A 46,051-nucleotide genomic window follows, 5' to 3' on the forward strand; every position below is an offset into this window, starting at 1 on the left:
CTATGGGCCCCCTTTGGGGGCGGGGCTAATCACCTTGGCGGCAATGCTTCGAGCCGCTGCGATGAAACGATAGCCGGTGAATGCGCGTTCATTTGAAACGATTTACGTTTCCAAGCGATTCTTCAAGAAAAAATGGCCTCTGTCTGGAGGCCATTTTTTTGTGCTGCTCGGCCGGATCGCGCGAGTTCCATCCGACATGGACGAAGGCGAGCTCGAGCTGCGGCATGAGGCCTTGCGCAAAGAATAAAGACTTTGTAGGCTGGCGCTGATGCCTGTCGGGCATGAGCGGAGCGGGGGCATATGAGCTTCGACGGCCGTGGCATCGAACCGCTTGCAACACGCTCATGACGTTTTCGCCAACCGCGGCTATCGTGCCGCGCACACAACAAAACCGGCGGGGAGACCTTGACGACCGATCAGGCAGCCAACCGCACCGCAACCGCGGCCGCAACAATGCCCGCGGCTTTCGACTACACCCACTTCGACACCTACGCCGCGGCGCCGCGCGCGCAATTGCCTATGTGGCGCGAGCGCGTCGGCCATTTTCTGGACGTGCCGATCTCGCGCCGGCAACTGGCCGACGGCTTTCGCGGCAGCATCGACACCTATCGCGCCGGCGGCATGGCCTTCACGGATTGCCGCACCGATCCGGTCGAGCAAACGCGCTCGGTCGCGCGCATTTCGACCGACAACGTGCGCCAGATCGTGTTTCACGTGGCCGTCGAAGGGACCTTCGAGACGACAACCGGCCTGTATCCGAAGCGCGTCGCGCTGCAAACGCGGCCGAGCATCCTCGCGCTCGACATGAATCAGCCGATGCAGATGACGCGGGGGCCGTGCCGCCTGGTCGCGCTATTCTTGCCGCGCCATCTGATCGATCCGGTGCTGCCGGAAGCGGAGTCGATACATGGCCGCATGATCGAATATCAAACGCCGCTTGCGCGGCTGATTCCCGCGCATCTGGCCGATCTGTGCCGCAGGTTGCCCACGATGGACGCGCCCGCGGCTCAGGAAGCGTTCCATACCTGCGCGCTGTTGATGGCCGCGGCGTTCGGCAAGGAGACGGGCTTGACCGGCGGAGCGCGGGCGGTGGCACGCACCGCGATGTTCGCGGCGGCGCGCCGCTATATCGACGCGAATCTCAGCCAACCTGATCTGACGGTCGACAGCGTGCTGGCCATGTCGCAGCTGTCGCGGCCCACGCTGTATCGATTGTTCGAGCCGGAGGGCGGGCTCCACGCGTATATTCGAAACCGGCGCCTGCGCGAGGCGGCCGACGAACTGCATCGCCACCCGCGCAGGCCGGTGATCGACGTCGCGTACGGCTGGGGCTTCAATAGCGCGTCGGATTTCAATCGCGCATTCAGACGTGCGTACGACATGTCGCCGGGCGATTTTCGCGCGGCCGCATCCGCAATCAATTCAGGGAGATGACAACGTGGTGAAGATCGATCCGGACCGGTTGATGGCCGACCTCAAACGGCTGCGCGGGTTTGGCGCAACCGGCCCAGGCGTGGTCCGGCTCGCGCTGTCGCCGGTCGATCTGGCGGCACGCGAATGGCTGGTCGGCAGGATGACGGAGGCGGGGCTCGACGCGCGCATCGACGGCGTGGGCACCGTGTTCGGACGCTCGCGCAAAAGCGGTCCCGCGCTCGTGATCGGTTCGCACACGGACACGCAGCCGACCGGCGGCTGGCTCGACGGCGCAATGGGCGTCATCTACGGGCTCGAAATCGCCCGTGCGCTCGCGGAGAACGACGCGACGCGGCACCTCGCCGTCGACGTCGCGTCGTGGATCGACGAGGAGGGCACGTTCTCGGGCCTGCTTGGCAGCCGCAGCTTCGTCGGCGAGGCGGTCGACGAATCGATTCGCGGCGCGACGAACCGGCAGGGCGAACGTCTAACCGACGTGCTGGCGGCCGCGGGCCTCGCGGGCCGGCCGCGTGCGCGTTTCGAGGCAGGGCGCCAGGTCGCGTATCTGGAGCCGCATATCGAGCAGGGCGGACGGCTCGAAGCGATCGGCAAATCGATCGGCGTGGTCACGACGATCGTCGGGCTGCGCGAATCGCGGCTGCGCTTTACCGGTCAGCGCAACCATGCGGGCACGACGCCAATGGCGATCCGCCGCGACGCGGGCGCGGCGCTCGTCGCATTCATCGCGCGGATGAACGACGCGTTCGCGCAACTCGCCGACGCGGATACCGTCTGGACCGTGGGCCGCATCGATCTCGATCCGGGCTCGATGAGCGTCGTACCCGGCGCTGCCGACATGTACCTGCAATTCCGCGACGCTAACCCGGCGCGGCTTCAGGCAATGGAACACGCGCTCGCGGAACTGGTGCGCGACTTCAACGCGCACAACGCCGTGAGCGTCGAAATGCAGACGATCGACGAGCCGATCGAGCCCGTCAGCATGGACGCCACGCTCGCGGAGCACATCGCGCGAGCCGCCGAAGCGATCGCGCCGGGGCAGTGGCTGCGCATGCCGAGCGGTGCCGCGCACGACGCGCAGGTGATCGCGCGTTGCATGCCGGCCTGCATGATGTTCGTGCCGAGCATCGGCGGCGTGAGTCACGACTTCATCGAGGACACGGCCGAGGAGCATATCGTGCTCGGCTGCCAGGTCGCCGCGACGGCGGCGGCTTCGATGCTGTTGCAGCTATCGGCGGGGCATTCCTGAGGGCCGCGCTACTTCCACTTGTCGCCTAGCGCGTCGAGGCCGGCTTTCATCAGATCCTCGGGCAGCATCGCGATGCGCAGCTCGCACTCGGCGTCGAGCTTAAGGAACCACGGTTCGGCGAGCGCGGGAATCGCCGATGCATCGGCGACATCGACAACCGCCACCGCGCCGCGTTTGCCCTGCTGCTCCGTGAAGTAGATCGCTTCCGGCTTCATGTCCTCGAGGATCTTTTGCATCAGCTCGCCGATTCGGCCTTCGCGCACGAGTGTGCCGAACGGTTCGTTCGGTATTTGTATGTTGAGAAGCATGCGCATGTCACCCTCCTGTTCGATACCCAACGGGCATCTTAAGGATAGATGTTGCATGCGCGGCCGATGGCGTTGATCGCGGACGAAGCATCGGCGATTACGGCCGAGGGGTGGCGCGTTGTGCTGGGTCTGCGCTGCTTCAGCTGCCGAACAGCGACCCCTGCGTTCCTCGGCTCGGCGGGTGATGCGCCGGTTTCGCGGGTGCATCGTCCTTGACCGGTCGCGCCGCTTTTCCCTCCGGCGCGGGTCGTGGCGCGTCATCGGCTGCTGCCTCGAGCGAGGTCTGCCCCGCCTCCAGCGAAAGCAGCAGCATCTTGTTGGCGAGGCCGCCGGCGAACCCCGTCAGCTCGCCCGACGCGCCAATCACGCGGTGACACGGCGCAACGATCGAAATCGGATTCCGGCCATTTGCCGCGCCCACCGCGCGCACTGCATTGAGCTTGCCGATCTGCAGGGCGATCTCCGAGTAGCTGCGCGTCTGGCCGAACGGGATGGTCAGCAGCGCGCGCCAGACCTGCTTCTGGAACTCGGTGCCCTGAAAATCGAGCGGCAGATCGAAGGCCTGGCGCGTACCCGCGAAGTACTCGCGCAGTTGCCGCTCGGTTTCGACGAGCAACGCCAGCTCGTTCGCTTCGCTCATATCGCCGAGTCGCACGCGGTTCGGCTTGTCGTGTTCCCATAGAATCGCGGCAAGGCATTCGCCTTTCGCCACGAGCTTCAACTGACCGACCGGCGAATCGATCAACTTGTATGCGTACGTCACTTTCTCAGGCTCCTGACAGGATGGAGGCGCAAGGCTCGCGAGACGGACGTGCTTGAACGACCGGACGCGGAAAGCTGTATGAAGGCTGCGCCGATACTCGGGAGTGTCCCGCTGGCGTCGCCTGAACGCCCTCCAGATATTGCTGTCTCATTCGCATTCGACGCGGCCGCGACGATCATGAGCATCGCGGCGATCACGTCACTGTACCGTAGAGAACCCCAGATGGCCTTTGACTCAGTAAAATCGACAGCTTCGGTACGACGCACTGCGCGCGCTACCCGATCTTCTTTCCCACGACTGTGACCACGACTTTAGAACAACTGCGGGCCGGGCAACTGGCGGGTACGCGCGAACTCAAACTCGCGTGCGGTCTCAGCGAATTTCCGCGCGAGATTTTCGATCTTGCCGATACGCTCGAAGTGCTCGACCTGTCGAACAATGCACTGACGACGCTGCCCGACGATCTGCCGCGCCTGCGCAAACTGCGCATCCTCTTCGCGTCCAACAACCCGTTCACCGAGCTGCCAGGTGTGCTCGGCGAATGCGCGCAACTGAGCATGATCGGCTTCAAGTCGAATCGCATCCGCGAGGTGCCGGCGAGCGCGCTGCCGCCGCTGTTGCGTTGGCTGATTCTGACCGGTAACGACATCGAAAGCTTGCCCGCGGAACTCGGCCGCTGCACGCAACTGCAAAAGCTGATGCTCGCCGGCAACCGGCTGCGCGCGCTGCCTGAGGAACTGGCCGCATGCACGCGGCTCGAACTGCTGCGGCTCGCCGCGAATCGTTTCGACGCATTGCCGCGCTGGTTGCTGCGTCTGCCGCGGCTTGCGTGGCTCGCGTATGCGGGCAATCCGTTCAACGCGGCGCTCGAACGGGCGGCGTTCATCGACACACCGATCAGCGGCATTCGCTGGGATGCATTGCGGCTCGAACGGCCGTTGGGCGAGGGCGCATCGGGCGTCATCTATCGTGCGGCGCTGCATGCGGACCACGAACCGGCGCCGCGTGCGGTCGCCGTCAAGCTGTTCAAGGGCGCGGTGACGAGCGACGGTTTGCCCGAGTGCGAAATGGCTGCTTGCATTCGCGGCGGCGAACATGCGAACCTGATTCCCGTGCTCAGCAAGGTGATCGGGCATCCGTCGGACACGCATGGCCTCGTGATGGGATTGATCGATCCACGCTTCGCCAATCTGGCCGGTCCGCCGAGCCTCGCGTCGTGCACGCGCGATATCTATCGCGACGACGCGTGCTTCGACCTCGAGACGGTGCTCGGTATCGCGAGCGGCATCGCGAAGGTCGCGAGTCATCTGCATCGGCGTGGCGTAATGCATGGCGATCTGTACGCGCACAATATCCTGCACGACGGCGCGGGGCGCGCGCTGCTCGGCGATTTCGGCGCGGCGTCGTTTTTCGATGCCGGCGATCGCGAGCTCGCTATTGCGTTGCAGCGGCTCGAAGTGAGGGCGTACGGCTGTCTGCTCGAAGAACTGCTGGAGCGTTGCGACGCGCAAGCGGACATCGCCGGACAACTGGCGGCGTTGAAGACGCGTTGTCTGAGCGAAGACATCGACAGCCGCCCGCTGTTCGACGAAATCGTCGCCAGCGTCGCGTCGTTCGATCGGCACATCCGCAACCAGTCCATCTGCAGCCAGCACCTCCGCGAAGGAGTCAAGCCATGACGCAGAACATGCGCCGCCGCGTGCTGCTCGCGGGCGCGCTGGCCGCAACCGGTCTCACCGGCATCGCGCGATTCGCGAACGATGCCCATGCCCAGGTACCGTCCGGCACGAAGCCGAAGATCGCGCTCGTGCTCAAATCCATGTCGGACCCGTTCACGGTCGCGATGGTCGACGCCGCGCGCAATTACCAGCAGCACTTCTCGTCGCAATTCAGCCTGACGATTCGCGGCACGGCCAAACAGACCGACACCGCCGCACAGATCCGCATGGTCGACGAGATGATCAGGGCGAAGATGAACGCGATCGTGATCGCGCCGACCGACTCTAAGGCGCTGATCCCGGTGATCGCACGCGCGATCAAGGCCGGCATCATCACGATCACGATCGACAACCCGCTCGACGACGCAGCGCAAGCGGCCGCCGGCATCTCGGTGCCGTTCGTCGGGCCGAACAATCGCAGCGGCGCGAAGCAGGTCGGCCAGTATCTGGCCACGCGGCTGAAGCCCGGCGATCAGGTCGGCATCATCGAAGGCATTTCGGTGAGCAGCAATGCGCAGCAGCGCACGGCCGGGAGCCGCGACGCGATGGATGCGGCGAAAGTGCAGGTCGTCGCGGTCGAGTCGGGTAACTGGGAGTACGGCAAGGGCCGCGACGTGGCCGCGAAGATGCTGGCCGAGCATCCGCAGCTTCGCGCGCTGTTATGCGGCAACGACAACATGGCGATGGGCGCGGTCGACGCGATTCGCGACGCGGGCCGCGGCGGCGGCGTCTACGTCACCGGCTACGACGCGATCGATGCGATCAAGCCGCTGCTCGCCGACGGCCGCGTGCTCGCGACGATGAACCAGTTCGCCGACCGCCAGACCGTATTCGGCATCGACTTCGCGTTGAAGGCGGTGACCGAGCGGCGCAAGCAGCGCGAGCTGTCGAGGGTGATCGAGACGCCGCTGCAGCTGGTGACGGCCTCGAAACGTTGAGGCGGGGCGCGCGATTGCGCCGCCTGCCGCCGCCGCGCGTCGAATACGGGTAGCAGGCCACGTGCCCGGTCCGCGCCGCGACTTGATGCGCTTTCGGAATCAGGTGGTGCCGAATTGTCAATAGCTCGGGTTTCTGTGGCGACTTAAGATCGCGCCAACGTGGACCAGTCGCGATGAAGTCCGCAAGCGCCCGGTACGCGAACAAGAACGCAAGAGCGACGCAAAACAAACAACGGAGACACGCACCATGGCTAAGTCCATCCTGAACCGCCTGCTCGGTTTCACCCTCGGCGCCGGCATCGCGTTGACCGCCTTCAGCGCTCATGCGGGCGCCACGCTCGATCGCGTGATGAAGAACGGCACGATGATGGTCGCGACGAGCGGCAAGTGGCCGCCGCAAGCGTTCCTGAACGACAAGCACGAATTCGACGGTTTCGATATCGACGTCGCCAAGGAAATCGCGCGCCGGCTCGGCGTCAAAGTCACATTCGATACGCCGCAGTTCAGCCTGATGACCGGCGGTCACTGGCACGGCCGCTGGGATCTGTCCGTGCTCTCCGTCACGCCGACCAAGCCGCGCGCCGAATTGCTCGACTTCCCCGCGATCTATTACTACAGCCCGTATGTGTTCGTCGTGAACAAGGATTCGAAGGCGAGGACCCGTGCCGATCTGAACGGCAAGGTGATCGGCGTCGAGGCGGGCACCACGTCGGAAGACTACGTGCGCAACCGCCTGAATATCGCCGGCCCGGACGTGCCGCCGTTCCAGTACATGACGCAGCCGCCGAAGGAAATCAAGACCTACGCGGACTCGATGCTGCCTTATGACGATCTGCGCCTCGGCGACGGCAAGCGCGTCGACGCAATCGTGACGCCGGTGCAGACCGCGCTCAACGCAATCAAGAACGGCTATCCGGTGAAGATCATCCCTGGCGACTTTGCGTTCCGTGAGCCGCTCGCGATCGTCGCCGACAAGGGCGACGCCGAGTGGGACAAGAAGGTCGGCGACATCGTCGCGCAAATGAAGCAGGACGGCACGCTGACCAAGCTCAGCATGAAGTGGTTCGGCAACGACTATACGAAGCAATAAGCACGAACCCGAGACGCGGTGGTCGATGCCGCCGCCGCGCCTGCTGCCGCGCCCGCCGCGCAGCCATCAATCGCCACCAACAACAAAGCGGCACTCCATCACGAGATGGCTCCCTACCTCGATACCTATTACACCCGCACGCTGCGCACAGTCGAGCCGCGCGCGGCTCTGAGCGGTTCGCTGCAAGCCGATGTATGCGTGGTCGGCGCCGGCATGGCCGGCATCACGACCGCGCTCGAATTGCTGCGCCGCGGCCGCTCGGTAATTCTTCTCGAAGCGCAGCGGGTGTCGTGGGGCGCGTCGGGCCGCAATGGCGGCGTGGTGAGTCCCGGCTATTCGACGAGCTTCGGGCGGATCGCGCAACGCGTCGGCGTCGACGACGCGAAGTCGATCTACCGGATGTCGATCGAGGGCGTCGATATCGTCGCCGACAATATCCGCCGACTCGGCATCGACGAAGCGCAGCCGGTGCATGGCGTGCTGCGCGTGTCGCGTCACGAGAACACCGCCGAGATGCAGGCGCAGCAGGCGTGGCTCGCCAACGAGTTTCAGTACGACGTCACGTTCAAGACGCACGACGAGATTCGCGAGTGGCTCGTATCGGACAAGTACCGCCATGCGCTTTATAACGAACGCGGCTTCCATTTTCATCCGTTGAACTATGCGCGAGCGCTGGTCGCGGAAGTCGAGCGGCTGGGCGGCCAGGTGTTCGAAGACTCCGAAGTGTTGTCGCTCGATTGCTCGTCGGCGATCAAGCGGTTGAAGACCGCGCGCGGCACGGTAACGGCGCGCGACGTGGTGTTCACCTGCGGCGGCTATACGGGCAACGTGGTGCCGCAACTCGCGCGCAGCTATCTGCCGATCTCGACCTACATGCTCGTCACCGAGCCGGCCCCGGATCTGATCGCAACCGCCATTCGCACGCGCGCGTCGGTCGGCGACAGCCGCCGTGCGAGCGACTATTACCGCCTCGTCGACGGCGGCGAGCGCATTCTGTGGGGCGGCATGATCACGACGCGCAAGTCCGAGCCGGACCGGCTCGCCGAGCTGTTGCGCCGGCGCATGGTCGATACCTATCCGCAGCTATCCGAGCTGAAGGTCGCGCTCGCGTGGTCCGGACGCATGTCGTATGCAAGGCATCTGATGCCGCTGATCGGCCGGCTGAATTCGGGCGTCTGGTACTGCATGGGGTTCGGCGGCCACGGCATGAATACGACGGCGCTCGGCGGCAGGCTGATCGCGCAGGGCATCGCGAACGAAACCGACCGCTATCGTCTGTTCGCGCCGTTCGGTCTCGAATGGAACGGCGGGCCGGCCGGCACGGCGGCCGTTCAATTGACGTACTGGTACTACCAGCTGATGGATTTCATGCGCGAACGCGCGGCCTAAGCGGGCTCGAACACGACGGGCTCGAACACGACCGCCCGTCGTTCGTCGCGCGCTCGGCGGATCTACGGAGGAACACATGTTTGCAGAAGATGCTGACGGCGTCGAGAAACGCAAGCCGGGCACGATTCTCTTCCTGCTCGCGGTGTTGCTGATCGGCGGATACTTCGCGGTGCAGCACGCGCCGGACTGGATGGCCGGCATCGACCACGGCGTGCCCGCGCTCGGCATCGACGCGGCCTTACTGCAGAAGCTGCTGGGCGGCGCGGTCGCGATTGCCGTGCTGGTCGCCAATTGCTATCTGTTGCTGAGGCTTTCGCTGCGCTGGCAGATTACCGTCGTGTGGTGTGAACTCGCGTTGCTGGTCGTGCTGTTCTTCTCGACGTTCAATCTGAGCATAGACTTCATCGAGCGCAAGATCGGCTATCTGGTGCTGCAAGGCGCGACCACCACGCTCTATATCTCGGCGATCTCGATCGCGCTCGCGTTCGTGCTCGCGCTAATTGGCGCACTGGCGAAGCTTTCATCGAACGGGATCGCGATTGGCATCGCGACGTTCTACACGTCGCTGTTTCGTGGCCTGCCGCTGCTGATGCAGATCTTTATTCTGTATCTCGGCCTGCCGCAGCTCGGCTATGTCGTCGATCCGATTCCCGCTGGCGTGGCCGCGTTGTCGTTGTGCTATGGGGCCTATATGACGGAGATCTTTCGCGCCGGCATTCAAAGCATTCCGAAAGGGCAGTGGGATGCGGCACGCGCGCTCGGTCTCAGCCACGGCATGATGATGCGGCTCGTGATTCTGCCGCAGGCGCTGCGCGTGATCATTCCGCCGACCGGCAACCAGTTCATCGCGATGCTGAAGGATAGTTCGCTGGTGTCCGTCGTCGGCGTGTGGGAACTGACCTATGTCGCGACCACCGAGGGGCAGCGCGAATTCCGTCACATGGAGATGCTGATCAGCGCGTCGGTGATCTACTGGCTCGTGTCGATGGTGCTCGAAGTGATCCAGTCGCGGATCGAACGCCGCTTCAGGAGGTCCGCGCGATGACGCCGGTCGCGGCGTTTTTTTCCGTGTCATCATGTCTGGTCTGTTGGAATCCAATCACAACGAACTCCCGGACCTGCCATGTCATTCCATACCTGGTTGCTTTTCGCCGCTGCCTATCTGCTCACCACCATTTCGCCGGGACCGAACGTTCTGCTGGTGATCCGCAACTCGGTTCGCTATGGAAGCCGCGGCGCGACGGCGAGCGTTGCCGGTAATCTGCTCGCACAAGGAGTCGTCGTCGCGCTGGTCGCGCTCGGTGTCGGCGCGGTATTGACCACGCTGCCGCCGCTCTTCGTCGCGATGAAACTGCTCGGCGCGGGTTATCTGATGTATCTCGGCATCAGGCAACTGCGCGGCGGCGACAGGCAGGCAACGCAGGCCACGCAGCCCACGGGCGTCGCATCGCCCGCTTATACGTTCGAGCGCAACAAAGTATTCCGCGAAGCCTTGCTCGTGTCGGGCAGCAATCCGAAGACGATGATCTTTCTTTCGGCGTTCATGCCGCAATTCATCGACCACGAGCGCGGCCTGCCGGAGCAGTTCATCGTGATGTATCTGACAATCGCGGTCACGGTCGCGCTCGTGCACACCATTTATTCGCTCGGCGTGCGCGGTATCCATAAGCGCGTTGGGGCCAGCCGTTGGATCGCGGCGATCAAGCGCGGCAGCGGGCTCGTTTTCGTCGCGCTCGGCATCAAGCTATTGACCGCGCAACGCGCGTAGTCCATCACGATGAACTGCAAGAAAATGAGCCGAATGCAAAGCGTCGTCGATGTGAACGTGCTGTTTCTGAATGGGCAGGGCGAGTGCCTTTTCATGCAGCGCGCGAATACCGGTTTCAGGGACGGCCAGTACGCGCTGATTGCCGGCCATCTCGAACCAGGCGAATCGATCGAAGAGTGTGCGATTCGCGAATCGAAAGAAGAAGCGGGCGTGACGATTGCGCCCGGCGATCTCGAATTCAAGCTCGTGATGCGGCGCGACTCGGACACGAACCGCATCAGCTTCTTTTTCGCGTGCCGTTCATGGCAAGGCGAACCGGCGAACATGGAGCCGCACAAGTGCTCGGGCTTCGTGTGGGCGAAGCCGGACCAGCCGCCGGCGCCGATCGTCGACTATGTGGCGGCCGCTCTCGCGCATATCCGCGAGGGGGTAATGCTGGCCGATTTCAAGCCTTGATTGCGCCATTCCGTTTCCGAAGAATAAGCACGAGATCCAGTTTTATTGGCTGAGTTACTGCTTATTTCGTCACTTTTAATGACGATTCCCTCCGCGAATCAAACGCGCAATCTCCCGCTTCAATAGAGCGACGGAACGACCGCTCATTGACGCCGCGCCAATCCCCATTGCGCCGGAATTTGTCGCTTGCGCCAGTTTTGCGTTATCGTGCTGCACCAAAAAAATGGCGGAGCTGGCTAATTGCCGGCTTGGCCGTATCTCAACTCATCCTGAATGGATGAATGGCAATGTTTGATCAGTATCAGGAATCCCCAGCCATCCGGTTGGCAAGGTAAGTAAAGAGGAGATGTATCGTATGTCGTTCAAGCTTCACAAACTGCTTCCGCTCAGCGCAGCAGTCGTCGCATTCGCGGGCATTGCCGGTACGGCAAATGCGGATCAGGTCGTCAAGATCGGTCACGTCGGTCCGTTGACGGGCGGCTCCGCCCACCTCGGCAAAGACAATGAAAACGGCGCGCGCCTCGCGATCGAGGAAATCAACGCGAAGGGCCTGACGATCGACGGTCAGAAGGTCACGCTCGTGCTCGACGCGCAGGACGACGCAGGCGACCCGCGCCAGGCGACCCAGGTCGCGCAGAAACTCGTCGACGACAAGGTCGTCGCGGTGGTCGGCCACCTGAACTCGGGCGCGTCGATTCCGGCATCGAAGATCTATAGCGACGCGGGCATCGTGCAAATTTCGCCGTCGTCGACGAACCCAGCGTACACGCAGCAGGGCTTCAAGACGACCTACCGCGTCGTCGCGACCGACGCTCAGCAAGGTCCGGCACTCGCCGCCTACGCCGCGAAGACCCTGAACGTGAAGACCGTGGCCGTGGTCGACGATTCGACCGCCTATGGCCAGGGCCTCGCGAACGAATTCGAAAAGACCGCGAAGTCGCTCGGCCTGAAGGTCGTCTCGCACGACGCGACCAACGACAAGGCCGTCGACTTCCGCGCGATCCTGACCAAGATCAAGGGCGAGAATCCCGACGCGATCATGTACGGCGGCATGGATGCGACCGGCGGTCCGTTCGCGAAGCAGGCGCGTCAGCTGGGCCTGCGCGCGAAGATGCTGTCGGGCGACGGCGTGTGCACCGAAAGCCTCGCGGACCTCGCCGGTCCGGCGGCCGGCAACGTGGTGTGCTCGCAGGCCGGCATGGCCGTCGAGCGCATGAACGGCGGCGCGCAATTCGCGGCGAAGTACACGAAGCGCTTCGGTCATCCGATCGAATTCGACGCACCGTTCACGTACGACGCGGTGTATATCGTCGTCGACGCAATGAAGCGCGCGAACTCGACCGACCCGGCGAAGGTGCTGGCCAAGGTCTCGGGCACCGACTACAAGGGCGTGACCGGTCAAACGACGTTCGACGCGAAGGGCGACCTTCAGCACGGCGTGATCTCGCTGTACGACTACAAGGACGGCAAGAAGACGCTGCTCGACGTCGTGAAGATGTAAGAGCGCGGACGCATTAAAAGCGTTGAAAGCACGAAGGGCCGATGAAGCATCGCTTCATCGGCCCTTTGCTTTGACTGAAGCCGAGAGGCGCAAATCGGTTACACGACCGTTGCACCGATTAATATGTTTTACGACCTAATTGAGCAGAAAAAATATATTGGACGTCTTACTGGCGTTCTTGCACTATTCGTCTCCAGCGCCGACTCCGCGCTGCGATCCCCACGCCCGCGCGGGCGCTCATCAAAACCGATAACAGCAATACCTGAGGATACAGATGCCCAACTATCGCTCACGCACTTCGACTCATGGCCGCAACATGGCCGGCGCCCGCGCGCTGTGGCGCGCGACCGGCATGAAGGACGACGATTTCGGCAAGCCGATCATCGCGGTCGTGAACTCGTTCACGCAGTTCGTGCCGGGCCACGTGCACCTGCGCGACCTGGGCGCGCTGGTCGCGAAGCAGATCGAAGCGGCCGGCGGCGTGGCGAAGGAATTCAACACGATCGCCGTCGACGACGGTATCGCGATGGGTCACGGCGGCATGCTGTATTCGCTGCCGTCGCGCGAACTGATCGCGGACTCGGTCGAGTACATGGTCAACGCGCACTGCGCGGATGCGATGGTCTGCATTTCGAACTGCGACAAGATCACCCCGGGCATGCTGATGGCCGCGATGCGCCTGAACATTCCGGTCGTGTTCGTGTCGGGCGGCCCGATGGAAGCGGGCAAGGTCAAGTCGCCGACCGACGGCCAGGTGATTGCGAAGATCGACCTGATCGACGCGATGATCAAGGCCGCGGATCCGAAGATCAGCGACGCCGAAGTCGCCGAAGTCGAGCGCAGCGCGTGCCCGACCTGCGGTTCGTGCTCGGGCATGTTCACCGCGAATTCGATGAACTGCCTGACCGAGGCGATCGGCCTCGCGCTGCCGGGCAACGGTACGGTCGTCGCGACGCACGCATGGCGCAAGGGCCTGTTCGAGCAGGCGGGCAGCCTGGTCGTCGATCTGTGCCGCCGCTACTATCAGGAAGAAGATGCCTCGGTCCTGCCGCGCAGCATCGCCACCAAGCAGGCTTTCGAGAACGCGATGACGCTCGACGTCGCGATGGGCGGCTCGACCAACACCGTGCTGCACCTGCTGGCCGCCGCACAGGAAGCGGGCGTCGATTTCACGATGTCGGACATCGATCGCATCTCGCGCAAGGTGCCGTGCCTGTGCAAGGCCGCGCCCATGACCGACAAGTACCACATCGAGGACGTGCATCGCGCGGGCGGCATCATCGGTATTCTCGGCGAGCTCGCGCGCGCGGACCTGCTCGATCTGTCGTGCGGCAATGTGCATAGCGGCACGCTCGGCAACGCGATCGCGAAGTGGGACATCGCCGGCGGCGCGGGCGAGGAAGCGCAGAAGTTCTTCCGCGCGGCGCCCGGCGGCATTCCGACCACCGTCGCGTTCAGCCAGGAAGCGACCTACGCGACGCTCGACACGGACCGCAAGAGCGGCTGCATCCGCAGCAAGGAACACGCGTATTCGAAGGACGGCGGCCTCGCGGTGCTGTACGGCAACCTCGCGGAGAAGGGCTGTATCGTGAAGACCGCGGGTGTCGACGAATCGCAGTGGCTGTTCTCGGGCCGCGCGCGCGTGTTCGAAAGCCAGGACGATGCGGTCGATGCGATTCTCGGCGACAAGGTCGTGCCGGGCGACGTAGTGGTGATTCGCTACGAAGGTCCGAAGGGCGGTCCGGGCATGCAGGAAATGCTGTACCCCACTTCGTATCTGAAGTCGAAGGGTCTCGGCAAGAGCTGTGCGCTGTTTACCGATGGCCGTTTTTCGGGCGGCTCGTCGGGTCTCGTGATCGGCCATGCGTCGCCGGAAGCGGCGGAAGGCGGCACGATCGGTCTGGTCGAAGACGGCGACGTGATCGAGATCGACATTCCGCAGCGCAAGATGCATCTGGCGGTGTCGAATGAAGAGCTCGCACGCCGTCGTGCGGCGATGGAAGCGCGCGGCGCCGATGCATGGCAGCCGGCCAATCGCGAGCGTGTGGTGTCGCAGGCCTTGCAGGCGTATGCGGCGCTCGCGACCTCGGCCGATCGCGGCGCGGTGCGCGATATTTCGCAATTGAAGCGCAAGTAAAGCGCGGATCAGCGCGGCGGCCCGGTTCGCGGTGACGCGACGGGCCGAACAAAGACCGGTATGCGGGCGACTGCATGCCGGTTTTTTTTGCAGTGGCAGTGCCCCGCGCGGAGCCTTCCTTAAGCCGGAAAACTGGCAACGAGGTCATCGGCAGGCTGCGAAGACCCCGCCACCATCACGCAGTTTCTGCCGTTGGCTTTCGCGGCATAGAGCGCCGTGTCGGCTCTCGCCATTACCGACACAACGGTATCGCCATCGCCGAATTCGTCGACGCCAGCGCTGAGTGTGCAGGCGGCGTCGCCGGTCGGAGCACGCGCAACAGACGCCGCGACGAGTGCGCGCAACCGGTTCGTGAGACGGGCCGCTTGCTCTTTGCCGGTCAGTGGCATCAGCAGCGCAAACTCTTCACCGCCGATGCGGCCAAGGACGTCGGTTTGCCGTAGTTCGCGCGATATCGTCAACGCAACATGCGCAAGGGCCTGGTCGCCGGCCGCATGCCCGTATCTGTCATTGATGCCTTTGAAGTTATCGATGTCCAGGATCGCGATGGACAGCTTCGATTTCGCCACCTTTGCCAACTCGAACAGCGCCTCCGCGCGCGCGATGAAAGCGCGCCGTCCTAGCGCGCCCGTCAGATCGTCGATGGTGGCGAGGCGTTCCATCCGCTCCGCCAGCCGGTCATGAGCCAGCATCACCATGCCGACCGACAGGCATGGCAAAGTCAGGATGGCCATGCCGAGAAACGCGACGTTTAGCGGCGTTTCCTCCAGAAACACCGATTCATGCGCTAGCCCCGACCCATAGACGACACAGCGGACTGCGTGGACGACCGCCCCCAACACCGCGGCAACAGCCACGAAGTGGTAGCCGTATTTCGGTCTGCCCGCAGGCCGGTACCGCTGCACGACCCAGGCGATCACAAATCGGATGTACGCGAGAAAACCCGAGATCATCGCGCTCCGGGCACTGACATCAGGCCGCACGTAGGTCCAGTAAACGAGTCCCGCCAGGATCGCGCACAGCGCGCCGTACTCCCAGATCACCGATGGCGGCCGATGAAAGAATTGCCGGAAGCCGTGAATCGCGAGGAGCGACGCGGCGAGCAGCAATACGCTCGCGCCCAGTACGACGAGATCCGACCTACGGAACAGGAGGAGCGTGGCCGTGACGGCCAGCAGACCACTCGCCACGCACCAACGACGTATTCCTGGAACCTGAGTGTGAAACAGCGAGCCTAGAACGGCGACGCTCATCAGGCAGGACAAAATCGCAATGCCGATCAGCGCGTTCGGGATGGACATGGCAGCGTAACAATGGGTGTGATCCATGAAGGCGCCTGGCGCAATATGAGGTCGCACCGGTTACATCCGCTGCCTTCGCGCAAAGCGCATATCGTACCGGAAGAATTTTTCGCTTCGGATCGATTTTCAACGATTTTCGCCCGACGTTTTCCTTTCGAAACGCTGTCCACACTTCTCGGACCTCGACGCAACGGGGCGGTCGTCATGCCCGGGCCGGAGTTCGGCCTTATGCGAACTTCGCGTAACGGCCGGCTTGCGTCTATGCTTGACTCACTTGTTCGGCTGTCTACGACGTCGACGAGCTCTTCTGCAGTCTTCAATAATCGCCCGTTCACCAAGGGCAAACCCAACAGGAGAAAACCAGATGTCACGATCCATCACGCGGCGCGCTTTCATGGTGTTCGGTGGTTTGGCCTTAGCGGGTACGCTGACTTTGGCGCAAGCGGCGCCCGTCTCGTTCGAGGTGCCTTTGACGGGCGCTCAACAGGTGCCCCCGGTGCAGACGCCGGGCAGCGGCAACGCCAAGCTCACGTACGACTCCAGCACTCGGGTCGTCACCTGGAACATCACCTTCAGCGGATTGACGAGTCCGACCACGATGGCGCATTTCCACGGACCCGCTCCGGCCGGTAAAAACGCCGGCGTAAAGGTCTGGATCTCGCAGAAAGGCTCCACTGAGGTGACGAGCCCGATGACCGGTCAGGCCACGCTATCTCCGGACGAAGCGAAGATGTTCGAAGCGGGTGAGATGTACATCAACGTCCACACGAAGAACAATCCGAACGGCGAGATTCGTGGCCAGGTGACGCCGCCGAAGGGCGGCTGAAGCAGGCACGGCAACCGCGCCCCGAGATCGGGTGTGCGGCTTGCTCACAGATAAGCCGCAAGCAGCATCACCACGGCAACGCCGACGCCGAGCGGCAGCAGCGCCAGCAGCGCTGGCGCTTGGCGCGGCGCGTTCACGGACGAGGGCAGCAGTTTGTAGCCGGTCAGCATCGGACGCAGCAGGTTGTGTCCCTTCGCGACTGCGTAGACGGCGATCACGAGAACGTGCAGCGCCACGGCCGCGAGCAGCACGTACCAGAGCAGCCCATGCAGCGCCGAGATTGCGTTGGCGAGCCACGCGGGTACCAGTTCGCTCAACGGGCCTTCGTCGGCGATGTCGTTGTTGACGTAGAGCCCGCTCAGCGTCTCGGTCAGCAGCAAGGCGAGCAGAAATAGAACCATCCAGCCGCCGGCTGCATTGTGGCCGACCTGCACATCCGGTTCGCGATGAAACAGCCGGCGCAAATGACGAAGCGCGGCCGCGGGCGATGCCACGAAACTGCGAAAGCGCGCGGTTTCGCTGCCAAAGCAGCCCCATAGCAGCCGGAAAATAACCAGGGCGAGCAGCGTCTCGCCGACGCGCACGTGCCAGTCGATCCAGTTCAGCTTCAGGGTGATATAAGCCGCAGCGACCAGCGCGACCACCAGCCAGTGAAACAGTCGCACCGGCGCGTCCCAGACCAGCACCGGGCGGGACACTGGCTGTGTCGGCCGCGTGACGGGTTTATGTGCATCCATGTGTTGGGCCTACGTGCGCGATCGGCGGTTTGGCGGTGCGTGGACTGGCGGTAGCGGGCGATTAAGCATACCTCTCACTGATGCCTGACGTACTGCGCCGAATGCGCTCGAACTGAACTTCGATAAACTGCACTAGCGGCGTAATAGCATTTCGGGCTTCTGCGCCTTGGCGAAAATCGCCCAGGCGCTGGGCGTCAGGGTGCTTGCCGAAGCGCAGGAAGAACGGCTGATTGACGCGCTGATCCACGATGACATGGTCAGCGTGCTGCGAAGCTATCGCGCGAATCCGAAGCTGCTGCCGCCGTTCGAGCCGCGCCTGAACGGCTACGTGTCGGCGGCGGACCAATCACAGCTGACGCTGCCGTCGAGCGTCGCCGGGATGCCTGCCGGAACGCACGAGATCATCGTCGGCGACCAGGAAATTCACGTCGCCATTGCCGGGTTGGAAGGGGCACGGCTCTACCGTGTCTATGACTTCAGCCGTTACGAGAAACACTTCAAGCAGATGATCAACGTGCTGATGGCCGGTACGGGGCTTTTTGCGCTGCTGACCATCTGGCTTTCATTCGGCGTCTCGGGACTGCTGGTACGCCAGGTTGCCGGCCTTGCCCGCCAGGTCAATGCGCTTCGGCACGAAAACGCGGCGCTGATCGATCCGGGCAGGTATGACGAAGCCGAAATTGCAGGACTGGCCGAGGCTTTCAACGACTATCACCGACGCATGGCCAACATGATCGCGCGAGAAAAAGACTTACACGCAATAAGCAATGGCAGTGGTCGTTAACAAAAAAACCGCTACGAGTCTCGTGAACTCGTGGCGGTCTTCCGACAATCGTCGGTCTATACGACGATGGTTGATAGTCGAGGCGTCAATCAGTAGTCCCACTGCACCGGTACGAAACGGAAGCTTTCGCCGTGCTTCGCAACGTGACCGATGGACGGGAATGCGACATGCGCTGCTGCCAGCAGAGAGCCGGTTTCAGCGGCTTCGTTGAATAGCGCGATTCGCACGTCCACAGCCTTTTCAGGATCGTGCTCGAAGCCATTTTGCCAAGCAGGATTATCGAAGCCGACCTCGAAGATTGCGTCGCCTACGAACGTCAGCTTCTCGCCCTTTGATGCGACGTCGACGACGCAGTGCCCCGGCGTGTGCCCGCCCGTCACGCGTGCCGACACGCCCGCTGCGATTTCGACGGTTCGATCGAATCGCACGATGTTTTCGCCGTAGAGTTCCACGAACTTTGCAGCAGCCTTGCGAAGCGCCGGAGGAACCGATTTCGGCATCACCGTCTTGCTGAAGTCCGGCTTTTTCCAGAACTCCACTTCCGCGGCCGACACGTGAACGCGCACGTCGGGGCGCAGCTTGGCCTTGACGCCAGCAACGTTGAGCCCGCCGACGTGATCCATGTGCATATGCGTAATCACGATATCGGTAATCGCAGCCAGGTCGATGCCAGCCGTTTCCAGGCGCATCACCGAGCGACCGGCGCGCGAAAAGTATTCGAAGCCGTCGCCCACGCCCGAGTCGATCAGGATCAGGCGTTCGCCGCTGCGCACGAGCGCGATATTCAGTGCCCAGTCGAACATGTCACGTTGCAGGAAACGGCCATCGAACCATTCGTTGCGGTCCGCTTCGCTCACGTTAGTGGACATGGTGGAGGTGGGCAGCGGCAGAATGCCATCGCTGATCAGCACGACGTCGATGTCACCCACGCGCACGGCGTAGCGCGAAGATACGAGTTCGCCTGAATCTTCTTTGCCAAGGTTGGCGATAACCGGCTGCACATTGCGGGTAGTTGCGCTCATCTTCAATAGTCCTGTTGATTAAGTGGGGTAAGCCGCACTGGGCGACGCGGTTCACGAGTACGACCACGAGCTTCGCGCGCTTCGTTGTGCTCGCGTTTCGACTGATCGTCAGAGCGATTTTAGTTAGGCTGGCGAACGTAAGTAGTGTCGCAAATGCGTTTATCGTGTTGTCCGAATGGCAACAATCGAAGCCCATGTTGATTGATGTTCCGCGCGCAACACTGTGGGTGCCGGCAACGATCTACCGCAGGAAGCAGCACGTACGTACGATCGCTCGTGGATGGACCGCCGTCGCCGCGCACGCCGAATATGGCGCCATACGCGGCGGCAATCTGTAGAGGCAACATCGCATGGAGAAACTACATGAAGTTCATCGTCATTGGCGGTACGGGACTTATCGGCAGCAAGGTGGTGAAGAACCTGCGTGAGCGCGGCCATACCGCCGTCGCGGCTTCTCCAGCAACGGGCGTGAATACGTTCACGAACGAAGGACTGCGCGAGGCGCTCGAGGGGGCCGACGTCGTCGTCGATCTTGCCAATTCACCTTCGTTCGAGGACAACGCGGTTTTGGCCTTCTTCGAAACGTCGGGCCGCAACCTGTTCGCGGCGGAAATCGAGGCCGGCGTCCGGCATCACGTCGCGCTTTCTGTCGTCGGCACCGGCAGGCTTTCGCAAAGCGGCTATTTCCGCGCCAAGATCGCGCAGGAAAAACTCATTCGCGATTCGGGCGTGCCATACACGATCGTGCATTCCACACAGTTCTTCGAGTTCCTCGGTGGCATTGCGCAATCGGGCACCGAGGGCGACAGCGTCCGGCTCTCGCCCGCTTTCTTCCAGCCAATCTCGTCCGACGACGTGGCGGCGGCCGTGACGGACTTCGCGGTTGGCGAGCCGCGCAACGGCATCGTGGAAATCGCCGGGCCGGAACGCGTTCGACTTGCGGCAATGGTGCGACGCTATCTACAGGCGACGCATGATAACCGTACGGTCTTCGAAGATGCCGACGCGCGTTACTTCGGCGCGCAACTGCAGGACGACACGCTTGTGCCAGGTCCGCATGCGCGGCTGGGCTCTGTCGATTTCGACGCGTGGTTCCGGCAGGCCCAGGCGGCGAAGTAAACGCGACCCATGAAGGCGCGTTATCAGAGGTCTTAGCGTCGAGCTATTCCACTCGTCGATTAGCGCTCCCCCTGTTTGCCCGTCTGGTAAGGCGGGCTTTTTTTCTGTTCATACCGGAGTGCCCATACGCACGATCAGATGTCGCGCGTGTGTGGAATGATCACCGCCTGGCCGTGCAGTGTGCCGTTCGCGTCGAGTAGCTGCCACAGTGTGGCTTGCTCGATCATGAAGCGCTCGCCAGACTTGGTAACACGCACGCCCCGGTAGTTCGTCTCGTAGCCGAGCCGCTGCACGCGTTCGAGGAATTGCTGCCGTTCCTCACGATTCGGGGCCTCGGCGGAAAGCCGCGACGGCAGCCTGGTGATTTCATCCCAGCTATATCCAAAGCGGCGCTGTGCGGCCTTGTTGCCGTAAATAAAGACCGGGTCGGGATCGGTATTGTGCGCGAGTACCGCGAATGAGGCATGTTCATAGAGCCATTCGGTCGCTTCAGCAACGGGCATGACGTGAGGAACCAGACTGTGGCCGACTAGCCGGGCGTAACTATCGGAAAGGAGTTGGTAAAAAGACGGATCACGGTGAAGTGGAATCATCGGATTTATATCGACGAAGAACATTGGGGACACTGGGTCGCGGAATCCTGATCCAGATTGTCCATGATTGGTGCATCCAGGTCGACCAACCGAGACCTGACGGGGACAGCGGTGTTGAGCGGCCGGTCGAAACCATTGCCGCACCAAAAAGCCCGCCGAAGCGGGCCTATGTTAAACGTTAACTGCGCACGAAGGCGAGCAGATCCGCGTTGAGGACCTCTGCGTTCACCGTCAACATGCCGTGCGGAAAAGCCGGGTACGTCTTCAGTGTCCCGTTCTTCAACAGCTTGATCGACTTCAGCGCCGCAGCGGCGATCGGTACGATCTGGTCGTCGTCTCCATGCAGTACGAGCGTCGGGACGGTAATCGCCTTGAGATCTTCCGTCTGGTCAGTTTCCGAGAAGGCTTTGATGCCCTCATAGTGCGCTTCCGCACTACCCATCATTGCCTGCCGCCACCAGTTTTGGACCACACCTTGGTACACGGTCGCGCCGGGACGGTTGAAGCCGTAGAAAGGACCGGCCGCGACGTCGAGGAAGAACTGGGCTCGATTGTCTGCGAGCGCTTTCCGGAAACCGTCGAAGACTTCGACTGGTAGACCTTCTGGATTTGCGTCAGTCTTGAGCATGAGCGGAGGCACGGCACTGACCAGGACGGCTTTGGCTACTCGTCCCGCCGGCTGCCCGTGTTTCGCTACATACCGGGTTGCCTCGCCGCCGCCCGTCGAATGGCCGATATGCACCGCGTTATGCAGATCGAGTGCTTCAACGACGGCAAAGGCATCGGCAGCGTAATGGTCCATGTCATGACCGCCCGAGACCTGCGACGAACGACCATGGCCGCGCCGATCATGCGCGATGACGCGGTAGCCTTTCTGCACGAAGAACAGCATCTGCGTATCCCAGTCGTCGGAAGATAGCGGCCAACCGTGATGGAAGACGATAGGCTGGGCGTCCTTTGGGCCCCAGTCTTTGTAGAAGATATCGACATTGTCCATAGTCCTGACGTACGGCATGGTCATGCTCCTTTGACGTTATCCGCGCTAGGAGACGGATCATCGTGATCCGGCGCCCGCGCAACAGAAGTCACCGCTTCGGCACGAACGCTCGCAAAAAGCGGACGAAGCTAAGCGATGTGAAGACAGGCATTGGGACGGAACAAAGACGTACCGTCGGAAACATCGTAGCAGTCGCAAGGGTATGCGAACCATGCTTAATGTTGCCGGACATGCAACACGGTGAACCGTCCCGCCCGCCTCACCGTCCTCGGGCTACAGGGCGATCGTCTGCTGTTCGAGATCCTCCGTTCGCTCCCCTAGCATCGATCGAACATCGCGCTCGATGTGCGCGCACAGCGTCGAAATCGGCACGTCATTCGCGCTTCCTTCAAACGGGTTTTCAGTGCTGTCGCCCACCTGTTCGAGCGAGGTGTACATCCACGAGACGGCCACGCTGAACGGCACGACGAGCCATATCATGTTTCCGTGCATAAAGCCGCTCACGCTGTCGTTGAGCCTGTCGAATTCTCGCAGTAGGCCAAACGGAAAAAGCAGGCAGAAGAAGCGGACGAATAGCGCGCACACGGTTGCGTATTGACGGGGATACGGAAATTCCTTCAACTGTTCTGCCTTTGCTTGCAAATCAATGAAATCGCCCAACGCGCGTTGAAGTTCCAGATAGTACGACGGATGCAGTTTTCCCGCCGCGTGAAGCTTCTGCAGACATGCGCCTTGGGCGCTCAGCAGGCTTGTCGCGGCGCTCGGGGAATCGAGCGTCTGCTCGGTCTCCAGCACAGTCAAATATTTGCGCAGCGCTTCTTCGAGACTCCTTTCCCATTCGGGCACCCTGTAGTGCCGACGGTATTCGGTATTGAATCGCTTGCTCATGCTTTCCCACACGCGCGGGCGGCGCAGCGAGTAACGCAATGCAGTGAGCCAGGCGAGATGACGGTCGATCAACTGCCGGCTGGTGCCGTCGTCGTCCAGAAAATCGCGGGCAAGCTGGCCCCAGCGCCGGCTCGCGCTCACGATGCCTGTCCAGATCGTTTGGGCATCCATCGCCCTGTTATAGGTCTGAACGTTCTTGAAGCCGACAATGAACGACGTGGCGGTGCCAAGCAGAACGACGATCGTGAGCGGCACTGACAGCCACGCCATGCCGCAAAACTTGAAGAGAATGACGGGCAACGTGCCCCAGATGATGAGGGCATAGATTTGCCTTCTCGTCCAGAACAGGAACTCCGATAACTTATAAGATTTGCCGAGGTGCATGGCGCGGTTACCTGGTGACGCGGTGACGTTCGCCTGCGATTGACTCATGCGTGGACAGTCGCTTGAGGGCTCAGGCGGGATAAGGCCTTTCGACTCGCACGTGAAAGATGCAACCAGGCACGCAGAGCATGACCTGTGCATCCATCATCTGACGCTCCGTGGGGCTACCTCGGCTTGTCGCTGACGTGAATCCGCGCGGACGCAGTTCAGTTCGGCGCACTCTGGTACGTTGCGACGAAGCGCGCCTGTGCGACGATCTTGCCGTGCATCTGAAACGCAACGAGCGCCGGACTCGACGCAGCACTGACGTCGATATGTGGCACGTCAAGTGCGTACGCAGTGACCACATAGCGATGCGGCTTGCCTTGCGGCGGACAGGGCCCGCCGTACTTTGATATGCCGAAGTCAGTCAGCGTTTCAATGGCGCCAGCCGGCAGCAGTTGTCCGTTGCCGGAGGCGCCTTTCTGAAGCGACGTCTGCGAGGGCGGTATGTTGGCAACCGCCCAGTGAGTCCAGCCCAGCCCCCCCGTCGGCGCATCGGGATCGTGAATGGTCACGACGACGCTGCGGGCTTCGGCCGGTAGGTGCGACCAGGACACACCGGGCGACACGTTCTCGCCGTGGCAACCGAATCCGCTGTACACCTGTTCATTCCTGAAGCGGCCATGATCGAGGTCGGCAACTTTGAGGGAAAACGGTTCAGCGGCGGCGACCGCGGGCAGCGTTGCGAGTAGCGCGCATACGCAGACAGCTTTTCGTGGCAGGACAAAGAGTCCCATGTCAGCCTCCTGTGATTGAAGAAAGTGCAGTGACTTCGCTGTCAGACGGTATCGCGCGCCGGTGCGCGGTGGAAGCCGGGCCACGGAAACCACTGTGTTGCCTCGTGCGCAACAAGCACCTATCCCGTGAGCGTGATGCAATTCCAGAGGGCGCCCGCTCAGTGCGGATGCCTGGTCAACGAGGGCGCGAGGGGGGGACTGGCGTTCAACGGGACGATGGCCGATTCTCGGTTGTTCGAATCGATCCAGATCCAATGCAGGACTGCGGCTGGTTACTTCGCGCGATCACACAAACTGTGCGCGGCTTGAAGGAAGGATGCGCGCTTATCTGACGTGCATAACGCTAACTGGAACGCCTGCTCGTCACCGCCTCGATGGCAGCTGTCAGTTCTTTGGCACTCAAAGGCTTGGTCAGAAACGCACAGGCGCCCGTGGCTAGCGCTTCCTGCTGCAGTTCAGGCTTCGGATAGGCGGAGACAAATACTGTTGGTATGGACCGTCCGGTTTCGATCAGACGCAGAGTCAATTCGAAGCCCGACATGCCGGGCATCTGTACGTCCGAAATGATGCAATCGGGCTGCGTTTCTCCGGTACGTGCGATCAGGTCCGCTCCAGACTCGAAGGTCAAGACAACGTAATCGAGCGATCTGAGCAGGCTTGAGAGTCCAGATCGAAACGAGGGATCGTCATCAACGACCCAGATTACCTGTGGCGAGCGCAATTATCCTTCTCCCAGTCCGCGCCGGCTGCGACGGTTTGGCCGCCCTGTCGTGTGTGCGCAAACGAAGGATACTCAACGTAGGGCCCCGTTGAAAGCATACGCGGGTATATCGAGAGGTTAGTGCGGGTCGTGGGTGGAATGCGGGAGGCGAGTGAGCTACGCACTGCAGCGGGCGGTGCCGGCGATGCCGGCACCGCCTCGCCAGAATCCTACATTTAAATTACACTTCGGGAGGCAGTTTAAATCTTGGTGCGCAACCGATGCGTTGTGCACATCAGTACAGGAAAGGAACGCGAATGGAGAAAAATACCTTTCCAGCCGTAGCTAACACCGACGGTGCAATTGTCTATGTAATCGACGACGACGCGTCGCTTCGCTCGTCGCTCTCGAGCTTACTGCGTTCGTGCGGATATTCGGTACGAACCTTTGAGGGGACGCGCGATTTCATTTCGGCCGAAAAACCAGGTGTTCCGAGCTGCCTGCTACTGGACGTTCGCCTGCAGGGGGAGAGTGGTTTGACGTTCCAGTTGAGCGCGAGAAGGCATCAGGTCGACATGCCAATTATCGTCATGACTGCCCATGCGGATATTGAAATGTCGGTGGAGGCCATGAAAGCCGGCGCCGTTGATTTCCTGACCAAACCTGTCCGGGAGCAACGTGTTATCGACGCTGTTTCATCGGCGATCGGTCGTCATGCCGAGCAATTGGAGAGATCTCTGACAAGGGTTTCGCTTCTGGCGCGTTACGAGACGCTGACCGTGCGGGAGCGTGAAGTGATCTGGTACGTTGTGAAGGGGCTTTTGAACAAGCAGATCGCTGCTGAAATGAACCTGAGCGAAATCACCATCAAGATGTACCGTAGTGCTGCGATGAAGAAGCTTGAAGCGCTATCGCTTCCCGATCTGATCAGAAAGACGGACATCATCAAGGGTTGTGTCTCGACGAAACAGGAATGGTGATAGCGCACCTTCGCGAAGCCTGACAGCGCGGCGCTATGTCCTCCCGCTGGACGGAACAGGTTTCGCGTGCGTAATTGTAGTGAACCGATTTCCGCGTATTTGTGACATCGCGGACAAACAGTTGATCCGGTTTTTCATGAAACAGATCATCCTGATCGCTTTAGTATTTCATCTCTGCCGCTCTGGATTTCCCCTCATCTTCGATATGGGTATCTAACTGGCCGATCTTGTCGAGGAAGTAAAATAATCCATATCCGATTGGAAATTGTGACCTTGATCATCATGCGTTGAATTTTGATTTAGTGCTTCACTCTTATTGCCATGATTTTTCTGAAGGACCAATTTGTCCTACAGAAAAACAGCCGCCAGGAAGGAAAGAACGATGCTTAAGGATTTTGAAGGTCGTCTCGCTGTGGTCACGGGAGCGAGTTCCGGAATTGGGCTTGCGACTACCCGTCGCTTATTAAACAATGGGGCGCGCGTGCTGGCGATGAGTCGAACGAAAGGGGGTTTGGCGGCATTGCAGTCGACATTCGACGAGAGGCTCGTATGGATCAAAGGGGACGTCACACGAAGTGACGATCTCGAGTTGCTTTCTGCGGAGGCCCAGCGGCTGGGTCCGATCGACTTTCTGGTGCCGAATGCAGGCATCGCTATATTGGACGACGGTCTTGAAGCCGCGGCGTTCGAGCGTCAATGGGCAGTGAACGGAGCGGGTGCGCTGAACACGCTTTCAGTGGTGCGAGAACAGTTGGCGAAACCTGCGTCGGTTGTGTTCATCGGGACGTTTCTGTCACAGACAACATTTCCGGGGCTGGGCGCGTATATAGCATCAAAGGCGGCGGTCAAGGCGCATGCGCGGACGCTCGCAGTGGAACTGGCACCACATGGCGTCAGAATCAATCTGGTCTCGCCGGGACCAACCGCTACAGCAATCTGGTCCTCGTTGGGCTTGCCAGATGATCAGCTTTCCGCGATCGCGGAACGTGTCAATCGGCGTTTGCTTCCTGGCCGCTTCCTCGAGGCCGATGCGGTAGCCGACACAATCATGTTTTTGCTGTCGCCGGCGTCTCGCGGGATATATGGTCAAGACTTGATAGTCGATAATGGCTATACGTTGGCCTAGGACATTTATCTTCGGCCACGCGTCTGCACTCAGACGGCTATTCCGCTGAAATACATTTGGGACCCAACATCGCATTCGACTGAACGCGATGTTGCTTGCTGTCTCTCGGTCGGCTTGTTCAAGCCTTGTTCAAGCGCGCCGAGAATTGATTTGTCGTATCCTGACGCACCATTCCATCCGCCCTCGTCTCGCACACGACAAGGTGCGCGTTTGCATGGCCATCCATGCGCAAACGGCTTCGAAGCGGGAGCTCGACATCAACTGCGGTTTCAGACCGGCGAACGAGTGGGTAACGATAGACCCGCAGGCTGACCCGCGGCCTTTCCCGGGCGCTTGAAACGGGTGGCGAGCGCGAGATGCGGGCCGTCGAGCCTGTGGTCGATACTCCGACGCTTGCCCATGCCTTGCCCTCCACTCGTTAGGCCACGCTCCTACACTGTCTATAACCCCGAGTTCATCAAAAACGTCACCTCTGCTTCGTTCGCACGCGAGACCGTAATGACCGCACCGTTACCGGCATTGACCATCGAGATCGATCCGCAACATGAGTTGCCGATCTATCTGCAAATCTGCGAGCGCTTCCGGACTGCGATCGCCGCGGGGAATCTGCGCCCTGGAGACCGCGTGCCCGCATTGCGCGGTCTGGCCACGCAGCTGAATACCGCACTCGGCACGGTTGAACGCGCGTACACGACCCTCGTCGACGAGGGCTACCTGCAGGTGCGCGGCGCGGCGGGCACCTTCGTATCGCCATCGCTTCCGGTGTCGGCGATGCGATCGTCAAGGCTGCAAACCGTTCGGTACTCGCTCGACAGGCCTCGCGCGGTCGCAGGCGGAGTGACGACTGAGCCGGTCGCGCCGCACGGCAGTCAATCGGCGCTGGATCGACCGGTCGTCCCCTTCAGCGGCGAACCGCTGCCGTTACAACCGGGCTTGCCTGCGCTGGACGCTTTTCCGCGCAAGGTCTGGAACCGGCTGTTCTCGTTTCGCGTACGCAGCGGCGAACGTGCGGCACTCGCTTATCCAGCGCCGGCCGGCTACCAGCCACTGCGCGAACACATCGCTACCCATCTCGGACTGTCGCGCGGCGTCACCTGCCTGCCCGAACAGGTGTTCGTGACCGGGAGTTACCGCGCGACGCTCGAACTCGTGATACGCAGTCTCGCATCCGCGGGCGATCGCATGTGGTTCGAAGATCCCGGCTATCTGCTCGCACGCAGCTTTCTGGCCGATGCCGGCGTGCGGCTCGTGCCGGTGCCGGTCGACGGCGAAGGGATCGACGTCGAGCGCGGCATACAACTGGACGCGCAGGCACGCTTTGCACTCGTTACGCCGTCGCATCAGAGTCCGCTCGGACACACGCTGTCACTCGCGAGGCGGATCGCACTGCTCGATTGGGCGGAGAACGCCTCTAGCTGGATCCTGGAAGACGATTACGACAGCGAGTTCCGCTACACGGGCCGGCCTTTGCCGGCTTTGAAGAGCATTGACCGGCACGGTCGCGTGATCTATTGCGGCACCTTCAGCAAGGTGATTTTTCCGGGCTTGCGGCTCGCGTATGTGGTCGTGCCGGAACGGGCGATCGAGAGCGTCGAGCGGGTGACGCACAGCATGAACGCAGGCGCTTCGACATTGCTGCAGGCGGTTGCTTCGGATTTCATCGGGCAGGGACATTTCGCGCGCCATCTGAAGCGTATGCGCGCGTTGTACGAGGAGCGTCGCATGCTGATCGTGGACGCGTTGAAGGGGGCGTTCGGAGAACGGCTGATGGTCGATCCGCCATCGGGCGGAGTGCAGTTTGCGACCCGATTCGCCGAAGGCCCCAATGGCGCAATCGACGATGTCGCAGTTGCCGCGCGCGCCCGCGAAGCCGGACTTGCGGTTCTGCCGCTTTCGAGCTGGTACGCGGATGGCCGCGCACCGCACACTCCGCGCGGTCTGGTGATGGGCTTTGCGAACGTTGCCGATGCGCGGGAGGCCGAGCGTCTCGCGCGATTGTTGCGAGCCTGCCTGGACGACTGACATCACGAATCGATCAAGCGTTGCGACCGTTTAAATCATGGAACGGTCCGGATCGCGTGCAACGCTGCCGCCGGTCGGACACTACGCTGGCATCGCCGCAATGCAGTTCATAGCCTCGCTCGCATTGGCGCGGTCCAAATTATTCAAATCAAGCGCCCGGATCTGCTCAGTCATGAAATCGATAAAGACGCGGACCCGGATCGGCAGGTGTTCACGGCAAAGGTAGCAAATGTAGTAGGCGCGCTCCTTCGACACATGCTGGGTCAACGTCATCACAAGCTCCTGGCGCCTCGCGCAGTCCCAGATCTGATGCGCCGGCATCTGCGCAATGCCGCGACCACCGAGGACGGCATCGCGTACGAGATCCGCGTCATTGAACGTCAACTTGGAGGGAGGGAGGAATTTTTGAGTCCGGCCCTCCACCATGAACTCCCACTCGACCACTCGCCCAGTTGAATGTTTCATGTTGATGCACTCGTGCTGGCCAAGCTCGCCGAGGCTGGAAGGAAGTCCGTGCCGCTCGGCGTAGGCACGCGACGCGCAAACGACGAGCTGCATCGGAATCAGCCGCTTTGCGACGATGCGGGAGTCCGTGAGGTGTCCATCGCGGAACGCAACATCGATCTGGCCACCGGCGAAATCCACCGGTTTGTCATCGAGAAGCAGTTCGACCGAGATGTCCGGGTAGAGCTCGGCGAACTTCAACAATAGCGGCGCGACCACATTGCGCCCGAAACCGATGCCCGATGAGACCCGCAGCAAGCCACGAGGCGGACCGTGGCGCAGGTCGAGCATGTCGTTGACGGCCCCGACGATATGAGCCACACCAAGATTGCAGTGCTCAAAAAAGCGCTCTCCCTCGCGTGTCAGGCGCGTGGTTCTCGTCGTTCGAAGGAATAGGCGTGTGCTGAGCTGCTTCTCGAGCCGCTGGACACTGCGCGAGACGCTCGAGCGTCCAACTCCAAGTCGCTCGCCCGCTTTGGCAAAACTCCCTTCTTTAGCAACCGCCATGAACGTGACGATGCCTGCATAGCTGCTCGCAAAGCAGTTTAAGAAAGGATCGGCGTGGTTCAGAAAATCGGCAGGAAAGGCGGGTGGCGAGATATTCAATTGATTCATGAAACGCTCCAAAGCTATTCGACTTGCGGACGTTGAGACGCATGGGCATGTCGTCCCGCGCGAACGGGACAGAGCTCCACAGCGACGTTTCCCCAAGCCAAGTTACTTCGCACGCGTACCTCATACCAGTCTACGATCGTACGGACCCCGCATACCTTTGTTTGGTCAAGTGTTTCGATTCAAAATCGACCGTCGCTAATTGATTATCGAAAAAATTAGAGAGGAGGAAATCGGAGCCGGATTCGATAACAACGCTGTATTGGACATCGGGTAAGAGGGCAAATCCGACACTTGCCATCGTGCGTGATTGCAGAGCACTAAAAGGCTTACCTTGCATGACGCCGAAATGACGCGAACGACAGTGGACCGTTCCCGATACCTACGATGAGATGACGTTACGGTGGTCTCTACTATACGAAGGTATGAGCGTTTTAATCCGGTAAGTAGCTTATGCCAATTCAAAGTAGGGTGGCGACGTGGGTCTATCAGGGATACCGTTGACCATGACGATTCAGCCTGCATTTGCATCTGTTCAGCACGGAGATCGGACTAGCAATAGGAAGACGGACCATGAAATCTGCCTGACTGTGACCCGCCCACACCCGCAACACCGATTCGAGTAGAGCGCCAGCCGATCGATACCGACGGCAATCCTCTGATGTGTTTGTGCGGCGAGCGGTCCCGAAATGCCGAAATGACGTGTGACGCGGCGTAATCGAATTCGTCGATTCGCCTCTCGCAGCCGCCTGACGAGCAGCAATCATTCCAACTTGGAGGAACCCGTATGGTATTGGAACAATCGGATATTTGCGATCCATGGGCGAGGACCGTCGGGTTGCTGGGGCAATTGTCGGACGAGCTACCCGTAAACGGCGAAACGAGCGTTGCCGCTTTGTTCAAGCGGGAAGTGCAGAACGTGTCAACGGTACCGGTCGTGGGCGTCACGGTACGGCTGCTAGAGCGTTCGACTGCCACGAGAGTTACGCTCGCCTGGAGTGATCCCTTGCGTTGTGCTTACCATGATCAGGAGTGGCATCTGACTCGCGCACGCCACTCCGGAGTTTGCGCGATAAGTGGAATGAAAATCCGCCGGGGTGAGATCGTCTATCGTCCTCGGGCAACGCGCCCGAGGATGCCGCTCAACGCGAATGCGATGATTCATCCCATTGCGTTACAGGGCGATCAGTGAAGTCACTGGAATGACAACGCCAGGATTCGATCGATGGTCACTGTTCGTTATCGGCTATAGGCGGGGTCCATCACAACCCATACGTTATCGATGAAGCAAGCATGCTGTGATTGTTGCTTTTCTGGAAACTCAGAAGCATGCACTGCTGATCTTCTATCGGGGACAAGGCATTCATATGATGGTGAGTCAGATCCGATCCGCCCGGTAGATGGCTCGGTTGAACGCCGCGAAATGCTCTGAGTTTTTTGTTCTTTGCGATGCACTACTTGCCATCTGAATGAAAGCAATATTCGGCTCGCACACAGAGCTCTGAACTTTCTATATTTTTCCGTGAGACTTGTCGTGCATCGCGCATTTACTAACGCGTCGCTCTTCGTGTTGCTATGCCTCGCAGCAGCGTGCGTATTCGCCCAGTCACCGGCTTTGTCGTCCGCGATGGACGAGCGTATGCGCGCCTGCACGTCGTGCCATGGTGTACAGGGGCAGGGGCGCAGCAACGACTACTTCCCCCGCATTGCCGGCAAGCCTGCTGACTATCTGTTTAATCAGCTGTCCGCGTTTCGCGACGGCGCCCGGACCTATCCGCCGATGAGTTACCTGCTGGCGTTTCTGACCGATGAAGATCTGCGCAGGATCGCCCAGTACTTCGCTGGTTTTCAGCCTCCGTATCCCGATCCCGATACTGCCGCGGTGCCGCCCGATGTGCTCGACCACGGCAAGCAACTCGTGATGAACGGCGACGCGTCACGCAAGCTGCCCGCGTGCGCGGCGTGTCACGGAGCCCGCCTGACCGGCGCGAAGCCCGGCGTGCCAGGCCTGCTCGGTCTCCATGCGAGCTATATCGCCGGGCAGATGGGGACGTGGCGCTCGGGCACGCGACACGCAATCGCGCCCGACTGCATGCATGAGATCGCCGCGAGGCTGAATGATCGCGATATCTATGCGGTTTCCAGCTGGCTCGCGCGGCAGCCTCGGCCCGACGATCCCTGGCCGTCGCCGGCAGGCGGTTTAAAGCTGCCGCTAGCATGCGGGAGCCAAATGCAATGAGGAATCGAATTTCCCGTCCCGCTTCATGCGTCGTTACGTTCGTCGCTGCTATAGCCGCGTCGATGTTCGTTTGCACCACGGCGAGCGCGGAAACTCGGCAGGCGGCATCCGCCGATGCCAATACGCGGTCGGGGATCATCGCGCGTGGCGAATATCTCGCGCGCGCGGGCGACTGTATCGCCTGCCATACCGCGCCGCGTGGCAAGCTTTTCGCGGGCGGGCTCGCGATGGAAACACCGTTCGGCACGCTCTACTCGCCCAACATCACGCCCGATCCGCAGTACGGAATTGGCCACTGGAGCAAGGACGAATTCTTCAGGATGATGCGCACGGGCAAGTCACCCGACGGCAAGCTGATCTATCCGGCCATGCCGATCGCGCAGTACACGAAGGTCACCCGTGAGGACTCGGATGCGATCTACGCTTACCTGCAATCGATCGTGCCGGTACCGCAGCCGAATCGGCCGCATGAACTGAAATTTCCGTTCAACCAGCGCGAACTGCTTATCGGGTGGCGCACGCTTTACTTCCGCGAAGGGGCCTATCAGCCGAATCCAACGCGGTCAGTCGAATGGAATCGCGGCGCGTACCTCGTGGAAGGCCTCGGCCACTGCACGATGTGCCATACGCGGATCAACATGCTCGGCGGTTCGTCGCGCAGCGAAGAGTTCGCGGGCGGCCTGATCCCGGTGCAGCAGTGGTATGCCCCGTCGCTGACCTCCGACAAGGACGGCGGCCTTGGCGACTGGAGCATCAAGGACATCGTCGATATGCTGCAGGCGGGTCTCTCGGAGCGTGGCGCGGTGTATGGCCCGATGGCGGAGGTGACCTTCCACAGCCTCCAGTACCTGAGCGACGACGACGTCAAGGCGATGGCGATCTACCTCAAGGCGCTGCCGGACAACAAGGGCCGCAAGAACGGCCCCTCCGCGGCGACCGACACGAAGGTATTCGCGCGCGGCGCACAGGTGTACAGCGACAAATGCGCGATCTGTCACGGCAGCGATGGCAAGGGGAACGTGCCGAAGTATCCGCCGCTGGCCAGCAACCAGTCGATCGAAATGGATTCGGCGGTCAATCCGATTCGCATCGTGCTCAATGGCGGCTTCCCGCCGGGTACGCGGCGCAACCCTGAACCGTACGGAATGCCGCCGTTCGCGCAGGAATTGAGCGACGACGACGCAGCCGCGGTCGTGACTTACATTCGGACCGCGTGGGGCAACCACGGCCTGCCGGTCACGGCGAAAGAGGTCAACGAGCTGCGCAAGGCGCCATTGCGCTAGACGAGCACGACGACGCGCGGTATCCGGGCATCGTTTCGTATCACCACCTCCTCACTGAGAACCCCATGATGGAGACCAACGACAACCGCAAAGATCCGCTGCTGGACGCCACGATCGAGCTCATCGTCGCCGGCGGACCGCGTGGCGCGATCGCGCTGGCCGGTGTGGCCACCGTGATCGTGTTCGCGATCTGGTTCGCCTTCTATTTCCTCGCATTCCTGCCGCGCGGCCCTATCAGCTGATCATGTCGACCGAAACCTCGCACCAACCCAATCATGATGGCCGCTCGGTCGCGATGCGCGTCGAGCGTCGCTGGGCCGTCTTCGCCGGCGGCCTGATCGTGCTGCTCGTGATCGTGATGATCTACCTGGGCATGCACTCGGCGATGACGTCACCGTCGCGCGTGGAAACGATCAACCCGAGCCGACTGCAGATGTCAGGGGAATTCGTCGAGAGCAACCTGGGCAGCGCGGTCGAGCCGGATGGCTCCGTCACGGTGCGCTTCATTGCCCAGCAATACTCGTTCACGCCGCAATGCCTGCTGATGCCGGCCGATACACCGGTGACGCTGCGCGTCACGAGCGCCGATGTCGTGCACGGCCTCGAGATCATGGGCACAAATGTCAACGCCATGATCGAGCCAGGCTATCTCTCGACGCTCGCCACCGTTTTCCCGAAGCCGGCCGAACACCTGATGCCGTGTCACGAGTACTGTGGCTTCGGCCATCAAACCATGTGGGCTCACGTGAAAGTCATCGACAAGGCCACGTTCTTCGAGGCCGCCCGCCACTCCCGGAGGCTCAGCTGTGTTTCTCGCTAAGCGGCTCGTTCTCGCGCATTTCTGGCTCGCCTTTGTCTCGTTCCTTGTCGCGCTCGTGCTTGGCGCGTGGCAGATGCTCGTGCGCAGTCCACTGTTCGCGTGGGTGGGCAATCCCGAGATCTACTACCGTTCCGTGACGGCGCATGGAACCGTTATGGCCTACGCGCTGCCGACGCTGGTCGCAATGGGGTTTGGCTACGCAATCTGCGAGCTCTCACTCAGACAGCGGCTGATCGGACTCAAATGGGCATGGGCGGCCTTCATCCTGCTCGCGGTGGGCGCCTTGATGGCACTCGCGCCCGTTGCGACGGGCCATGCCTCGGTGCTGTTCACCTTCTATCCGCCGATGATCGGTAGTGTGTTCTACTACCTCGGCATCGTGCTCGTGGTAGTCGGCTCGTGGATATGGGTCGCGCTGATGTACGTGAATCTGCGTGCATGGAGGCGCGTCAATCCCGGTCAGCCGATTCCGCTCGCCATGTTCGCCAATGTGGCGGGCGCGTATCTTTGGGCGTGGACGGCGGTAGGCGCGGCACTCGAGATCCTGTTCCAGATCCTGCCGGTGGCGCTCGGCCTGAAGTCGACCATCGATGTGGGTCTCGCGCGCGTGTTGTTCTCGTGGACGCTGCACGCCATCGTTTACTTCTGGCTCATCCCGGCCTACACCGCGTACTACACACTGGTGCCGCGCGCCATCGGCGGGCGGCTCTACAGCGATTCGATGGCCCGCATCGCGTTCGTGATGTTCCTGGTATTCGCGATGCCCATCGGCATTCACCATCTGTACACCGATCCGCAGGTCGGCACCGGTTTCAAGTTCATACACCAGGTGTTTACGGCGATGGTCTCCGTGCCGACACTGCTGACCGTGTTTACGATTTGCGCGTCGGTCGAGATTGCGGGTCGCCTGCGCGGCGGCACCGGACTATTCGGCTGGCTCACGGCGCTGCCGTGGCGCAATCCGATGATGCTCGCCATTGCGTTCTCGTTCGTCATGCTCGGATTCGGCGGCGCGGGCGGGCTCATCAACATGAGCTACCACCTTGATTCGACGATCCACAACACGCAGTGGATCACTGGCCACTTCCATCTGATCTTCGGTGGCGCGGTCGTGATCATGTACTTTGCGATCGCCTACGACCTCTGGCCCCAACTCACAGGACGCAAGCCCGATGAGGGCTTGATCCGCAAGCAGCTGTGGCTGTGGTTCATTGGCATGCTGGTGGTGAGCTTCCCTTGGCACTACGTCGGTCTCCTGGGCGCTCCGCGTCGCATGGCGTATTACGATTACACGAACCCCGCTATCGCGCCGCAGGCAATATGGGTGGCAGTCTCCGCATTCGGCGGCATCGTGCTGCTCGTTTCCGGTGCGCTCTTTGTCTACATTCTCGCGAAGGCCCAGTTCGGTTCGTCGAACCGGACGCATGAAACGCCGGAACCGTTCGAGTTCAGTGTCTGCGTGCATCCGGTCGAGCGCGTGCCGGTAGCGCTCAATAGCTTCAGGCTGTGGATTGCCCTGATGGTCGGCCTCACCGTCGTCAACTACTCGGTGCCGATCGCGCAGCTGCTGCGTCTGCCGAACACGTCCGTTCCGGCCGTTGCCGTGGGAGCACCGCGATGAAACTGGAACGCGTGTTCAGCCTTCGCAACCCGTGGTTTACCGTGAGCGCCGGCGGGACATTTCTCGTCGCTGTCCTCGCGATTCTCATTGGCTTCGTCTGGTTGCCATCGATGCGGCGCGACTTCACGGCGAACGAGTTGTGGAGCGCGATCTGCAGCGCGGCGGGTGTGCCGTCGTCGGGGTCCAAGGACAGCGACATCGTGCCTGACGCACCGCCGAGCAATGTCGTCGTGCTGCCGCCGCTGCGCGCCGTTCGCATCGACGCGGTCTCGAGCGGACGCGGCGCCACGCTCGCCACGCAGCGTTGCTCGATGTGCCACGGCGCACAGAACCCGGCCGGCATAACGGCTCCGGCGCTCGCCGCCCAGTATGCCGATGCGATCTACAAGGAACTGCGCGACTTTCACAGCGGCGCACGGGAGAGCGCGATCATGCAGCCAATCATCGCGAGCCTGAGTGACCAGGACCTGCACGATGTCGCCGAATACTATTCGAGCCGGCCACGCCATACGCAGTTGCAGGAAGCGGGCAGCCGCGATTACGGCGCCGCACACGCGCTTGCGATGCAAGGCGCGCCGATCCGCAATATCGCTCCTTGTGCAGCGTGCCACGGCACGATCGACCGCAAGGGCGCGGCGCCCTCGCTCGACGGGCAGTCAGCCTCGTATCTTGCCGCTCAGATGCGCGCATTTGCTGGCGGCACCCGGCATAACGACATCGGGGAGCAAATGCGCAACGTCGCGCGGCAACTTCGACCCGAAGAGATCGACGGTCTCGCAAAGTACTACGCGGCTCAGCCGTGAATGCGCGATTTGGGCGACCGACTGCACAGCCGGGTGTTTTCAGGCAAATCCCCGACGACTACGACGGAACGCCGGGATGCATGGGTAGCCTGAACTGAACGCGCGCGCCGCGTGGGCAGCACCCACTGACCCACAGTCGGCCGCGGTGCGCATCGATGATCGAACGCGAGATAGAAAGTCCCATGCCACGGTGACCGCCCGCGTGTAGACGAAACGCCGGCGGCGACGCGCATCTGCTCAACGCGAACATTCCACCCCGGAGTGCCGGTGCGCGACACCCCGGCTCACGCGAAAAGGTCACACAGTCTGATTGGTGCTGCCCGAGCAACATCGTGAGCCGGTTGCTGCGTCTACCGGCTGGGGTCATGGGGTCCTAAGATGCCTTCGTGCGGGCTAGATGCTGCTGAACGCATCCCCCACGCCACACATATCTGTTCATTTCAACCAGGAGGCATCATGTCGCAGCGTATCAACTACATCCAGCAATCGCCGGAACTATTCAAGAAGTTTCTGGAGTTCAGCAATCTGTTGAAAGAGAGCGCGATTGAAGAATCGGTTCGCGATCTCGTATCGATTCGCGCTTCGCAACTCAACGGGTGTGCGTTTTGCCTCGACATGCACGTAAAGGAAGCGAAGATTCACGACGAGCGCGAATTGCGCATTCATCATCTCACGGCCTGGCGTGAATCGACGCTGTTCGCTCCGCGTGAACGCGCCGCGCTCGCCTGGACCGAAGTGCTCACGAAGCTTCCGGAGCAAGGCGTGCCTGACGATATCTACGAGCGCGTGCGCACGCAGTTCAGCGAAAAGGAACTCTCGGACCTGACGTTCGACATCATGGCGATCAACGCGTGGAATCGCGTGAACGTTGCGTTCAGGACCGTGCCGGGTTCGGCCGATAAAGCGTACGGCCTCGACAAGGCGAATCTGAGCTGAGCGCATCCTCTACACGTTTCGTCGGCGCCGGTCCGCACGCACGGACCGGCTCATACTGGAGCACACGAATATGCTTCGCCTGAAGAAAGCCCCACTCGTGACCTTGCTTGCCGTGGGCGCGTCGCTGGGCATCGCTCACGCTGGCACGCCCGCTGAGGCCATTGTCACTCCACTGATGACGCAACGCCTTGGCGATTATCCGGGCAAAGAAGCCTTGATGATTAGCGTCGAATATCCACCGGGCGCCGAGGACCCCGTGCATCGCCATCACGCGCACGGTTTCATCTATGTGCTGGAGGGATCCATCGTCATGCAGGTCAAGGGTGGCAAGGAAGTAACGCTGACGCCCGGCCAGACCTTCTACGAAGGTCCGAACGACGTGCATACGGTGGGGCGTAACGCCAGCCAGACGCAGCCGGCGAAGTTCGTCGTGCTGCTGCTCAAGAACCAGGGCGCGCCGGTCTTGGTTCCCGAGAAACAGGGCCATTGACTGTCGCGACGGCGGCATCCGCCAAAACGTTCGCACGGGTGAACGCGTCAGCGCACGCGTACCACCCGTTCGTCGCTTGCATTGTATAGCGGCCCGGCTCCGGCCGGCGCACGTCTCTTTTGTTTCGCGACTCAGCAGCGTGCTGCAAGTGACGGTCTTCCGATCCTCTCTCGACCCCGGCATTCGGCGCCAGATTGCAGCGCTGCTGCCGAGTGACTGTCATACACCGATATCCCGAGATTGACGGGCTCACGCCATTGCGTCAGCCCGTCACCCAACACACGTTCAAACGAGGCGGGTCTGATTGCGCAGGCGCAGTCTGGCGCCGTATTGTCCAATTGCCCGCGCTCGAACCACGCATAGCCTATAAGGCCACGAAGTGCAGCGCCGCGGTACGGCGTTCGCAATAGGTATTCATGACCTAATCAGATTGTCATTTCTTGTACCTTCCGATTTCGCCGCTGAATTCGTAAAGTTATCTTTTCGACGCGAATCCCGGCGATTTCAACCAGTCATTCGAGTCATGCGATTTGCGATGAACACAGGCACACTTTCCGCGCCGAACCACGAACTCTGGTTTCAGAAACCGAGTTCGCGCATACCTGAAACTACGACTTGCAGTTCGTTCGCCGTACTCGGCACACCGCGGGCGTAAATCCTGAATTATGAGTATTTGGGCGCGCGATCCTACTTAACCGGGGAACCGTAGGGTGGACACATTAGGTACCCTCAGCATATTTGTACACGCGGCGGAGACCCGCAACTTCACGCGAACTGCTCAACGGCTCGGCCTCTCCGCGTCAGCGATTGCAAAATCGATTGCCCGTCTCGAAGACCGGATGGGCATCCGCCTGTTTCATCGCAGCACCAGAAACGTAATGCTTACCCACGAGGGCGAAATGCTCCTGGAAAGCTGTCGACGGATCATCGAAGAACTGGAGATGATCGAGGAGCGCTTTACCAGGAGAGGAAAGGCTCCGAGCGGCAGGCTACGCGTGATTGCACAAATTCCCAGTGCCTATCTCGCCCCGGTACTCCGCAAGTTCATCGTTGCCTTTCCAGAAATAGAACTCGATATCGAGTGGGGAACTGGCGCTGCCGGTTTGATAGAAAGCGGATTCGATGTTGCAATCTGTCCCGGCCTCGATACAGACTCCCGACTGATGTCGAAGCACCTTGGGTACTCCAAGGTTTGTATTGCGGGTGCCGCATCCTATTTCGAGCGCTGCGGAATACCTGCGACACCGCAAGACCTTGCGCATCACGTCTGCATTCATCTGAAAGATGCCGGAAAGCTGATCCGATGGCCACTCGGGCTCAGCGAATCGGACGCCGGCGAACCGCCTGTCTCTATGGCGGTTTCGATGCTTGGCGCACTGGTCAATCTGGTGGAGTGCGGGTCCGGCATCGCATGCCTGCCAGAATTCGCGATCGAGCGGCAATTGAAGGATGGCTCAATGCGGCGCGTGCTGGGAGACCATGTTTCTGGCAGTTACCAGTGCGTGGCAGTGTGGCCATCCAGTCGGCATATGGCGACGAAAATACGGGCATTCGTGGACTTCGTGGCTAATAACCTATTCGGGGAGGCGAAGGGCGACGAAGCCTGACCCTAGCCTTTGGCCTGCCAGCGACGCGAGCCGCTATCCGGCACGTGTATGCCTTATGCCTCCAACGATAGCGGCTCCGTGATGTCCATGCGATCGGTTCGTTCGCATCCGGCGTTGTAAGTGACGTCGGCCTACGTGACCGCCAGGATGCCAGACGGCGCCCGTCATCTTGACGCGCCCGGAAAAGTACGCATTACTTGTGCGTTTGCAACTCCGATCGAGTTGCGCTCTCACCCGATGCATCCAGCGCTTCGAGCGCATTTCGAACACCCGCGCCATACAGCGGGTCTGCCTTCGTACAGTGAGCTATGTGCAACTCCCGGATCGGGCGTGAAACGCCGCGCATTGCGCGTGCGGTGTTCTCGAACAGGGCTTTCTGTTGTCCTGGCGACATTAAACGGAACAGATCGCCGGGCTGGGAATAGTAGTCCTCGTCAACTCTATGGTTCCAGTGGGCGGCTGCTCCCTCAATGGAGAGCGGAGGTTCGCTATAGTCGGGCTGATCGAGCCATGCTCCGCGCGTATTGGGATTGTAGGAAGGCATGCCACCTCGATTGCCGTCGACACGAAGCAAGCCGTCTCGATGATAACTGTTGTAGTGGCTGGTACCGCGCGGAGAATTCACTGGGATCTGATGATGGTTCACCGTTAGTCGGTATCGCTGCGCATCGCCGTAAGAGAATAATCGCCCCTGCAACATCTTGTCCGGGGAGAAGCTGATGCCCGGCACAACGTTTGCGGGATTGAACGCCGCCTGTTCGACATCCGCGAACCAGTTTTCCGCATTTTTGTTGAGTTCGAACTCGCCAACTTCAATTAGCGGGTAGTCCTTTTTCGACCAAACCTTCGTGAGATCGAACGGATTGACCTTATAGGTGGCGGCCTCCTTTTCCGGCATGATCTGGAAATACAGTTTCCAGCGCGGAAATTCTCCTCGTTCGATGGCCTCGTAAAGATCACGATGATGCGTCTCGCGGTCGGCCCCAACCAGTGCGTTCGCCTCCTCGTCGGTTATGTTCTGAATGCCTTGCTGTGTCGACATATGAAACTTGACCCAGAACCGCTCGTTATTCGCGTTGAGGAGGCTGAATGTATGGCTGCCAAATCCATGCATATGCCGGAAGCTGCGCGGAATACCACGATCGCTCATGACAATTGTGACTTGATGCAGCGCTTCGGGAAGCTGGGTCCAAAAGTCCAAGTTGCTGTCGGCATTGCGCAGGCCGGTTCGCGGATCACGCTTGACGGCGTGGTTGAGGTCCGGGAATTTGAGCGGATCACGGAGAAAAAAGACCGGTGTGTTATTGCCGACGAGGTCCCAGTTTCCTTCTTCCGTGTAGAACTTCAGGGCAAATCCACGAATGTCGCGTTCGGCATCGGCCGCGCCGCGCTCACCCGCAACGGTCGAGAATCGCGCGAACATTTCAGTTTTCTTGCCGACGGACGAGAAGATTTTTGCCCGCGTGTATTGGGTGACGTCATGCGTCACGGTGAATGTACCGAATGCCCCGGATCCCTTTGCGTGCATACGACGCTCGGGAATCACTTCCCGGTCGAAATGCGCGAGTTTCTCAAGGAGCCAGACATCCTGAAGCAGGGCAGGACCTCTGGGTCCTGCGGTTTGCGTGTTCTGGTTATCCGGCACCGGTGCGCCAAATGCAGTCGTGAGCTTGCCCATTGTGAAGTCTCCAGGAATGGGTTGATTGGGGGATAGGGGAACCACCGTGCGAACAGGCCTGGATTCAGCGCAATTACGTTGCCCGGCATTGCAGGCATCATGCGACGCAATACCTGGCGGAACATCCTGCAAAAAAGAACGTAATACAGAAACCGAACGGTTTAGTTGAATCGATCGGCTATTACGTGCCCGTTCTCGAGCATGATAATTTGAGCAGTGAGGTTCGCGCGCTGGAGCTGCGTCGTGAAAATGCAACGAAGGTAAGCACGACCCCGATCTCTACCAGCGTCGAAAAGATGGAATCTATGACTGCAGTCGTCGTTATTCGCTATTCGGCTTTATATCGCCACGGACGATCACGACAAAACCGCGCGATGCCGGGGTAGCTTGAACTGAACGAGCGCGCCGCATGGAGAGCACTCACTGACCCACAGTCGGCCGCGGTGCGCATCGATGATCGAACGACAGATCGAAAGTCCCATGCCAAGGCCCGTGGACTTCGTGGTGTAGAACGCGGTGAATGCGCGTTCGGCGCCGTCCGGACCAAAGCCCGGACCCGAGTCGCGCACCGTCACGAGCACGCACGCGCCGTCGACTTCACCGGTACTGATATGCACCTGTCGCACCCCATCGATGCCGCTCATTGCCTCCAGCGCATTGATGATCAGGTTGAGCATGACCTGCTGCAGTTCCACACGGTCGCCTTCGACGAAGGGCAAACACTCTGCAAGCTGCATCACGAGCAGGGCGCCGCATTTCCTTGCTTCGCCCCGCACGAGTTCGACGATCTCGCGGATCGCCTCGTTGATGTTCACCGGCTCCTTTTTCCGTGGCGCCTTTCTGATCAGTTGCCGCAGCCGCCCGAGCACCTCGCCGGCGCGGTTGCCATCCCTGAGGATGCCGTCGAGCGCCAGGCCGACCTCGGTGAGGTTGGCGGGCTCGCGGTTCAGCCATCGCAATCCGGCTTCTGCATGGGCCACCGTCGCGGCGATGGGTTGATAGACTTCGTGAGCAATCGAGGCCGCGAGCTGCCCCATAGTCGCCACGCGGTTCGCGTGCGCCAGATCGGTCTGTACTTCGCGGTAGCGCTGCTCGCTCTCGCGGATTTTTTGCTCCGCCTGCTTCTGCTCGGTCAGATCGAGTACGAACGCCAGGCCTTCCCGGCCGCTTGCGTCGAACGCAGCGAGGCCCACAATAATGGGAACGCGACTGCCGTCCTTCCTGATGTATTCCATTTCGAACGGCTTGGTGCGGCCAGTTTCCGTTAACTCGATGCGCGCGCGGATCGCGTCGTCATGCTTTTCCGGTGGCGTCAGATCCAGCCAGCGGACGCGGCCAGAGACCAGATCGTCGCGGTCATAGCCCACCATGCGCAGAAATACGTCATTGGCTTCGAGGATATTCCCGTCGGCATGCCAGACATTGATCCCAATGATGTTGGCATCGACGAGACGCCGGATCTTTGCTTCGCTTTCCGCGACATCGCGGTACAAACGGGCATTTTCGAGCGAAATCGCAGCCTGCGAGGCCACGAGCTTCAGCACGGCGATCCGGGCCGGGCTGAACACGCGGGCAGTGAGGTTGTTCTCGAGGTAAAGCGCACCCATGAGCTTGGCTGCGTTCATCAAGGGCAGGCACAGAATGGACCGGGCGCGATGCAGACGGACGTAGGGATCCGCGGCAGCCATGGGATCCGTTGCGGCATCGTCCAGAAAGATAGTCTCGCGCGTACGCAAGACCTGGTTGAGGATCGACTCCGGCAACATCGCTGCGGTGAGCGGCGCGTCGGAGAGCTGCACGTGGACCGCGTCGCCGGCGGTGGTGGCTTCCGCAGCGATCCGATGGCCGCCCGCATCCGACAGGATCAGCAAGCCCCGTTCGGCGCCCGCCTGCTCGATCGACGTGCGCATGACCATGCCGAGCAGCTTTTCCAGATGGATCTCGCCGGAAGCCGCCTGCGACACCTTGATCACGGTCGCCAGATCGAGGTGCTCGATGGGTGCCGCGATCGTATTCGTCGGTCCGGTCGCCGCCGCCTCGTCGGTTCTCAAGTACGGATACTGTTCCTCGAGTTGCCGCGCCTTGCCGATGGCGCCCCAACGCAGATAGCCATTGTGGGCGTCCTGCATGCAAACGCGCGCAAACTTGCGAAGATCGCGTGCGGCATAAAAGCGGGACGCAAGTTCGTTGGCCAGTGCCTCGACGTGCGCGAAATCGCTATCCTGCGCCAATCGGATGGCTTGTTCGTAGAGCATTTCGGCGTCGATCACGCGGTCTTCGATGCGGGCGATCTCGGCGCCGACCAGCGCGGTATGGCTGGCGAAGTTCTCCGCGCAGAGATCCGCCCAGATACTCAGTTGCTTTTGATGGGCGCGCAGCGTGTCAAGGTGCTGCGTACGCTCGCCAGCCGGGATGGCGTCGATCCGGCCAGCCCACGCCAGCGCGGCATAGAAGCAATATTCAGCCTCCTCGGTGAACGAGTACATGACCCAGCCTAGCTCATTCGCCTGTGCAGCCGCATGCGTGGCCGCCTCATAGTCGCCGGCAAGATAGCGTGCCTGTAGCTTCCGAATCCAATACATGCACACGTACGACACGGAGGTTTGAGACAGGTGACGTTCTGTGTGAAGCTCGTCGAACTCGGCGCAATCGAAGCTGCCGAACCCCGGTGTCAGGCCGCGGAGCGTCCGGATCAGTGCGAGCTGCAGCCCACTAAAGGCTGTGACCATCGGAAACTGCACTCTCTCGCAGTATGCGATGCCGGATTCTGTCTCCCGGTGCGCCTCGGATAGTGGTGCGCCGGTTACAAGCAGGGTCGAGACGACGTGATTGCGTGAGAACGCCCCCCACGGAATATCGCCGGTCCGATTGGCCATGTCGAAAACGCGGTGCATCTGCTCTGCGCAATTGCGCATGGGTTGAACCAGGCGCGCAGCATACATGTAGTAGGACAGATACGTGCGCGCTTTGTAGCGTTCGAGGCCACGCCGTTCGACCAGTTGGCAGCCGAGCTCGCCGAACTGGAAACCGGCCTGATAGTCGCCGAAAACGCGTCCGGCGAACCTCGGAAAATTAGCGTAGGCCACGGACGAGGCGTCGCTATTGCCGTGCTCGAGGCTCAGCGTGATTGCCTTGCAGATCGTCAGGCAAGCGAGGTTCCCGTCGCTGTGGAGGGCAGGCGGGACTAGCGAGATCACTGCATCGATGGTTGCGAGGGCGACCGCGTCCTGCATCGGCGGCAGATCGATGAGCTCCTCGATGGCCCGCTCCCCAAGTAGCGGCCAGATGCGCTCGTATTCGCTGCGCACGGCCGCGTCGTCCGGATGCGGTGACCAGTCGATGCCCACATGCCGAAGGAAGGCGAGGCACACAGCGACCCCGATCTCGCGCTTGCCGAGCATCAGGAATACATCCATCTGCAAGCACGCGACCCGGGCGCGCTCGACGGTGGTCGTAGCACGCCTCGATAACTCCGCCAGTCGCGTTTCGGCAGCCAGCAGTTGTCCCGTCAGGAGCTCGCATTCGGCCCGGTTCAGCTCCAGTGCAAAGGTCAACTCATGCCGGCGTTCCCGGCCATTGTCATTCAACAGCTCTGCGCCGGAGGTGAAATAGGCGAGCGCCGAGGCATAGGCTGCCGACGCCCTGGCGCGCTGGCCAGCGCGCAGATTGAGTTCGGCCAGTTGCTCGCGTTCATTCCGTTCGGTGATCAGCACGGCGCCGCGATTGAGCTGCCCGACAATTTCGAAGATCGCTTCCTCGCGTTTTTCCGCCGGGGCCTGCGCGATGAGCAGGCGGCCGATCCGCAGATGCGCGTCGGCGCGCGATGATTCAGGAATCAGGGAATAGGCGGCCTGATGAACCCGGTCGTGAACGAACGCGTAGGCGCCTTCGAGCCGCACGACGAGTTCCTGGCGAACCGCCTCCCAGACCACGGCGTGAATCCCCGCCTCCGGCATGCCGAGCACGGCCGACAGGGTCGCGATGTCCGCGGTGTTCCCGAGACAGGCAAGCTGCTGCAGCGCGCGTTGCGTCGCGGGCGGCAGGCGCGTCAGCTTGCCGGCCATCAGGTCCACGACGTTGTCGGTGTAACCGCTGGCCTGGATGCGTTCGGTATCCCAGCGCCACTGCCGCGCATCGTGATCGAATGCCAGCAGACCGCCTTCGGCCAGCGCGTGCAGGAACTGGATCACGAAGAACGGATTACCACCGGTCCGGTCGGTCACGAGGCGCGCCAGTGGCGCAAGTTTTTCAGGCGCACAGTGCAGCGCGTCCGCGATCAGATTCCCGATGTGCGCACCGGTCAGCGGCGCGAGCCGGATTTCCCCGATCTTCGCGCCCGCGCTGCGGATCGCTTCAAGCCGGGCCGTCAGCGGATGGGCGGCATCCACCTCGTTGTCGCGATAGGCGCCGATGACCATCAGGTAGCGCAGTTCCGGCTGGATCAGCAGGTCC

General features: G+C 61.3%; 41 protein-coding genes and 1 pseudogene. 28 read left to right on the plus strand and 14 right to left on the minus strand.

From position 1 onward, the window contains the following. The first annotated feature begins 76 nt into the window (after positions 1-76). From AB3X89_RS24060 to AB3X89_RS24070, 3 genes are all read left to right on the plus strand, one after another. The gene (locus AB3X89_RS24060) at positions 77-247 is read left to right on the plus strand and encodes a hypothetical protein (protein WP_368585495.1); all 171 of its coding nucleotides are present in this window, start codon (positions 77-79) and stop codon (positions 245-247) included. 158 nt (positions 248-405) lie between these two features. Further along, entirely contained in the window at positions 406-1,434 is a 1,029-nt protein-coding gene (locus tag AB3X89_RS24065; protein ID WP_368585496.1) for a helix-turn-helix domain-containing protein, read from the plus strand. 4 nt (positions 1,435-1,438) lie between these two features. After that, positions 1,439-2,680 (plus strand): Zn-dependent hydrolase, encoded by a 1,242-nt coding sequence (locus tag AB3X89_RS24070; protein WP_368585497.1) that lies wholly within the window; start codon positions 1,439-1,441, stop codon positions 2,678-2,680. 8 nt (positions 2,681-2,688) lie between these two features. Here AB3X89_RS24070 and AB3X89_RS24075 read toward each other — a convergent pair whose 3' ends face one another. Further along, positions 2,689-2,994, minus strand: coding sequence for a panthothenate synthetase (locus tag AB3X89_RS24075; RefSeq protein WP_368585498.1), 306 nt, complete (start codon positions 2,992-2,994; stop codon positions 2,689-2,691). Between the two features lie 133 nt (positions 2,995-3,127). Next, on the minus strand, positions 3,128-3,751 hold the full coding sequence (locus AB3X89_RS24080; protein ID WP_368585499.1) for a methylated-DNA--[protein]-cysteine S-methyltransferase: 624 nt from the start codon (positions 3,749-3,751) through the stop codon (positions 3,128-3,130). 299 nt (positions 3,752-4,050) lie between these two features. Between AB3X89_RS24080 and AB3X89_RS24085 the strand changes: the two genes are divergently transcribed. The 9 genes from AB3X89_RS24085 (at position 4,051) to ilvD (ending at position 14,748) form a co-directional block, all read left to right on the plus strand. Then, positions 4,051-5,430 carry a leucine-rich repeat-containing protein kinase family protein gene (locus AB3X89_RS24085; protein WP_368585500.1) on the plus strand — a complete coding sequence of 460 codons (1,380 nt, stop codon included), beginning with the start codon at positions 4,051-4,053 and terminating at the stop codon, positions 5,428-5,430. After that, a complete protein-coding gene (locus AB3X89_RS24090; RefSeq protein ID WP_368585501.1) occupies positions 5,427-6,407 on the plus strand; it encodes a substrate-binding domain-containing protein in 981 nt (326 codons plus the stop codon). The genes AB3X89_RS24085 and AB3X89_RS24090 overlap by 4 nt, the downstream gene beginning before the upstream one ends. A gap of 247 nt (positions 6,408-6,654) precedes the next feature. Next, positions 6,655-7,497: a transporter substrate-binding domain-containing protein gene (locus AB3X89_RS24095; RefSeq protein WP_368585502.1), complete on the plus strand. Its 843-nt coding sequence runs from the start codon at positions 6,655-6,657 to the stop codon at positions 7,495-7,497. Positions 7,498-7,515: 18 nt separating this feature from the next. Further along, the gene (locus tag AB3X89_RS24100; RefSeq protein ID WP_368585503.1) at positions 7,516-8,886 is read left to right on the plus strand and encodes an NAD(P)/FAD-dependent oxidoreductase; all 1,371 of its coding nucleotides are present in this window, start codon (positions 7,516-7,518) and stop codon (positions 8,884-8,886) included. Between the two features lie 76 nt (positions 8,887-8,962). Next, on the plus strand, positions 8,963-9,931 hold the full coding sequence (locus AB3X89_RS24105; protein WP_368585504.1) for an amino acid ABC transporter permease: 969 nt from the start codon (positions 8,963-8,965) through the stop codon (positions 9,929-9,931). A gap of 78 nt (positions 9,932-10,009) precedes the next feature. After that, positions 10,010-10,654, plus strand: a complete 645-nt coding sequence (locus AB3X89_RS24110) for a LysE family translocator (RefSeq protein ID WP_368585505.1) — start codon at positions 10,010-10,012, stop codon at positions 10,652-10,654. Positions 10,655-10,678: 24 nt separating this feature from the next. Beyond that, positions 10,679-11,110 carry an NUDIX domain-containing protein gene (locus AB3X89_RS24115; RefSeq protein WP_368585506.1) on the plus strand — a complete coding sequence of 144 codons (432 nt, stop codon included), beginning with the start codon at positions 10,679-10,681 and terminating at the stop codon, positions 11,108-11,110. A gap of 355 nt (positions 11,111-11,465) precedes the next feature. Continuing rightward, positions 11,466-12,611, plus strand: coding sequence for a branched-chain amino acid ABC transporter substrate-binding protein (locus tag AB3X89_RS24120; RefSeq protein WP_368585507.1), 1,146 nt, complete (start codon positions 11,466-11,468; stop codon positions 12,609-12,611). A 274-nt stretch (positions 12,612-12,885) separates the two neighbouring features. Next, positions 12,886-14,748 (plus strand): dihydroxy-acid dehydratase, encoded by a 1,863-nt coding sequence (gene ilvD / locus AB3X89_RS24125; protein WP_368585508.1) that lies wholly within the window; start codon positions 12,886-12,888, stop codon positions 14,746-14,748. 119 nt (positions 14,749-14,867) lie between these two features. On the opposite strand, the gene AB3X89_RS24130 is transcribed toward ilvD, so the two are convergent. After that, positions 14,868-16,076: a GGDEF domain-containing protein gene (locus AB3X89_RS24130; RefSeq protein WP_368585509.1), complete on the minus strand. Its 1,209-nt coding sequence runs from the start codon at positions 16,074-16,076 to the stop codon at positions 14,868-14,870. Positions 16,077-16,413: 337 nt separating this feature from the next. Between AB3X89_RS24130 and AB3X89_RS24135 the strand changes: the two genes are divergently transcribed. Then, positions 16,414-16,875, plus strand: coding sequence for a CHRD domain-containing protein (locus AB3X89_RS24135; protein ID WP_368585510.1), 462 nt, complete (start codon positions 16,414-16,416; stop codon positions 16,873-16,875). A gap of 44 nt (positions 16,876-16,919) precedes the next feature. Here AB3X89_RS24135 and AB3X89_RS24140 read toward each other — a convergent pair whose 3' ends face one another. After that, positions 16,920-17,612: a cytochrome b/b6 domain-containing protein gene (locus AB3X89_RS24140; protein ID WP_368585511.1), complete on the minus strand. Its 693-nt coding sequence runs from the start codon at positions 17,610-17,612 to the stop codon at positions 16,920-16,922. 148 nt (positions 17,613-17,760) lie between these two features. Here AB3X89_RS24140 and AB3X89_RS24145 point away from each other — a divergent pair. Beyond that, a pseudogene (locus AB3X89_RS24145) lies at positions 17,761-18,360 on the plus strand (sensor histidine kinase); the annotation flags it as partial. 125 nt (positions 18,361-18,485) lie between these two features. Here the strand turns inward: AB3X89_RS24145 and AB3X89_RS24150 are convergent. Further along, positions 18,486-19,418, minus strand: coding sequence for an MBL fold metallo-hydrolase (locus AB3X89_RS24150; RefSeq protein ID WP_368585512.1), 933 nt, complete (start codon positions 19,416-19,418; stop codon positions 18,486-18,488). Positions 19,419-19,781: 363 nt separating this feature from the next. Between AB3X89_RS24150 and AB3X89_RS24155 the strand changes: the two genes are divergently transcribed. Beyond that, positions 19,782-20,537 carry an SDR family oxidoreductase gene (locus AB3X89_RS24155; protein WP_368585513.1) on the plus strand — a complete coding sequence of 252 codons (756 nt, stop codon included), beginning with the start codon at positions 19,782-19,784 and terminating at the stop codon, positions 20,535-20,537. 134 nt (positions 20,538-20,671) lie between these two features. Here the strand turns inward: AB3X89_RS24155 and AB3X89_RS24160 are convergent, their stop codons facing one another. The 5 genes from AB3X89_RS24160 to AB3X89_RS24180 all read right to left on the minus strand — a co-directional run bounded on the left by AB3X89_RS24160 (position 20,672) and on the right by AB3X89_RS24180 (position 24,899). After that, positions 20,672-21,130 carry an MEKHLA domain-containing protein gene (locus AB3X89_RS24160; RefSeq protein ID WP_368585536.1) on the minus strand — a complete coding sequence of 153 codons (459 nt, stop codon included), beginning with the start codon at positions 21,128-21,130 and terminating at the stop codon, positions 20,672-20,674. A gap of 178 nt (positions 21,131-21,308) precedes the next feature. Beyond that, positions 21,309-22,145 carry an alpha/beta fold hydrolase gene (locus tag AB3X89_RS24165; RefSeq protein ID WP_368585514.1) on the minus strand — a complete coding sequence of 279 codons (837 nt, stop codon included), beginning with the start codon at positions 22,143-22,145 and terminating at the stop codon, positions 21,309-21,311. 255 nt (positions 22,146-22,400) lie between these two features. After that, positions 22,401-23,399, minus strand: coding sequence for a bestrophin family protein (locus AB3X89_RS24170; RefSeq protein WP_368585515.1), 999 nt, complete (start codon positions 23,397-23,399; stop codon positions 22,401-22,403). Positions 23,400-23,605: 206 nt separating this feature from the next. Continuing rightward, entirely contained in the window at positions 23,606-24,178 is a 573-nt protein-coding gene (locus AB3X89_RS24175) for a YbhB/YbcL family Raf kinase inhibitor-like protein (RefSeq protein ID WP_176368732.1), read from the minus strand. Positions 24,179-24,521: 343 nt separating this feature from the next. Further along, the gene (locus AB3X89_RS24180) at positions 24,522-24,899 is read right to left on the minus strand and encodes a response regulator (RefSeq protein WP_368585516.1); all 378 of its coding nucleotides are present in this window, start codon (positions 24,897-24,899) and stop codon (positions 24,522-24,524) included. A gap of 296 nt (positions 24,900-25,195) precedes the next feature. On the opposite strand from AB3X89_RS24180, the gene AB3X89_RS24185 reads away from it, so the two are divergent. The 3 genes from AB3X89_RS24185 (at position 25,196) to AB3X89_RS24195 (ending at position 29,006) form a co-directional block, all read left to right on the plus strand. Continuing rightward, positions 25,196-25,858 carry a response regulator transcription factor gene (locus AB3X89_RS24185; RefSeq protein ID WP_368585517.1) on the plus strand — a complete coding sequence of 221 codons (663 nt, stop codon included), beginning with the start codon at positions 25,196-25,198 and terminating at the stop codon, positions 25,856-25,858. 382 nt (positions 25,859-26,240) lie between these two features. Beyond that, positions 26,241-26,984, plus strand: a complete 744-nt coding sequence (locus AB3X89_RS24190; protein ID WP_368585518.1) for an SDR family NAD(P)-dependent oxidoreductase — start codon at positions 26,241-26,243, stop codon at positions 26,982-26,984. A gap of 498 nt (positions 26,985-27,482) precedes the next feature. Beyond that, positions 27,483-29,006, plus strand: coding sequence for a PLP-dependent aminotransferase family protein (locus tag AB3X89_RS24195; protein WP_368585519.1), 1,524 nt, complete (start codon positions 27,483-27,485; stop codon positions 29,004-29,006). 81 nt (positions 29,007-29,087) lie between these two features. On the opposite strand, the gene AB3X89_RS24200 is transcribed toward AB3X89_RS24195, so the two are convergent. Continuing rightward, positions 29,088-30,125 carry a LysR family transcriptional regulator gene (locus AB3X89_RS24200; protein WP_368585520.1) on the minus strand — a complete coding sequence of 346 codons (1,038 nt, stop codon included), beginning with the start codon at positions 30,123-30,125 and terminating at the stop codon, positions 29,088-29,090. Between the two features lie 784 nt (positions 30,126-30,909). Here AB3X89_RS24200 and AB3X89_RS24205 point away from each other — a divergent pair. The 7 genes from AB3X89_RS24205 (at position 30,910) to AB3X89_RS24235 (ending at position 36,888) form a co-directional block, all read left to right on the plus strand. Then, positions 30,910-31,314 (plus strand): DUF3331 domain-containing protein, encoded by a 405-nt coding sequence (locus tag AB3X89_RS24205; protein WP_368585521.1) that lies wholly within the window; start codon positions 30,910-30,912, stop codon positions 31,312-31,314. 435 nt (positions 31,315-31,749) lie between these two features. Beyond that, positions 31,750-32,361, plus strand: coding sequence for a cytochrome c (locus AB3X89_RS24210; RefSeq protein ID WP_368585537.1), 612 nt, complete (start codon positions 31,750-31,752; stop codon positions 32,359-32,361). Beyond that, a complete protein-coding gene (locus AB3X89_RS24215) occupies positions 32,358-33,644 on the plus strand; it encodes a cytochrome c (RefSeq protein ID WP_368585522.1) in 1,287 nt (428 codons plus the stop codon). Before AB3X89_RS24210 ends, AB3X89_RS24215 begins: the two co-directional genes overlap by 4 nt. Positions 33,645-33,712: 68 nt before the next feature. Further along, positions 33,713-33,886, plus strand: coding sequence for a hypothetical protein (locus tag AB3X89_RS24220; RefSeq protein WP_368585538.1), 174 nt, complete (start codon positions 33,713-33,715; stop codon positions 33,884-33,886). A gap of 2 nt (positions 33,887-33,888) precedes the next feature. Further along, the gene (locus tag AB3X89_RS24225) at positions 33,889-34,464 is read left to right on the plus strand and encodes a cytochrome C oxidase subunit II (protein ID WP_368585523.1); all 576 of its coding nucleotides are present in this window, start codon (positions 33,889-33,891) and stop codon (positions 34,462-34,464) included. Further along, complete coding sequence (locus AB3X89_RS24230; RefSeq protein ID WP_368585524.1) at positions 34,451-36,085, plus strand: b(o/a)3-type cytochrome-c oxidase subunit 1; 1,635 nt, start codon at positions 34,451-34,453, stop codon at positions 36,083-36,085. The genes AB3X89_RS24225 and AB3X89_RS24230 overlap by 14 nt, the downstream gene beginning before the upstream one ends. Further along, entirely contained in the window at positions 36,082-36,888 is an 807-nt protein-coding gene (locus tag AB3X89_RS24235) for a cytochrome c (protein WP_368585525.1), read from the plus strand. The genes AB3X89_RS24230 and AB3X89_RS24235 overlap by 4 nt, the downstream gene beginning before the upstream one ends. A gap of 58 nt (positions 36,889-36,946) precedes the next feature. Here AB3X89_RS24235 and AB3X89_RS24240 read toward each other — a convergent pair whose 3' ends face one another. Next, a complete protein-coding gene (locus AB3X89_RS24240) occupies positions 36,947-37,255 on the minus strand; it encodes an ATP-binding protein (protein ID WP_368585526.1) in 309 nt (102 codons plus the stop codon). Between the two features lie 89 nt (positions 37,256-37,344). On the opposite strand from AB3X89_RS24240, the gene AB3X89_RS24245 reads away from it, so the two are divergent. The 3 genes from AB3X89_RS24245 to AB3X89_RS24255 all read left to right on the plus strand — a co-directional run bounded on the left by AB3X89_RS24245 (position 37,345) and on the right by AB3X89_RS24255 (position 39,921). Then, positions 37,345-37,824, plus strand: a complete 480-nt coding sequence (locus AB3X89_RS24245; RefSeq protein ID WP_368585527.1) for a carboxymuconolactone decarboxylase family protein — start codon at positions 37,345-37,347, stop codon at positions 37,822-37,824. A 70-nt stretch (positions 37,825-37,894) separates the two neighbouring features. Next, positions 37,895-38,314: a cupin domain-containing protein gene (locus tag AB3X89_RS24250; RefSeq protein WP_368585528.1), complete on the plus strand. Its 420-nt coding sequence runs from the start codon at positions 37,895-37,897 to the stop codon at positions 38,312-38,314. A gap of 710 nt (positions 38,315-39,024) precedes the next feature. Next, on the plus strand, positions 39,025-39,921 hold the full coding sequence (locus tag AB3X89_RS24255) for a LysR family transcriptional regulator (protein ID WP_368585529.1): 897 nt from the start codon (positions 39,025-39,027) through the stop codon (positions 39,919-39,921). Positions 39,922-40,114: 193 nt separating this feature from the next. Here AB3X89_RS24255 and AB3X89_RS24260 read toward each other — a convergent pair whose 3' ends face one another. Beyond that, positions 40,115-41,599, minus strand: a complete 1,485-nt coding sequence (locus AB3X89_RS24260; RefSeq protein WP_368585530.1) for a catalase — start codon at positions 41,597-41,599, stop codon at positions 40,115-40,117. 356 nt (positions 41,600-41,955) lie between these two features. After that, the gene (locus AB3X89_RS24265) at positions 41,956-46,017 is read right to left on the minus strand and encodes an ATP-binding protein (RefSeq protein ID WP_368585531.1); all 4,062 of its coding nucleotides are present in this window, start codon (positions 46,015-46,017) and stop codon (positions 41,956-41,958) included. Positions 46,018-46,051: the final 34 nt, after the last annotated feature.

This window comes from Paraburkholderia sp. BR14320 (genome assembly GCF_040948665.1).
In the GTDB taxonomy this organism is placed as follows: domain Bacteria; phylum Pseudomonadota; class Gammaproteobacteria; order Burkholderiales; family Burkholderiaceae; genus Paraburkholderia; species Paraburkholderia youngii.

Excerpts from the sequence above, each read along its gene's own strand:
- AB3X89_RS24185 (WP_368585517.1), top strand. The coding sequence starts at position 25,196 with ATGGAGAAAAATACCTTTCCAGCCGTAGCTAACACCGACGGTGCAATT.
- AB3X89_RS24095 (WP_368585502.1), top strand. The coding sequence starts at position 6,655 with ATGGCTAAGTCCATCCTGAACCGCCTGCTCGGTTTCACCCTCGGCGCC.
- AB3X89_RS24165 (WP_368585514.1), bottom strand. The coding sequence starts at position 22,145 with ATGCCGTACGTCAGGACTATGGACAATGTCGATATCTTCTACAAAGAC.
- ilvD (WP_368585508.1), top strand. The coding sequence starts at position 12,886 with ATGCCCAACTATCGCTCACGCACTTCGACTCATGGCCGCAACATGGCC.
- AB3X89_RS24235 (WP_368585525.1), top strand. The coding sequence starts at position 36,082 with ATGAAACTGGAACGCGTGTTCAGCCTTCGCAACCCGTGGTTTACCGTG.
- AB3X89_RS24115 (WP_368585506.1), top strand. The coding sequence starts at position 10,679 with ATGAGCCGAATGCAAAGCGTCGTCGATGTGAACGTGCTGTTTCTGAAT.
- AB3X89_RS24240 (WP_368585526.1), bottom strand. The coding sequence starts at position 37,255 with ATGACCCCAGCCGGTAGACGCAGCAACCGGCTCACGATGTTGCTCGGG.
- AB3X89_RS24155 (WP_368585513.1), top strand. The coding sequence starts at position 19,782 with ATGAAGTTCATCGTCATTGGCGGTACGGGACTTATCGGCAGCAAGGTG.
- AB3X89_RS24205 (WP_368585521.1), top strand. The coding sequence starts at position 30,910 with ATGGTATTGGAACAATCGGATATTTGCGATCCATGGGCGAGGACCGTC.
- AB3X89_RS24075 (WP_368585498.1), bottom strand. The coding sequence starts at position 2,994 with ATGCGCATGCTTCTCAACATACAAATACCGAACGAACCGTTCGGCACA.
- AB3X89_RS24245 (WP_368585527.1), top strand. The coding sequence starts at position 37,345 with ATGTCGCAGCGTATCAACTACATCCAGCAATCGCCGGAACTATTCAAG.
- AB3X89_RS24150 (WP_368585512.1), bottom strand. The coding sequence starts at position 19,418 with ATGAGCGCAACTACCCGCAATGTGCAGCCGGTTATCGCCAACCTTGGC.
- AB3X89_RS24140 (WP_368585511.1), bottom strand. The coding sequence starts at position 17,612 with ATGGATGCACATAAACCCGTCACGCGGCCGACACAGCCAGTGTCCCGC.
- AB3X89_RS24170 (WP_368585515.1), bottom strand. The coding sequence starts at position 23,399 with ATGCACCTCGGCAAATCTTATAAGTTATCGGAGTTCCTGTTCTGGACG.
- AB3X89_RS24215 (WP_368585522.1), top strand. The coding sequence starts at position 32,358 with ATGAGGAATCGAATTTCCCGTCCCGCTTCATGCGTCGTTACGTTCGTC.
- AB3X89_RS24195 (WP_368585519.1), top strand. The coding sequence starts at position 27,483 with ATGACCGCACCGTTACCGGCATTGACCATCGAGATCGATCCGCAACAT.
- AB3X89_RS24105 (WP_368585504.1), top strand. The coding sequence starts at position 8,963 with ATGTTTGCAGAAGATGCTGACGGCGTCGAGAAACGCAAGCCGGGCACG.
- AB3X89_RS24120 (WP_368585507.1), top strand. The coding sequence starts at position 11,466 with ATGTCGTTCAAGCTTCACAAACTGCTTCCGCTCAGCGCAGCAGTCGTC.
- AB3X89_RS24265 (WP_368585531.1), bottom strand. The coding sequence starts at position 46,017 with ATGGTCATCGGCGCCTATCGCGACAACGAGGTGGATGCCGCCCATCCG.
- AB3X89_RS24210 (WP_368585537.1), top strand. The coding sequence starts at position 31,750 with ATGGACGAGCGTATGCGCGCCTGCACGTCGTGCCATGGTGTACAGGGG.
- AB3X89_RS24130 (WP_368585509.1), bottom strand. The coding sequence starts at position 16,076 with ATGGATCACACCCATTGTTACGCTGCCATGTCCATCCCGAACGCGCTG.
- AB3X89_RS24190 (WP_368585518.1), top strand. The coding sequence starts at position 26,241 with ATGCTTAAGGATTTTGAAGGTCGTCTCGCTGTGGTCACGGGAGCGAGT.
- AB3X89_RS24135 (WP_368585510.1), top strand. The coding sequence starts at position 16,414 with ATGTCACGATCCATCACGCGGCGCGCTTTCATGGTGTTCGGTGGTTTG.
- AB3X89_RS24090 (WP_368585501.1), top strand. The coding sequence starts at position 5,427 with ATGACGCAGAACATGCGCCGCCGCGTGCTGCTCGCGGGCGCGCTGGCC.
- AB3X89_RS24110 (WP_368585505.1), top strand. The coding sequence starts at position 10,010 with ATGTCATTCCATACCTGGTTGCTTTTCGCCGCTGCCTATCTGCTCACC.
- AB3X89_RS24200 (WP_368585520.1), bottom strand. The coding sequence starts at position 30,125 with ATGAATCAATTGAATATCTCGCCACCCGCCTTTCCTGCCGATTTTCTG.
- AB3X89_RS24175 (WP_176368732.1), bottom strand. The coding sequence starts at position 24,178 with ATGGGACTCTTTGTCCTGCCACGAAAAGCTGTCTGCGTATGCGCGCTA.
- AB3X89_RS24160 (WP_368585536.1), bottom strand. The coding sequence starts at position 21,130 with ATGATTCCACTTCACCGTGATCCGTCTTTTTACCAACTCCTTTCCGAT.
- AB3X89_RS24220 (WP_368585538.1), top strand. The coding sequence starts at position 33,713 with ATGGAGACCAACGACAACCGCAAAGATCCGCTGCTGGACGCCACGATC.
- AB3X89_RS24260 (WP_368585530.1), bottom strand. The coding sequence starts at position 41,599 with ATGGGCAAGCTCACGACTGCATTTGGCGCACCGGTGCCGGATAACCAG.
- AB3X89_RS24225 (WP_368585523.1), top strand. The coding sequence starts at position 33,889 with ATGTCGACCGAAACCTCGCACCAACCCAATCATGATGGCCGCTCGGTC.
- AB3X89_RS24250 (WP_368585528.1), top strand. The coding sequence starts at position 37,895 with ATGCTTCGCCTGAAGAAAGCCCCACTCGTGACCTTGCTTGCCGTGGGC.